The following is a 57,671-nucleotide window of genomic DNA, read 5'->3' on the forward strand; positions in this document are numbered from 1 at the left end:
TACTTCAAAGGATGATCGCGTCGCAGCCGCTATTGCTAGAGCAAAAGCCAAAAAAGCACAGCGCTTAGCGCCCAGTAATGATAATGCCTCAGATAATGCCTCGCTTGAACCCAGTGCCGCACTCGACACAGAAACCCACATTTCAAAAGCAATACCTCCCCAATCACAAACCAGTGACGCTGTCATTGCGGGCAAGTCAAAAGATGAGCGGGTCGCAGCAGCCATCGCAAAAGCGAAAGCTAAAAAAGCACAAAAATCTGCCGAGAGTTTATCTTCAGATACACCCAATGGGTCAGATGCCTCGCTTGATGCCCCCACTACTTCATCTGATAGCGCTTCTGGTAGTTCGTTGAATAAACCTAACGCACAAATACAGAGTAATGACTCTGATACGTCGAAAGACGATCGTGTTGCAGCCGCTATCGCCAAGGCTAAAGCCAAAAAAGCACTGAAGGAAACACAAAATGCATCTCCCAAGAGCGGCTTGGCATCCGAGTCCGTTTCTATCCCGCCACGTGAGTCTGCGCAACAGGCGGTAGACGAAGCACCTGAACAGCATGACGTTCAGGAGCTTGACCCAGCCGCACAGAAAAAGGCGCGAATTGCCGCTGCAGTAGCCAAAGCGAAAGCGAAAAAAATAGCCAAAGACCATCCAACTGGCGAAACGGCAAAACTGAGTGACAAGTTCGATACGCCTTCATCTAGGGCCCAAGATGCTCAACAGGGTCAAGAAACGCCGGGCACTGATGCAGAACAAGCATTAGACGAGAAGAAACGCCGCATCGCTGCCGCCGTGGCGAAAGCGAAAGCTAAAAAGGCGGCTCAAATGAAATCATCAGAAGAATAAAAGCACCAATGAATTATAAACTAGCCAGTTCACCTCACCAGCATGTTCGACGCAATACCGGACAGGTTATGCGCATGGTGATTTATGCATTGATACCAGGCATTTTACTGCAAACTTGGTTTTTCGGTTTCGGGGTGTTGGTGCAAATAGCACTAGCGGTAATAACGGCGGTTGTCACTGAAGCGACGATATTAGAAATGCGTAAGCGCAACTTCGAGCGTGCAATTAAAGATTACAGCGCGATATTAACCGCGATCCTGTTGGCGATCAGCATTCCACCTTTTGCTCCTTGGTGGGTGATTGTCATCGGCACGTTCTTCGCGATTGCCATGGTTAAGCAATTATACGGCGGCCTAGGTTTTAATGTCTTTAATCCGGCAATGGCGGCGTATGTCATGTTGTTGGTGTCATTTCCGGTACAAATGACCCAGTGGCTACCCGCGCAAAGTCTCACCACGCATCAACCCGGCCTTATCGACGCTATATATGCTGTCTTTACCGGCTTTAGTGCCGATGGTTTTAGCTTAGCTCAACTGCAAGGCGCTGCAGATGGTCACACCATGGCAACGCCTCTTGATGCGATTAAAACAGGACTTGCCCAAGGCCTAACCTATGAAGAAGGACTCCAATCAGCCATTTTTGATGGCAGTTTAGGCATAGGATGGTGGTGGGTTAGCGCTGGATACTTACTAGGTGGTTTATATCTGATACGCGCTAAGATAATCAATTGGCATATTCCAGGCGGCATGCTTGCAGGTACTGCTCTATGTGCCGGTGTAATGTTTCTAATCGATGCAGACCGATTTGCTTCTCCGTTATTCCATATTTTTAACGGTAGTTTGCTCCTCGGTGCATTTTTTATCGCGACAGATCCTGTATCCGCATCAACCACCAATAAAGGGCGTATTATTTTTGGCGCAGCCATTGGGTTTTGGGTGTATGTGATCCGCACATGGGGCGGTTATCCTGACGCAATTGCCTTTTCTGTTTTAATCATGAATATGGCAGTACCGCTCATTGATTATTACACCCGTCCTCGCACTTATGGCCACACAAAACGCACTAAGGGAGAGCCAAAATGAAGCAGGTTATTGCCAAAAATGGGCTGATCCTAAGTTTGTTTGCAATTATCACCAGTGGCTTGATTGCCCTCACGTATTTCGGAACACAAGAACAAATAGAACAGCAACGTCAACAAACGTTGTTGGCGATCTTAGATGAACTTGTTCCAAGGGATAGTTACGATAACCTGATGCAGCATGACTGTGTGCTAGTTACCTCACAGGCATACCTTGGCAGCAACAGCCCGCATCATATTTACCGAGCAACTAGAGCTGGCGAGCTAGTTGCAGCAGTCATTGAAGCTACGGCTCCTAATGGGTATAGCGGGCGAATTGAGCTCGTGGTGGGGTTGTCAGGGGATGCAACTGTATCTGGTGTAAGAGTGATAGACCACAAAGAGACACCAGGGCTAGGTGACAAGATTGACTTACGTATCAGTGATTGGGTTCTGGGCTTTAACAATCAGCAACTAACAGAAGACAATGCATCCAACTGGGCCGTAAAAAAAGACGGTGGTCAGTTTGATCAGTTCACCGGTGCAACCATTACCCCGCGGGCAGTGGTAAGTGCCGTCAAAAATACCGCGCTGTATTATCAAGCTAACAAAGAGGCGATTTTTTCTGCCAGCAACGAATGTCGCAGCCAACTAGCGTCACAAGGGTAAAATAGAATGAATGAATTCAAACAGTTAAGCTGGCAAGGCCTGTGGAAAAATAATCCAGCCCTAGTACAACTACTTGGCTTATGCCCGCTACTTGCCGTTACTGCGACCGTTACCAACGGTCTAGGCCTTGGCTTAGCCACTACTTTGGTCTTGATTGGCTCAAATGCGACCGTATCGATTATTCGTAACCTAGTACCAAATGAGATCCGAATTCCTATTTTCGTCATGATTATTGCCGCGTTTGTCACTGTCGTGCAGCTTTTGATGAACGCATACACGTACGAGTTATATCAAGCGCTTGGTATATTCATTCCTCTTATTGTGACCAACTGTGCAATTATCGGCCGAGCTGAAGCTTACGCCTCTAAAAACCCTATTGGCTATGCCGCATTCGACGGGTTGATGATGGGGCTAGGATTTACCGTGGTGCTTGTGCTTTTGGGGGCAATGCGTGAACTGCTGGGCTACGGTACTTTATTTGACGGAGCTAACCTGCTGTTAGGCGATTGGGCAAGCAGTTTAAAAGTGACGATTTTCACTACAGACTCCCCCTTCTTACTGGCCATTTTACCTCCTGGGGCATTCTTAGGTATGGGCTTGCTGATCGCCGCTAAGAACTTACTTGATAAGCGCTTTGAAAGTATGTTTGCAGCCAAACAAGAAGCCAAAGTCGTTCAGCGTGCTCGTGTCACTGCCGAAACCTAAGCAAGATTTGACTAATACAGGACATTACTCGTAGATGAACCAACAGAAACGTGTAGAGATGTTAACGAGGTGGCGTGATGCTAACCCGCACCCTACGACTGAATTAAATTTCACAAGCCCCTTCGAGCTGCTGATTGCCGTTTTACTCTCAGCTCAGGCGACCGATGTGAGCGTCAATAAAGCCATGGCCAGGATGTTCCCTGTAGCCAATACACCTGAAGCTGTTTACGCACTGGGCGTTGATGGCGTAAAAGAGTTCATTAAAACCATAGGGCTATTTAACACTAAAGCCGTTAATGTGATCAAAACCTGCAAGATGCTTATCGAGCAACATAACAGTGTGGTTCCAGAGGACCGCGCAGCCCTTGAGGCATTACCCGGGGTTGGTCGCAAAACAGCAAACGTGGTGCTTAATACAGCCTTTGGCTGGCCTACCATAGCAGTCGACACCCATATTGATCGCGTAAGCAACCGCACCAAATTTGCCATGGGCAAGAATGTTGATTTGGTTGAGAAGAAGCTGCTGAAAGTAGTACCCGCTGAATTTAAAGTCGATGTGCATCACTGGCTAATACTCCATGGCCGTTATACCTGTATAGCGAGAAAACCACGTTGCGGTAGCTGTATAGTGGAAGATTTATGCGAGTTTAAAGATAAAACTTCGGACGAATGATCTCCTTATTTTTAACGCAAGAAGGAACATACAATGGACGGCACTAAACGTGCGAACGTAAAAATAGGGGCTGAGGTCTCAGTTGTGCTAAAAGAGCATCAGCGCTCTGGTGAATTAACACAGGGGACCGTTGCAAGGCTTCTGACTAACTCCCCTAACCATCCCCACGGTATTAAAGTGAGGCTCGAAGACGGTCAAGTAGGCCGGGTTAAGGTTATTCACAATTAAAATATCATTGCAAAAAAGTACTTCCTTAAAGGGCCAGTTTTTTAGCTTACCTGAGGATGAATAACGACTGCTAATGTTTGATTTATTCTCGTATTCATTGACCTACTCCACCGCGGGCATGCTGCTGCTTACGGCTTTTCTAATAGGTATGTCAAAAACCGGTGTCGGTGGCGTCGCTTTATTTACCATTCCTATTATGGCTATCATTTTTGGCGGCAAAGACTCGTCAGGCTTGATGTTACCTTTGCTTGTCATGGCTGATTTATTTGCCGTTACCTACTACCGACGGCATGTAAATTGGTCTTATTTGATGAAGTTGTTTCCCTCAGCGGCCGTGGGGGTTGTTTTAGCCACTTTAATCGGCAGTTATATAGACGATCAGTTATTTCGCGTCGTGATGGGGGTTATTATTTTTGTCAGCCTAGCCATCATGTTGTGGATGGAAACCGCCAACAAAGAGACTATCCCTGATTACGTGTGGTTCGCTATATTGATGGGGTTGCTAGGTGGCTTTACCAGTATGATTGGTAATTTGGCGGCCGCCGTCATGGCGCTTTACTTACTCAGCATGCGCTTACCGAAAAACGAATACATTGGCACTGGAGCATGGTTCTTTCTTGCTGTAAATGTATTTAAGGTACCCTTCCATATTTTCAGCTGGCATACCATTTCTCTCAATTCATTTTCGTTAAACTTGGCTTTGCTGCCTTTTATTACGATTGGAGCGTTCGTTGGCATCAAGATAGTGAGATACATACCAGAGAAGCAGTATCGTTGGTTAATATTGGCCGCTACGGGTGTTGCAGCCGTTATGATGGTCGTATAGCTGGCGCTGTGACATCGCCATCAAACTTACGTTTTGAAAACCTGTTGCGGGGAAGAGCTCCCCCTCTGGTTTGCTTCAAAACTCCTTCAAGAGTGAATCGTTATAGTCTTCTACATGCAGAATGATTTTATATTGCGTCATTAGTGCGTCTAGCTTGGCTTGCTCAATCGTTAATTCTTCCATCACAATGGTATTGTCGTCTAATTCCCACAGTAAACGTGAGCCAGAGTAGCAATACTGAAGTGCAAGCATGGCATTAAGGTTACCGTTTGCAGCAGCAGCTTTAAGTTTAGGTAGCTTGCGATTAATTTTGTTGAGCGTTTTTTTCAGTTCCCAAACATAGGTTACTTCAGTCATAAAGTCGTGATGGCGATATTTGTTTAATAACCAACCAATGGTAACGCTAGATACGATGACACCGAGTAAATTCCAATGAAAGTGGCTGCCGCTTTGATCCGGAAATAGTGCAATCAATAGTTGCGAAATTCCCAAGCTGCCAGCAGCTAATCCAGAAATACAAATACCAATAACCCAATTCAAGTGGCGACGGTACCGCACTTTGTTAACGTTAATCAGTTGCATAAACGCTCTTTTTTGAAATCATTGGATACATCCAAGGGTAACGGTTTTGCTTAGTCTCTAACATGTTGTCAATTTGGCTGCTTGTATGGCTAACCCTTCGCACACTGAGTTAAACGCATCTCCCTGCATTAAAGGTAAATGCGGCAACATAACCTCTCCTAATTCTTTTCTTACAACGGGTGACAAACTCATACCACCTGTAATAAAGAGCATCTCTGGCTCTTGTGCACTATTTTGAAGGCACTCCTTGACCAATCCCTTTACACGAGATAACCAAGGCTGCATAGAGCTTTTTAGCGCCTCTATATCGATATTGACATCGTAGTCTTGCTCAACATAATGCAGGGGCAAAGTAATACTGTCTTTTGATGAAAGCATTTCTTTTGCCAAGCGAGATGAATTAACCAACCGCGCAGAAAGCTTATCTTCCTGCACGGTAAGTAATCGCGCTAGGAGCTTTGGCTCTTTCACATCGGATTTGGTTTGTGCGATATCTAACCAGTATTCTTCAGAAAAGAAATGATTTAACTTTGGAATATCATCTACTGCGCACATATCAGAATAATAGGTGGGCGGGACAGGTAAACCATTACGCATCAGTAAGCCACGCCCCATGGTTGGCGCAATACTCTTTATTATGAGGTTTTTATCACACTCCATTCCACCTAAGCGCGCCCCGGTCACTGATAATACGTCTTGCTGACGGTTAAGGTTTGACTGTTTATCAGGTGATAACGTAATACAGCAGATATCGGTGGTGCCTCCTCCGATGTCGGCCACCAACACATTGGTTTGTTTATCTAAGGTACGCTCGATTTGATAAGCAGCAGCAATAGGCTCTTCTAAAAACTCAACCTGTAAGAAGCCAGCTTGTTGAGCCGCCTGAGTCATAATCTCTATCGCTTGCTCATTTCCCTCTTGACCACGAGTACCATGAAACTTTACTGGGCGCCCTATTACAGCACTATCGACGGTCATGTTGAGCTGCTCTTGTGCGCTTAACCGAAAGAATTCTAGCTGCTTGGCAATAAGGCCAACAAAAGCGTGCTGCTGCCCTGCCACCAAATTTGCGCCTAAGAAGTTCTTAGGAGAGTATATCAAACGCCCTTTATCAGGTGTTTGCAGATAACGCCTGAACCCCTCTTCGCCAAAAGCGAATTTACCTGTCTCGACGAGCTGTTTTAGCGGCAGATCTTGTACCGTCATATCTTTAAGTAATATTTCTATGGCGCGACGTTGCAACTCAGGCAAGTTGTGAAATTCCACTCGAAGGGAATCAATTCGATCACTGTAACGCTGTTGTTCTCTTGGATCAGGGGCTTCGTAATAGCCGTCCTTCGCTTTGTCGATTTGATCACTAATAGCACGCTTTATTTGTGCTACTTTCGCTTCAATCATCGAGATAGGAGGAGTAGGTAATTCATTCTCGTAATAGATAAAAACAGACGAACGGATTTTATGCGCACCTTCCACATCCTCATCCAGTTTTATGAAGTGATGTTGTTTTCCGTCAAAATAAGAGACCTCTGAATTTGAGGTTCCATAATCAATACCTATCGCTGCCATATCCGCTGTACATTATCCACTGTTAGTTATTCGAAGACAAAGCGCAGGAGTGTAAAGTAAAAATATTATTTCTTCATTAAATGTTTTGATCAGTGCCACTGCAGTTATGATGAGTGGTCTTATAGAATCCACATAATTACCTAGTTATAAGCTATTGGAATGCTTGCGCTGTGTAGATTAAGGTTAGATCAGATGTCCCTGTAACAGAGCAGTTTAGTTGCTTAGTTGGCGCACACTAAACAGCAATAAACTGCCCTCAGGGATAACGTGCAGCTCTAATTAAATAAGCCTTTAAGCTTGTCTCCTGCTTTGTCTAGCAACTTCTCTTTTTGCTTTTCAAGTTCTTCATTTACTTTCTTTTTAGCTTCCTCTGCTAACCGTTTTTTTGCTTCAGACTTAGCGGCTGCCATGACATTATCAAGCATACTCTTTACAACAGCTGCACCGACTTGATCAGCAGGCATACCATTAGGTTTCCCAATAGGTCCAGCATTAAATGTCGGTAAAGTCACTTCGTAGGCTTTAGTTTTAAGCGCCAAATCCCCTGTAGAAAGTTGCTCAAAATTTAACTTCAGGCGTACATTACTCACAGTTACATTTTCAACAATGACCAACGGATTAGCCCCGCCGCTCGTTTCAGGCTCAGCCTTGCTTTCTGTTTTTGAAAGTTTGCTTTCCACGTTATTTTTCAGTACCAGCAGATTGCCCTTACCGCTTGCATCGACTTCATACAATACTTCTGGCGCATTCACATTAACAGTTTGTACCACGTATGGCTCGCTGAGTACCTCACCTATATCAAGGGTGATATCTCCTAGGCTAAACGCATTTTCACGACTAAAGCCCTGTGGGTTTTGTACGTTTAAACCCCCGATACTCATACGGCCATCTGTGAGCGCTAACTCAACTTTCGCAACGGAAACCTTAGTACCGAGGAAGTCACTCCCCTGTTCTTCTATTTGGGCGCGAATAAAATCCCCCGCACCACTGAGCAGATACCAGGCTATACCTGCGGCAAGCAATAACAATAAAACTAAAAATCCTAATCCTTTTTTCATAATGTCCTCTTTAAATTATTGACCTTCAATTCGTAGTCTATCAGAACTCCTAAACTATCAGGTATTCGCCTAATGTATAATCAGGTAACCGCTTCTAAAATTCCATTTTCGATGGGAAACAAAAAAAGGCTCCACAAGGGAGCCTTTTTAACGAACTACTATCTAATATGACTAAAGCGTAATGCCGCGATTCTTAGCTTTCTCTTTTATATAAGGCTCCCAACTTCTCGCACTACGTGAAGTTGATTTATCCTTTTTAGCTTCTAAGACGTGCTTGTAGGCACTTCTGTATTTGCCAGTATAAAAATTAGCTTCCATCATCGCCATATGGATTCGACCGCGGTCATCTGCGCCCTCATCCAATGCCTTTTGAAGGGCAGCAAGTGCATCACTGTACTTTTCAGCCGTTAGCAATAGCGTACCTTGTTTACGATAAAGGTCAGGGTCTGAATTCATCTTAGCAGCTTCGCCATAGTACTTGGCAGCTTTTAAGTGGTTTTTAGCCTGATGCCAAGAGTTTGCAAGGTTAGTCAGTGCTTTGTCATCACGTTTGATTAAACCACTTTCAACGTTCTTTTCGAATACCATTGCAGCTTTGTAAGGGATCTCATTCGTTGCGTACAACTGAGTCAATGCCTTAATTTCTGCTGCTTTCGTCAAGTAACCTTGATTGTACGCCATCTCAAATGTAGACAAACCTTTCTTATAGTCTTCTACTAGCATGTAGAAGAAACCAAGTTGCGTCCAATTCGCTTTGTTTTCAGGAAATATTTTTACTAATTCCTCAGCTACATCGACGGTTTCTTTATACATCTTACGACTGTAATAAGAGGTCAACTTCAATGCATAAGCATTTTTGTTAGGCTTGTCATCTAACTCGATTGACTTATTCAAAGGGGCGATCATATCAGCGTATTTTTGGGTTTCGTAAAGCGCTTGGCCCATACGAAGATACACATCTGCGTCTTCTTTACAGGTAAAGTCCATCCACTCTTGATAACGCTTAACAGCTTGTTCATAACGTTTTTCTTGCATATTCAAATCTGCAATTAAACGCAAGGTACCAGCTTGCTCAGTGTCATTAAGCGCTTTAGAGTTTACTGACTTCTCTAAATACTCTAAAGCCTTAGGCCCACTTTCTGACTTAGTGGCCAATAAGTTACCAATGAATCGGTCAGTGAAAGCCCGATCAAAAGTTTGCGAAGTATCGATTTCATACAAAATAGATAGGGCTTCGTCAACCAAATCTTCATTATATGCTTCGAATGCTTTCTGTACTTTCTTACCGGTTCTCTCACTAGGAATATTCGTTGGACCACGTTTGTAACCAGGACAAACGATCGCCGCGGACTGAGCACTAACGAAACTGGAACTTAATGTAGAAGCAGCAAACGTTGCGCCAACCAACAATGTTTTAAAATATTTATTCATTATGATTGATCCAACTTAAAGTCTAACTGAACTTTCATACCGAACTGCTTCATAGGCTTACCGTCTTCAACCTTAGGCTTATACTTCCACTTTCTCAGTGCACGTTTAGCTTCACGGTCAAATACACGCTTAGGATCAGCTTCGATAACGTCGACATCTTCAACACCACCCACCTCGTTGATGGTGAAAGACAGTTTAACCCACCCTTCTTTACCATCACGAGCAGCTTGTGCAGGGTATTTCGGTTCAATTCGAACGATAGGCGTAGCATCACCGTCTCGTTGCATTGCACCTACACCACCGATATCAACCGATGCTCCACCAATATCAACTGCTGGCATATTAAAACTCAAGCCATCAGTATTAGCATCTGCCGTATCTGGCTCAACTGGCTCCAATTTTGGAGGCTGTTGAGGCGGTGGCGGAGGCGGAGGCGGCACTCGAGTTCTAGTCTGAGTACTATCGTCTGGTGTCGACATAACTATATCAATAACAGGCGCAGGCGGTACTTTATCTGCTGGGCGTGACGAGTTAGCAATTAACTTAGCCATGACAACAAATAATACGAATGCGATTACCCCACCAAGGAGTACAGAAACAATTAAACGTCCCATATTAGCTCCCCTTAGCAGCAATAGAAATGCGATCTATACCTGCAGCTTTTATTTGATCCATTACTTCGATCACCACACCATGTTCTGCATTTTCGTCAGCTTGAACTATTACTACATCCGATGGCTGTTCAGCCATAAGACGCTCTAAGTTAGCACGAACGCTGTCCACATCGATTTCGCGTTTATCCATCCAGACGTTACCGTCTTCTGTGATCGCAATAAAGATGTTGGCATTCTTAGGCATAATAGCTTGCGTAGCACCAGGTTTGTTAACCTCAATGCCCGCTTCTTTAACGAAAACAGTCGTTACAATAAAGAAGATCAGCATGATAAACACGATGTCCAACATCGGCGTCATGTCTATCGCAGCATCTTCTTCTTCAACACGTACTTTGCGAGCCATAAATTCCTCTCTCTAATGATGGGGCAAACTGTCAACTAACTTTTCTTTCGCCATTTTTACTTTCGCCTCAAGACGAGAGCTAAAAAACACGCCAGATAAAGCAGCGACCATCCCAGCCATTGTTGGAATCGTAGCCATTGAAATACCAGCAGCCATAAGGCGCGGGTTACTTGTGCCTTGTGTTGCCATTGTTTCGAAAACGCCGATCATTCCAGTAACCGTCCCTAAAAGGCCGATTAACGGACACATTGCAACAAGAGTTTTAATCAATAACATTCTTGCACTAAGTCCATCGGATGCTTGCGAAATCCATGCGTCACGGATTCTATGCGCATACCAAGAGGTAGTATCTTCTCGAGCATCCCAATTAGAGACAATTTCTTTTCTCATTTTTGGGAATACGGAAGCTAAGTACCAATAACGCTCTATCATCAAAACCCACATTAAGAAGAGCGCTAAGGCGACAACGTATAAAACGTCACCGCCGGCAGCGATAAAGTCCCTGACAGACTCCCATAGTTCTATCAGGTATAACATCTTATGCTTTCTCCGACTCAGCGTGTGCCGCAATTATGCCAGCAGTCTGCTCATCTAGGATATGAACGATTGATTTGCTACGACCAGCAACAATGCTGTGCATAAGAATCAATGGTAATGCCGCAATAATACCTTGAGCTGTTGTTACCAACGCCATTGAGATACTACCAGCCATCAATCTTGGGTCGCCTGTACCAAACAAAGTGATTTGTTGGAACGTAGCAATCATACCCAATACCGTACCTAACAAACCAAGTAACGGAGCGATAGCTGCGAAAATCTTGATAATGTTAATACCGCTTTCAATTTTAGGAAGTTCCTTAAGAATCGCTTCATCAAGTTTAAGTTCAAGATTCTCAGCATCAGAAGCTTTGTTATCTTTGTAAACTTGTAGGATACGACCAAGTGGATTACCACTAGAAGGATTACCTGTATTATTCAACTGCGAACGCATCTTGCCGCTGATAATAGTCAACGTAACAATCTTATAAAGACCGATGAGTAGACCAAGAATCAACATTGCAGTAATCACGTAACCTACTACACCACCTGCGTGATAGCGCTCAGTCATAGTTGCTTTTTCTTTAAGCAAACCTAAGATACCACCACTTGAAGGGTCTGCGAAGAAAGGTACTAAGCCAGATTTAGCAGCCAATAACTCTTCTGCAGAATCAACTAAGTAACCGTCAGGTTGACGACCTAAAGGCTGAACAATTTCATTTTCATCGTCATAGACCAAGTAACCTTGATCACCTACCAAGTTAAAGGTACCCACGCGCACAACTTCTTGCGTTGTAGAACCACCATCCAAGCTAATTACTTCGGTTTGGAAACGTGATACTTGACCAGATTCAGTCATTTCAGTTTGCAATGCAAACCACAAATCTTCCAACTCTTGAATGTTAGGAAGGCCTTTCGACTCTTCTGACATACGCTTCAAAAATTCACCACGACCTGGGAACTCAGCACTTACGATAGACGTTGAAATCTGACCGAATGCTTCAGAAGATGCTTGACGTACTACACCAAACATTTCACCAAGTGTACCAGTCGCTTGATTAAGCTCTTGTTCTTTCTCTGCAAGCGCTACTTCGTTGTCTGAATATTTCTTGGCAAGGTTATCACCGCGAGTTTGTTCAGATTTCAATGAAGCCTGTGCTTTTCTAAGAAGAGCTTGTTTATCAGCGCGAGCTGATTGGAACTCTGCTTCACGTTCTTTATTGATACGAGCTTCAGAAACTCGGTTCTTCTTAACTTCTTGCAGTAAGTCTTCAAGAGACGTAGCCGCATGCACTGAAGATGCGAATAAAGCTACCGATGCCGCAGCTAATACTGATTTATAGATTGTTTTCATCGATATTACTCCGCAGCTTTAATGGGTAGTTTGATTAGGTCAGCTGGCACGAGTTTGTTGGCCATACGCACAGCCTTGATAACAGAACTTAGGTATTCGTCACCCAGTTTCTGCCATGCTCTTGCATCGTTATCCCACACCCAAGCGTTTTTCTGATCTAAAGAAAGCGCTGCTAAAGCAGTACGTCCTAAGTTGAAGAAATCAACTGTGATATCAGTTCCTTCGAAATCAAGTTTACCTTGATACGAACGAATCCCGCGACCGTATTCATTTTCAATTTGGTACGCTTCAATCACCTGGCGGAACTGCTCTGATGTTGTTACGTTTGAATTAGCCATAACGTCACGAAGGCGCTCAACACGAGCATGACGTTCTTCAAGGTTAATTGGAATATCGAGTTCAATGAACTGCTCTAAGCTATCGATCATTCTGAACATTAACGGAACAACACCGCGTTTAACACCTTCAATACCGTCAATCTGACGTTGAAGAGAATCGATACCGCGCTGCTGGTCTGCAACCAATGTTGCTAGATAGTCGTTATAAACTTTAAGGTTTTCTGTTTCATCAACTACTTGGCGATATTCAGAAAAGATGTCTAACGATTGCTCGTATAGTTTGTTAATTTTTTCTTGAGACTTCGCTGCATCCACGTGAATCTTAGACTCTTCTTTATGAAGGTCATTCAACGGGTCTGCAGAGACAACAGCACTACTACCGAGTGCTAGTGCACCGATAACGGTAGAAGCAATAAGGTTTCTCTTGCTCATTTTGGACATAATTCCCAACCAATTTTCTTGTTTTGGATCCTCGCCGACGGGTAAAAAAAGTCGCAAGGGGCTTCTAAGCTTTATAAGTTATAGGGGCTTAGCATTAATGGAATTTAACACTAAGACTTCAAGATATTCACATGGAACCCTGCGAATTGTCAAGGTGACACATGTATTAAGCACAACAAAATTGAGCGAAAAAAGAAAAGTAAAAAATCAGCTATTCAAGAGTTTGAACTATTTTTTGAACAAAATGGAGGTTGCACGCGCAAACATGGATATTTTTCGTACAAATTAAGTACCAATAGTTATAGATATTCAAAATAAATTCATATCAATTTATAGGTGAGTAAAATTCTTTTAGGAATTAACATTAATAAAATTGATCTCAATTTTACGTCCATCCGGTCAATCACCGCCTAATTTGGGTATAGGTCAACCTCTTCTGATAGTAAATATGATGTCAGTTTATCGTTACATGGCATAACCCTAAACAGCAGACGAAGGCAATTGTTTGAGTTTGTTATCTCAACCAAACTTCGATATTGTATATCTCAAAAAAACAATAACGTTTACATATAAGGGAATTACAAGATGAATAACACACTTCTAGCAGGACTAGTTTTAAGTACTTTGTCGTTAGCTGCATGTTCAAGCAATGAAGTTGCACAGAAAAAGTCAGCCTTTAGCCAATGCGTAAAAGAAAATAAAGGTGATGAGGAGCTATGCGCATCTAAAGAGTCCGTTGATCGAACAGGGTTGTTATGCAAAAACGTCACCGTAACTGGTTCAAGACTTCCTGAAAGAATCTGTACAACTAAAGCACAAAGGGAACAGCAATCTCGCGACTCTAAAATGATGGTTGAGGGAATGCAGCGTAGAGGTCAGGCATCTAGTCAGCAGTAATGAATGAAGTGGGAACTACTGTAAATGATACTGACGGCTCTAAATTAACGGCTTGGGATAGCCATTGGGGAAAAACAACCAATACCGCTGCGTTTGAAGAAAACACCCCCCTTCAAGATTACTTGCAAGCACATTGGTCTGACTTTTTAAGTCGGGCCATAACTCCTCATTGCACCACAAAATTAATCGACCTGGCTTGTGGAAAGGGAATTCTCAGTGAACTTGCCCTAACACAGGGCAAAGTTGCCAGTGCCCGCAGTTTTGATATTCATTGTGTTGATACGTCATTCAATGCTGTTAGAGATGTAGCAGAACGTTTAGGCATCACCACTGCGTTTCAAGCGGATTGCGCTAGTTTACCTTATCAGCCTAATAGCTTTGATATAGCTGTAAGCCAGTTCGGCATTGAATATGCGCCAATACATGCTGCTAAAGAATTTGCTAGAGTTTTAAAGTGTTCAGGGACGTTTGCCGCTGTTATCCACTATAAAAATGGTGCTATTTATGAAGATTGTTATGAAAAACAGCAACTATTTGAAAATGTCTTATCTCTTAATCTTTTTGAAAAAGCGCTAGACGCTTTTACTGCCGGTTATGCTGTAATCGACGGTAGGATTCCTATCGTAGCATTCCATAAAGCTGATGCCGACTTTGCCCCTGTTATTGAACAATACAAGCAATTAATCGTCTCAACGAATAGCCCCTCGAAGAGCTTACTCGTCCAGATATTAAATGACATGGGTTTCATGTATGAGAACATTGAATCTCATAGTGAAGATGAAGTTAAGGCTTGGCTTACTTCTACCGAACTAGAGTTTAATAACTTTAAAAATAGAATGTCCTCTATGGTGAATGCCGCGATGGATGAAGAGCAGGTAGGTCAACTACTGGCCCCCTTTCTAGCGAAAGGCTTTTCAAAGATCATATGCGAGCGACTATCAGTTAAAGATGACCCACCCTTTTCATGGTTTGTACAAATTTCTAACGTGGGCGCTTAATATCCCCGTTAATCATCTAAATCTTTTAGATACGGCTTGTAGTTCTGCCACCGCAAAATAGAGTTTGTATTCATTGGTTGTCTGACTTGCCAAATACTCGCGGTTTTGATTCGCTTCTTCTGTCCGTAAAACGTTAAACATGAATCACTCCATTGCAAACCTAAAAATTTTAATAATTTCATTAGCTCAGTATCAAAATTAGTCACAAGCGATTCATAGTTCAGTATCAAATAATCATCATTGCTCAAAACACTTTGCCAGTGATTCAACAACTTCATTTGCTCATCATAATAATGCTTAGTGTCGATTAAGCTTGAAGCATAGTTAAGTGTGTTATCTAGTTGTTGAAAATAAACAGACAAACAATTGTCTAGTCGCTCTCGCTGCGTAAATATAAATTTGGCTTGCGGAAACAAGCGCTTAATTAAAGCAACTAAAGTGAAATTAACTGGATTTTTATCTGTGAAAAACAGAGGGTTAGATAGATAGCTTTTCACATTTTTTTTATATTCTTGTGAAATGCTAATGAGGCTTTCCTCATTGAGGTTTATAGCCTCTTGAAAATTGGGGCAAAACTTTTCTACTGCCTTTTTAAGAAAGTCTATTTCACCTGCTGATTCAACCTTCGGATGCGCAGATAAAATTTGCTCTACGAGTGTCGAACCAGAACGGAACATGCCACAGATAAAAATGGGTGAAAACGCATCCTCAGAGTCCATATCTTTTGATCTAACTAACAGAGAATCGAAAGCGCTACAGATGTCTTGGGTCAATTTCTCCTGTTCCAATGGGTTATAGGGTAATGATTTTTCGATTTGTAACTCATTACCCAACACGTAATACTGCGCAGCTTGCTCATACCTTTTGCAGTCATCATTTAACTTGCCCAAAGCAAAATACAAAGACTCTAGTTCCTCTGGGGTGTACTCGTTTGCAGAAAGCGCTGATTTAATTTTCAAAATTAGCCTCTCACTTTCAATTGCATTGCCGCTCATAGTTGCTAACCGTGACATGGCCAAAGCGTGGTCAGGTTGAATAGCTAAGATCTTTTGGTACAGTTCATTTGCACGCTCCTTGTCCGCTGACTCATCATAAAGACTCGCTAAGTTGAATAATGCAGGCAAGTACGTTGGCTCTCGGTCCAATATCTCTGTCAATATAATGATGGCTTCACTTTCTCTATTAATCTGTTGTTGTATATCCGCCATATTGAGCTTGACGAGTGATGTATCAGAAAAACCGCATTCAATCGCCAGACTATAGTGTTGAAGCGCTTCATCGAAAAGCCGCTCGCGCCTGCAACCGTCCGCCAGGTTATATAACCCCTCGGGATCTGTTGGTTTATCGGATACATATCTACGCAAATAATTTATAGCTCGGGCGTTCTGACCATTTGAGTAACAAAGTGAATATAGATTTCTGATATATACAGTTGGTGAAGAGGCAATTAAAGCCAATTGCTCTAAGCCAGTAATCGCTGTCTCAATATTTTTGGACTCTATACATAGCTGGACTAGCGCTCTAAGCACAGGCTCCTTAATTGAGGTTGTCGCTAAGGTGTTATTCAATAAATCCAAAGCTTCAGCATGCCGTCCGAGCGCATGTAATTGGTATGCCTTATTAATTTTTTCGATTATAAAATCTGGAATACTCGCCATATCAGTTGAAACTTCCAAGAGGTGACTGAATTTACTCATAAAAAAAGGCACCTAGGTGCCTTTTTATACTACATCTATTTAGTCTCTAAAGCATTAGTAGCTAACTGAAACACCCATAAACACATAACGTCCTAAAACATCGTATGGCCCAGGGAATACGTTACCATTAGCAGATCCAGCTGGAGCATTACCGATGACCTGAGGTTCAACATCAAACAAGTTGTTTACACCTAAGCGGAATGACGCATTTTCGAATGCATTCCAGTTACCTGTAAGATCGAAGTAAGTCTTAGACTTCAATGAAACGGCATTATCGCCACCATTTAATTCATCAGTACCATCAACATAGCGCATAGTGCCGGTTACAGTAACATCCCAAGGAGAAATCCAAGTAGTACGTAAGTTATAGCGCATTTCAGGTGTAGGGCCTGCAGTGTCAACACCACAGATTGAACGATCCCACTTACCTAAACAATCTACAACATCTGAACTAGGTGTATTTTTCTGATCCCATTTCGTGAGGAAAGTACCTACTAGGTTTAACTTGATATCACCCATATCACCGATACCAAATTCATATGCGGCATCAAAATCAACACCTGCAGTGGCGAAGAAACCTAAGTTAATGTCTGTTGATGTAACGCTATCCTGGCCCAACCACAAGCTACCCGATCCACCACGATTGATTAAACTACAAAATTCTTCATTACCAGTCGTACCACATTCCCGAATGATAAATTCAGATGAAACACCACCAATTGCGCCCGTAACGTCAATATCGAAATAATCAAGAGCTAAACTAAATCCAGGCATGTCGCTCGGAGCGTAAACAATGCCGTAAGAAACAGTATCAGATTCTTCTGGCTCAAGATCTGGGTTACCACCTGTAATTTGGTTATATTGACCAGCAGGGTTACTTGGTGCACCACCAGCATCATATGCAGCGCCACTTAGGCCAGTATTAATACACTGCTCACGTGTGAACTCAATGTTTCCATCGTCATCTGCAGCACATGGGTCATTGTTCATATTGAACAAGCCTAAGCTTTGTGCTCTAAATAGTTCTCGAACGTTACCTGCTCTAACCGCTCGTTGGAAGCTAGCACGAACACGAACATCATCATTCACTTTCCAATCAGCAGCATACTTATACGTATTCGTTGATTTGTCAGTTGAGTAATCAGAGTAACGGTACGCTAGCTCTAAATTAAGCTCTTGCATAAAATCAACATCTTGAACTAACGGGATGCTTGCTTCTGCGAAAAGTTCTTCCACAGTGAAACCGCCACTGACGCCTAATGTTGGACCACCTTGCCCTGCACCATCGCCACTTTCAAAACCTTGATCCGGTTCGAAATCTAGCGTTTCTTCTCTTCGCTCAAAACCAACGACTACGTTAACGCCGGTCGATGTGCCAGGTACAACAAAGCCAAGGTCTGTTAAGTCACCTGCAACATAACCACTCACTTGAGTAGTTTCAACGTCACCGCGAGCAAATAAAGGTAGCGTTACGTAACCTAGTGCTTCTTGGGTTACTGAGTCACTTGAAAATACATTCCAAGGTACACAAGCTGAATCAACTACAACACCATTGGCGTCAGGAATAGCGGAGCGACAAACCGCCTCTCCACTATCAGGGTCTGTAACAGCGTCAAACGCCCTACCTATGCGAGTGATTGATAACTCGTTACGATAAGTTTGAATGAATGACGTAGTGCCATAATTAGCAAAAATGTCATATGACCAGTTGTCATTAATAAAGCCACGAGCACCAACTACGCCACGGAAAGAAGTATGACGGAGATCATCCTGTCTGGGGTTACCTTCAACATTTCGGCGGCCAATATAAGCGTTACCTAAAACGTCGTCAGTAGTTAATCCGTTTGCACCACAAGTCACATCAAATTGTTGTTGTGATAGTAATGGGTTTGCGCAATCTAAAGTGGTGGTTACAAAGAAAGCACCAGAAGGAGCGATCTGTGCCACACTGCGGTTATCCATGAAGTTAGCTTCAGCGTAAACTGTGTGATTATCATTGATATCATAGTGACCTAGAGCACCGAATGTTTTACGTACATCAGGACGTTGGAAATAGTTAAGCGGGCCATAGTTATAAGTCGTGCCATCACGAGGAACGAACTCGTCACCTTGAACTTTAAAATCGAATGACGTTGTATTACCTAGGTTTACAAGAGGATCAGCTACACCGTTCAATCCAAAATCGGTAATACGGCCTTCAGCAATTGTGCCTGAACCAACGCAACCAAGTGGAGAACCGGATACCGCACAGGCACTGTAATCACGGCTGCTCTGGCTTACGGCTTGAATATTACGATAGCTAGCATACATGGTAACGTTACCGCGGCCATCAGCTGTGTTCGCTCCTAATAGAACTGAGAAATCATTAGCGTGTCCGTCTTTCACACTACCGTTGGCAAAATCAAAACCTGAATCTGCTGCCAGACCTTGCATAAATGCGTTGTCATTATCATGCTGATAAAAGCTGTGCTGATAATCAAACTGAACACCTTCGAAGTCATCCTTCATGATGAAGTTAACAACCCCAGCTACAGCGTCAGAACCATACGTGGCAGATGCACCGCCCGTTAGCACTTCGATACGTTCGACCAACCCTGCAGGGATCTGGTTAACATCTCCACCTATACCACCAGCAACTGGTGAACCTGCGGGCATACGACGCCCATTAACGAGTGTCAAAGTTCTATTTGAACCCAAATTGCGTAAGTCAACTGTCGCGGTGCCGGTTGCGCCATTGGCAGTACCAGAGTTTTGACCACCGAAAATCTGCGGCATGTCATTTAGTAAATCTTCAATTCGAGTTACACCACTTACCGCGATATCCTCAGCACTGATTTCAACAACAGGGCTTGCGCTAACAAGATTGGCTTTTTGAATACGAGAACCAGTAACTGATATTTTTTCTACCGATTCGACAGAGGCTTCTGTCTCTTGGGCGTAGACGTTGCTAGATGAAATAGCTGCAACTGTACCAACAGCCATAGCTAAACGAATCGACTTCGTCAACTTTGAGTTTGTAAACATGTATGTCTCCCTGGACCACTATTATGTGTTTAGTGTTTATTCGTTAATACGATTTTTATTAAGTAAAGGTAGTGAACCTCATTTGAATAGTATCCAAACAAACTTGCTTAGGTCAATGCTTTAGAACATCTAATAATTAAAAGTTATTAGTGAAATGCTAATATAGGGCTTAAAAAGTAAATTAATATTTACAATTTCAACAATTAAAGTTGCGAATTCGACTCGCAAGCGCACCACTTGCTGATTATTGTTCTTCTTGAAAATAGAACGTATACGACTGAAACAAACTCTTTCATAAATATTAACTTGGCTTATGCTGATGACATTAAAAAGATGCAGTGCAAATTACCCCCCTCGCACGAGGTTCACGTAAAACAGATAAGGTTAAACCAATGAAACTTGATGATGATATACATAACTATTATGAACACTTGGTACTTGCGCATATTGCTGAGCTGAAGCTGCCACTTGCAAATGACGAAGATTACATTGCCGACCTATGCTGTTTAGCATTGAACCAGCTGCCACCTAGGTATATACGTTACGAAGTAGACATGTCTTTTTATTTGGCGCAGAGCGAGCGTCAGCAAATGGAGATGAATACACAGGACGCAGTGAATAAAGCCATTCAATTTTTAGCTAAAAAAGATAATAAATAAGCTGGTACGGGGAATTGGGTGGCGGTTCTCCAGCCACATTCCGGCACATGAGTCGTCTGCTGCGGCTGCTCCCTTCCAGGCCTGACCGAGTTCACAGAGTATCATTGCGGAGGGACCAAAGAACCACCATAGAAACTTGCCTAAATGATATAAAGTTGCTCTACATCAGTTAGGCGGCGCATTATGACAAAACTAAATTTAGATGCAAGCCACATCCTTAATATAAGGACTTTTTTGCCACTATTTTTTGAATTTTTCTTCAGCAATAGTGTTAGCGACCCTATTAGTGGCTAAGTTTTGTTCATCGGCACGTGTATATACTTCCATTAGTGTTGCGCCAATTTTCTCCAAGTGCGTTTTTAATGCTTCGTTAGAACTCAACATCTTTTGATGGTAAATATCGATAATCCCTCCAGCATTAATAACGTAGTCAGGGGCATACAAGATCCCTTTATCTTTAAGCAATTCACCTAAATCTTCCGACGCCAATTGATTATTTGCCGCTCCTGCAATGACCTTTGCTTTTAGCGTACTTATCGACTGACGATTAACAGTAGCGCCCATTGCACAAGGGGCGATCACATCCACGTCTAACGTAAGAATTTCATCGGGTGATACGATCGTTGCATTTAGTTTTTCTTTCGCTCGATTTACCCCTTCAGGGTATATATCAGCAACAAATAGCTCAGCCCCTTCACGATGCAAGTGCTCAGCGAGCCTGTAACCAACATGACCTAGTCCTTGAATAGCGACTTTCTTACCCTGTAAATCAGAGCCAAAGTGATATTTGACAGACGCTTTAACGCCTGTAAATACGCCATAAGCTGTTGAGGGTGCGGGGTTTCCATCTGCTTCCTCTCCTGCAAAATGGTAGGATGCTCTGGTTCCTGAAATATGTGTCGTTTCCTCAGCCATGATTTGTAGATCAGCTACTGACATGCCCGAATCTTCTGCACTGATGTATTGACCACTTAGACTTTCCACAAAGCGGCCCATTGCACGCATCATATCAGCAGTTTTATGCACGCGAGGGTCCCCAAGGATAACGGCTTTACCGCCCCCCTGATTTAGATTCGCCATTGCCGCTTTATAGGTCATGCCTTTTGACAATCTAAGCACGTCGTTCAGAGCCTCATCCGAATTAGCATATGGCCACATCCTACAGCCACCAAGAGCGGGACCTAGATAGCTATTGTGCACAGCAATAATGGCTTTTAATCCGGTCTTTTTATCGTGGCAAAAAGCGACGTGTTCATGTTCATCAAATTCGATATGGTCAAAAACAGACATTCTAGTAGTACTCTGAGTAAGGTTAGCGAAACTTGTCGCTATACTAGCGCAGATCAAAGAGGACATGCCTTGCGATGTTAATGTGACAGAATTACTACCTTGCAACAGTGGTCATTATCCAATACTTAATATAGGATATATATCCTAATATTTGTGCTTGAAAATGATAGAAATATTCAGCATGCTAGCCGCGAATTTTACTTCGCTAAAAATTGAAAATTAATGATGAAATTGGACAAGTTCGACCGCGAAATTTTAAGAGTGATGCAAAAAGATGCCACCGTGTCGATGGCTGAGTTAAGTCAAAAAGTTGGGCTATCTCATACTCCATGTTGGCGCCGAGTTAAAAGAATGGAAGCTGACGGCATTATTTTGCAAAAAGTGACCCTTCTTAACAGTAAAAAGCTTAACTTGGGTGTATCAGTATTTATATACGTGACGCTGAAAAATCACGACGGGGAATCATTGAATGATTTCGAAAAAGCGGTGCAAAATATAGATGAAATAGTTGAGTGTCACACCACCAGTGGTGACAAAGATTATTTGTTAAAAGTCATTGTCGAGAGCATCGAAGAATACGAACATTTACTCAAGTCTAAATTGACTCATCTACCTTTAGTGGATCACCTCAGTTCAACCTTTGCTTTAAAACAAGTGAAGAACACCACAGAGTTACCTATCAAACAGCAGTAATATGCTATATAATGAAGCAGGTTAAGTCTGCTTCATTATTAGTTTAAACATTAGCTAGCGCAGCCATATCAACTTAAAATTAAACCGAAACCTTGCGCACTGCGACGCCAATTACTATTAGCTTCATTAGGTTAACTTTCTTGATCAATAACACCGCGACGTATCTGATCTTGCTCAATCGATTCAAACAGCGCTTTGAAGTTTCCTTCCCCGAACCCCTCATTCCCTTTCCTCTGGATTATCTCGAAAAACACAGGTCCGATAACCGTATCAGTGAAAATCTGCAGCAAAATTCCGTCTTTCATTGGCGCACCATCAATTAAGATTTTTAAGCTTTGTAAGTCAGCCAAATTTTCACCGTGTCCAGCAACGCGAGTGTCAACACCTTCATAATAGGTGTCAGGGGTATCCATGAAGTTAACTCCTACATTGCGTAAGGTTTTAACAGTCTGATAAATATCATCAGTAGAGAGCGCGATATGCTGAATACCCTCTCCATTATATTCACGAATAAACTCTTCAATTTGGGATTTATCGTCAGAAGATTCATTGATTGGAATACGAATTTTTCCGCATGGTGATGTCATAGCCTTGCTCACCAGACCCGTTAATTTCCCTTCGATATCAAAATAGCGAATTTCTCTAAAATTACCCAATCGCTCATAGAAGTTTGCCCACACTGCCATGTTGCCGCGCTTCACATTGTGCGTTAGGTGATCCAGAGTCAAGAGACCAGCGTCGCACACTTTCATTTTCTCACGCCAGTCAGGGTAAAAGCGAAAATCCACCTCATAAATAGAATCATCACCATAGCGATCGACAAAGTAAAGTGTGCTCTCCCCTATCCCATATACCGCAGGAATATTCAGCTCCATAGCCCCTAAGTTCCCTACAAATGCTTTTGCGCCATTCTCAAGTGCGTGATCGAACGCAATCTTAGCGTCTTTTACTCTAAACGCCATGCCGCAAACACTAGGGCCGCGCAGCCTAGCGAACTCCTCTGCTTGCGAAGCAGGTTCAGCATTTATTATGAAGTTAATGTCGCCCTGCTTGTACAACCAAACACGCTTTGATCTGTGTTTTGCTACCTCAGCAAATCCTAAAGAGGTAAACAAATCAGCTAAATCCTTAATTCCTTTTTCATCGGCTGCGGTATATTCGACGAATTCGAAACCGTCGGTATTTAATGGATTGTAGTGCGTATCTGAACACATAATATTCTCGTTATTGTTTTTAGGTAGGGCACTAATAGAGCGTAAAAACGATGTGGTGAATAGAGGGTAAAGATGATTCGTTAAAACAAACGAAGTGAACAAAAAGTAACATAAACTTTACATTACATTTTTGCTCGTTTTAAGCGGCCAGAATAGCCAACATTGAGTGTCAGGTTGTCAGCTTTACGCTACAAAGCTGTAGCTATATCTTTACGGACTTTTTATTGATGCCATAATCACGAAGCTTGTTCGCGATAGCGGTATGACTAAGCCCCAGTTTTTTTGCTAAAAGCCTGGAGCTGGGGTAACTCGGGTAAAGCCGCTGCAAAATACTTTTTTCAAAGCGTTTTACTTCTTCGTCTAAACTACCATCGAAGTCTTCGGTCACAAAACTCATGGCATTGGCACTTGAAGGGATTTGAATATGCTCTTTTCCCAGATCATTGCCTTCCAGCAAAGAGACCGCCCGATAAAGCACATTCTCTAACTGACGCACATTGCCAAACCAAGGGTAAGCTTGAATATAATCGACACAGGATTTGGTCAACTTAGGGACTTTACGACCCAGCGTCAGGCTATGCTGCTTCAAAAAGGTCTCCGCTAAAGGAATGATGTCCATTTTTCGCTCACGCAATGGCGGAATTCCCAAACTAAGTACATTTAAGCGGTAATACAGGTCTTCCCGGAAACGTCCCTCCTGGACCAACTGAGCAAGATCTTTTTGCGTTGTGCAAATAAACCTGACATCCACTTTCACTTCTTTAGTATCACCAACGCGTCTAAACTTTCCATCTTGAAGCACACGTAGTAATTTCGCTTGAAGTTGAGGCGACATATCCCCGACTTCATCAAGGAATAAACTTCCGCCCTGTGCAAGTTCAAGTAATCCCTCCTTACCTGTACTTTGCCCAAATGCGCCAGCGGCATACCCAAACAGCTCAGTTTCCGCCACGTTATCAGGCAGTGAAGCACAATTTAGCACTAAGAAACTGGCATCTTTTCTTCGACTTGCTTCGTGACAGGCTTGGGCGATTAACTCTTTGCCTGTGCCTGTTTCACCGTACAATATAATTGGGCCGTCAAGCTCAGCCATCCGCTTAGCCTCACGAACCACTTTTTTCATCACCTTGCTCGACGCTTGAATAGACATAAAACTGTCAAGTGATGCCTCGTGAAATACGGTTAATTGCTGCCCAAGGCGCTGTTCTGACTTCAGTATAAATACTGCACCAGCTAAAATAGGGTCGCCTCCAGAATCAGGTACCATGACGGGTAAGATATCGGCTAAGTAATTTTGCTCAATGAAACGTACTTTCTGCGTAAGGCTGGTAATTTTCTTACTTTCTAACCAGCGCAGTGTATTAAACCCTTTCACTAACTCATCGATGTCAACACCGATCAATGCTTCACGCTCGGTTTCTAAACTAGCTGTAACCGCATCATTAATAAGCAAAATCCGCCCTTTAGTATCAACAGAAAACACAGGGTCTGGTAAGGTTTGTAGAAGTGCGCGCAACTGATTTTGCTCCCGTTCAAGGGGCATAAAAGGAATAGTTTTCACATCATCGATACCAGCTATTTTTCTAATTTTTGGCATCAGATGTTGAAAATGCTCGAAATCCATATTCGGGAAGCTTAGGTAAATCTTGCCCATTTCATTGATTTCAATACCGCGTAAGTCGACCTCGTGACTGACCAAAATATCTAGGACATCTTGCGTGATCCCCAAACGGTCCTGACAGCTTATTTCCAGACGCATAGCAATTCTTAATTCTAATTGATGTAAAGATATTATTACACAAAGTTACACGGCAGCACACCTCATAAAACTATTCAGATGTGCCTTTAGGTGGTTAGATTCTCTGCAGTTTGTTACGAAATGTAAGTGCTGCTAGCTAGCTACGCTGTTCTTTTGCTCAAACATAGCCGGATATAGACCTAATTCCCGTCCCTGCTCCACTAACGCCATAATATCTGAGTTAGCTAAGTCAAACAGCGACGAAAGCGAGTCAATGACAAAATAAATAGGTTGAATAATATCGATTCGATAAGGCGTACGCATCATCACGAGTGGGTTCATTGCTCGACGGTCAGCGCTGGCATTTTCCAGCGCGAAGCGAGTCTCTTTAGGAGAGGATAAAATCCCACCACCATAGATACGCAATCCTTTATCAGTATTCACTAACCCAAATTCAACGGTAAACCAATAAAGGCGCGCTAAATACTGACGTTCTTTTGGCGAGGCGGCATATCCGAGTTTGCCATAGGTATGGGTAAAATGAGCAAAATCAGGGTTGGTAAGTAATGGACAGTGGCCAAATATTTCATGGAATACATCTGGCTCTTGTAAGTAATCAAACTCCTCTTCATTGCGAATAAATGTCGCGACGGGGAACTGCTTGTTAGCCAGTAATTTGAAAAACGAATCGAAGTTAATTAAGGCGGAAACTTGAACGACCTGCCACCCCGTAGTCTCTGCCAGTACGGCATTAACCTCTGCCAGTTGCGGCACACGATCCTCTGGTAAATTAAGTAACGCTAAACCTTGCAAGTATTCGTCACACGCACGTCCATTTAATAGACCTTTTTGCTGATGAAACAGGCGCTGCCACCTTTTATTTTCAGAGTCACTCCAATGAACAACACCATTTGCATCAGGATCATGAGAGATATATTGAGATTGCTTAGTCATAATAACAAAACTGCCATATTTGAGTCATTCTTCGCACGAAGTCTACCCAAAACTGGCTAAATCAGAAGACACAAGACAGCAACAATAAAATTACAAAACGTAAACATTAAACTACGGGACAGTATTCACCGTGATTTAAAAAACATAGGGACTGTTTAACTTCTCTCGACGAATTTCGGCTTGTTTGGAGGCTAGGTTAATCAAAAGATAAACCTGCAAATCTTGTGGTTGAGTTAGGGGTATAACAATGAGTAAAGCGCACCAATATCCCTCCCCATATAACACCTATGCGCAACTCATACTGCGCTAGATGCTTTTAATGCAAAGCCACTAACTCTGTACAGATTCACGTCCCGTAAATGGCTTACGGGCTGCAGAAGTGCATCACTATAAAGGTCCACAAGCCCTAGATAAAAGCGATTATTTCAACTGGTTATGCAAATCTGTCAATATTTTCTTACTTAATTGATTTAAACCGGGTCGTTTCACTGACAGCCAAGGTAAGGGCCTACAACTATGGATCGCGTTTAAACCAATTCTAGCAGTAAGTACCCCCGCCCCCATTCCTTGAGCGATACGAGTGGACAGCTTGCCAGTAATACTTGCCCCAAGGGCATAATTGCCTGCGTCAGAGATTATTTCAGCAGCACCTGCATAAAGCATATTCTTAAACACTTGCCGTATTAAAGCTATGCGCCCCCAATACCCTAAGTGTACACCGTACACTTCACTCACCTGTTGCATCATGCGAATATTTCGCCACAGCACAATTGCCATATCCACCAACGCAAACGGACTCACTGCGATCATCACGCTTGACGCACCTGCATTGCGCATCACCTTAGCCAGTGCAGCTTGATCCACCTTGGTGATGACTTGTTGTTCGAACAAACTCAATACTTCAGTGTCGGTATGGTGCTCATCAATACTTTTTTGCCACAACGCTACCTCGTTTTCGTAGCCTACTGGCAGCGTATTAGCAATGTCTAAACAATGTTGTTTAGCCAGCCCTATTGCCGGTGTCGCGTAAAGCTCCAAAGAGGTTTGGCGGGAAGCGCTTTGTCTTTTAAGGCGCTTTAATCCGCGCCACTCACTGTACAAAGCACCAAATACTAACACTAATATGGACACACCAACGGCCAACCAAATACCACTAAGCCAATCTTCGCTTAGATACATATCACGTATAAAAAGGCCTATCTCTATAAAGCTTGCAAGCAGCACAACAACGCTCAGCATAGTGAAAAACTTTACCAACCATCGTTTACGTTTGGGAATATTTTTATCAACATCGTTCTCATGCGTATTTTCAAATTCATACTCATCTTGTGCCAACGCCTGCCAATTTGCAGCAGGATCGATAGTGGCGGCGCGTCGAATAGGTTCAAGTGGAACATCTTCAGATTGGGAGGGTAAAAGTACCTTGGACTTGATATTCGCTGGGCCTTCCTTACCTTCAACCTCTGGTATGTCAATATTGTTGTCAAGCGTACTCATCGTATTTTATCTCCAAGAATAAACTCTAAGACTCTGTCCATTCTGATATGCGGCAATGCATGACTCTCCTCTCTGACTGGCGGTGCGAAACGTGGAAAATCAAAACCCTGCTGACGCCAAAATTGACTGTCCGGGCATTTCGCTGGTACATCACCTGGAAATAAACGAATGGGTTTTCCGTCAGCATCTGTGCCTTGCAAAATCTGCATATCTTGCCCCGCATGTTCAGCTCTACCAGCACGAGACGCCCGAATGGCAGCTATTGCTGTAGATTCTGTGGATACTCCTTCAAATTGCATTTGTTTTCTTGCATTGTGTAGCATGGAGTCCAACAACTTCACTAAGTTGCTTTGCTGATCAGGAGTGACATGATCGGCTTTGCTTGCAGCAAAAATGAGTTTATCAATTTTAGGCGTGAACAAACGTGATAATAAATTCGACTTTCCGTAGGCGAAACTGGTTAGCAGCCAATTCAATGCGCGCTGCAAATCGTCAAAATGGGCTTTGCCATAATTTAACGCAGATAAACAATCCACCAATACAACCTGGCGATCAAAACGTTTAAAATGCTCCACATAAAACGGTTTAACGACTTGTTCTTGATAGTGTTCATAGCGTCTGAAAAGCAAATCTTGATTGCTGCCCTTTCGCTTGCGATTTTGTGCTAGTCCTTCAATCTGTGGTGCTGATAATGGGAAAAAGTCCAACACCGGCGCACCGGCCAACTCACCTGGCAAAATAAAGCGCCCAGGTTGCAGCAGTTGAAACCCAGCACCGCGACACTTATGCAGATAATCAGTATACAGTTTGGCAACGTGTTTTAGGCCGAGTTCATCTCCCTCCGCGTCTAAATCTAGCGCATCTCTGGCTATCAGAAAATCGCTGGCAAGTTCATGACGCTCCGGTGACTGCAGCTCGGATTCACAATGTTCTGACCAAGCTAAAAAATCCATTTCCAATAACGGTAAGTCGAGCAACCATTCGCCCGGATAATCAGTAATATCAAGTGTGAGCTTGGTATCCTCACTTATATAGCGGGATAAACCGGAGTTTTTGCGATAACGAATATGCAGCCTGACTTGACTGATGCCAGTCGTTGACTCAGGCCAAGTCGGCGGTGAAGCATTCAGCGCTTGCATCGCTTGCTCATAGGCAAATCGTCTTAAACTGAGATTGGGTTGTGCTTCACGCTTTACCCCAATCAAACGCTCTTCTCGCACCACTGAGAAAAAGGGTAATTCAGCCGTTTCATTTGCTTCTAATAGCTGATTAACAATCGAGGTAATGAAAGCTGTTTTGCCACTACCACTCAAACCGGTCACTGCAAGATTAAGATGCCTATCGGCGATACGTGCCCCAGTCACTTTGACGTTATGCTTCACTTTTTCGATTATGTGGCTGGTATTTAACAGTTTTTTCATTGCGACATCCTATTAAGCTAATGAACGGTCTCGAGCATAGAGCAATCACACAGGGTAAGTAATTCGATATGGAGGCAAGAGGTTAAATTGAAAGGGTATCGGCCTGCTCATGTTTACTAAGCGTAACCATGGCACAGGCCTAAAAATCAGGTACAGCAAGGTTTATAAATTATTAATTTCGCGATTTAATTGATATTGAGCAGACGTCACATACGTTTCAATCTGTCTTAGTCTCACTTCGTTTTTCTCAAATCGCTGCTTTATATCCGCGAAGGCTTGCTTAGGGGGCTCGCCAGATTGCCACACCTTAGATTTTACCTTTACCTTCTCTTCTTCATCGTCATTGGCGTTTTGCCACCCTTTACCACTTGAGGTCGATTGCCCTCCTTGATGACGGGCATTTTTAGCACTAGAAGCACCGTGTCGCGTTGATTTTTTTTCTAAAATAAACCAAGCTGCCACATAACTTACCACCACAAACGTGCCCGCTGTTAAGAAGAAAGCAGATACCACTAATATACGAACTAGCCATAACTCGATGCCAAAGTACTCTGCTACTCCAGCACACACCCCGGCAATTTTACCTTTGTCAGGGTCACGTGTTAACTCGCCTCTGGTATTCATACCTTGTTTCTCCACTGCGGTGCCTCAGCGTCAAGAATTGATTCTAACGTGTGGATCCTATCTGCCATTTTCTCTGCTCGGTCAGCCAGCCCTTGAAGGGTAGCGTATTCTTCATCAGACAATCCTTGGCTAATTTGTTTCTTACTGCGGTAATGCAAAATTAACCAAATCGGGGCGACAATCACCATAAATATGATGATTGGCGCAATAATTATCCCAATGATATCTTCCACAACCTTTCTCCTTTAATCGATATTAGTCTTGGTTTTTCGAGTCAGCTGATTGCTTCTTCACTTTCTTCTTCAATGCCGCTAACGCATCATCTATGTCATCATCGGCGGCTAAATCAGCAAACTCGTCTGCTAAGGTTTTTTTACCAAGATCATATGCATCCACTTGAGACTCCAAATCATCTATTTTACGCTCATATTGCTCAAAGCGTCCCATAGCAGCATCGACTTTGCCATCGTTCAAGGTACGCTTAATATCCAACCGAGAACTTACCGTTTTTTGGCGCATGATGATCGTTTTCTGACGTGCTTTAGCATCTGCCAGTTTATCTTGTAATTGTGTCACTTCACTTTGCAATTTACTAATTTGCTCATCTACCGCTGATAGCTCAGCGTCAAGCGTTACCGCATATTCATCACACTTTTTCTTTTCTTGCAGAGCAGCACGAGCAAGATCTTCTCGATCTTTATTGATCGCTAATTCAGCTTTGCTCTGCCAGTCACGCCCCTCGTTTTGCAATTTGCTAATTTGCGCTGTAATTTCCTTTTTATTAGCGATTGTTTTCGCCGAGGCTGAACGTACTTCAACCAATGTGTCTTCCATTTCTTGAATAATTAAGCGCACCATTTTTTCAGGATCTTCCGCCTTATCTAAAATGGCGTTGATATTTGAGTTCACTATGTCTGTGAAACGCGAGAATATACCCATAGTCTTTACCTCTATATAATGTCAGCTAATGGTGAACAACTAGCATATGCTGGAAGCTCGTCTTGGTTATTACTATTCAATTAGCAGGCCAACTTAGTGTAATGACTAAATATCTGATTTTAAACAAATATTAATTTACTCTCAGTTGACTGAGATCTACAATTATAATTACATACACCACAAGTTAGTCGATTAGACCACTTTTTGAGGATATTGATGAACCGCTTTCGCCAACAAGATAATTTGTTAGGACAATCCAATAGTTTCCTCGAAGTGTTAGAACAAATATCGCAAATTGCGCCGCTAAATAAACCTGTATTGATTATTGGCGAGCGAGGCACAGGTAAAGAAGGTGTAGCCGCCCGATTGCACTTTTTGTCTAAACGCTGGGACCAAACCTATTCCAAGCTCAACTGCGCTGCGCTGAGTGAAAGTTTGCTTGAGAGCGAACTCTTCGGCTACGAAGCGGGTGCATTTACCGGCGCAGCTAAAAGAAGAGAGGGTCGATTTGAGGCGGCAGATAACGGTACCCTTTTTTTAGACGAGCTGGCGAACACATCAGGGTTGATTCAAGAGAAATTATTACGGGTTATCGAATACGGTGAATTTGAACGAGTGGGTGGTTCAAAGAGTGTAAAAGTAGATATTCGCTTGATCGCAGCCACCAATGAGGACTTACCAGGGCTCGCCCAAACAGGGGAGTTCAGAGCTGACCTTCTCGACAGACTAGCGTTTGATGTTATTACCCTGCCCCCACTTCGTGAACGCAAAGATGACATCATGATGCTAGCTGAACATTTTGCGATCAATATGGCGCGAGAACTCGAAATGGAAGTATTTAGTGGTTTTACTGAAAAAGCTAAACGCACCTTGCTTGAATATCAATGGCCAGGCAACATTCGAGAACTTAAAAACGTTGTCGAGCGCGCAGTGTATCGTGCTAATAACCCTGATATTCCAGTGCATAATATTATACTCGACCCATTTGAGTCCATATATCGCCCTGCCACAAGAATGCGTACTGCCGATAGAATAAAAATCCCAGATGCATCAGTAGTAGATATTGCACCTACAACAACGGCCCCCCAAGCGAATTCAATTGATACCGAACTCAACTCTACTGGCTTGAACTCAAATAGCTTTCATTTTCCAGTTGATTTGAAAGAGCTTTCACAAGACTTTGAAATTGATTTAATCAAGCAGGCCCTTGCTGATAGCCAATACAATCAAAAGAAAACCGCGGAACGATTGTCTCTAACGTACCATCAATTACGCGGCTATCTAAAGAAATACAATTTGCTTGATACCCCACCAGAAGACAGAGAATAACGGTCATGAATTACGCTTGGCTGGCCTCTTCCTCCGTTATGTTTTTCAGCATGTTAGTAACCATATCATTGACGTTAATTGGCTGTAGTCCTGAGACCAGCGAGTACCAGCAACCCAATGGCATTATTTATTGCTCAGAGGGCAATCCAGCCAGTTTCAACCCTCAACTTGATACGTCGGGCACCACAGTTGACGTATCATCTCATCAAATTTATGACCGTCTGCTTGATTTCGACCTGGTCACCGGGGAAATCATTTCTGGCCTTGCCAGCAGCTGGATAACCAGCGTTGATGGCTTGACCTATACTTTTCAACTGCGAAAAGATATTGCTTTCCACAGTACCGGTTATTTTACCCCAACCCGTTCATTTGATGCTGATGATGTGGTGTTTAGTTTTAATCGCTGGCGCGACAAGAACCACCCTTACCATGATGTATCAGGTGGGCGTTATCCTTATATTAATAGCGTTGGCTTGGGCGACCTTATCAGCGATATTAAACGCATAAACAGGTACCGAGTCGAAATCACACTAGTACGCCCTGAAAGCTCTTTTTTAGCCAATTTGGCCACCGATTTCTCGATTATATTATCCGCTGAATATGCTGAAAAGCTTGCGGCTGCTGGCACACCCGATCTAATAGATACGCATCCTGTGGGCACGGGGCCATTCAAATTTAATAGCTTTAGACAAGACAGATATGTACGTTTTGATGCTCACCCTGAATATTGGCGCGAGCGCAGCACAACGCAACAACTTATTTTCGACATTACTCCTTCAAGCTCATTACGCTTGGCAAAGCTCATGACTGGCGAATGCGACTCAATGGCTTTTCCAACACACAGTCAACTAGATATCATCCGTAAGCGAAAGGAATTAACGCTCGATGAAAAACCTGGGTTAAATATAGGTTTTTGGGCATTTAACACCACTAAGCCACCATTTGATAAACCAGAGGTACGCCGTGCACTGGCCATGGCCATTGATAAAAACGCGCTTATGGAAGCGATTTATTTTGGGAGTGCGATCCCTGCAACATCCATTATTCCTCCTTCATCGTGGGCCTTTCAACCAGATACCAGATCATCCACTTTTAATCCTTTAGCTGCAGCTAAATTATTGCGTGAAAATGGTGTTGAGGAAGGGTTTAGTATGACTATTTGGGCAATGCCCGTTGAGCGAGCTTACAATCCTAACGCCATGAAAATGGCCGAATTAATGCAGCGCTATCTGCGAAATGTTGGTATTGATGCCAATATTGTCAGCTACGAATGGTCAACCTTTCGAGCCAGGCTAAATCAAGGATTGCATGATTCCGTGTTAATTGGCTGGTCTGCTGATAACGGCGATCCCGATAATTTTTTCAGGCCGCTACTCACATGCTCAGCTATAGCCTCAGGCACAAACCGCGCTCGTTGGTGCTCCAAGGAATACGACAAGTTAATTGACCAAGCGCTCAATTACACTGCACAGGAAGACCGAGCGTATTTTTATAGTAAAGCAATTGAACTGATTAATGAGCAAATGCCACTCATGCCTATTGCTCACGCATTTCGCTATCAAGCGTATCGGGACAATGTAACTGGCATTGAAATAAACCCATATGGCGGCATTCAGTTTAGAAACGTGGGTAAGCAATAATGCTGAAGATTATACTGCGTCACGTTAGCTTACTGATATTGACCTTATTTATTTTGAGTTTTTTCTCATTCTCTTTGGCGTATTTATTTCCAGGCGATCCCTTGGTGAATTTAACCGGTATACGCGATAGCTCTGAGCAAGGGTATGCTATTTTGGCTAAGCAATACGCTATGCAAGGCTCCTTCTTGAGCCAATATTGGGAGTACGTTAACCATCTATTTTCTGGAAACTGGGGGCTGAGTTTTAGCTCTGGCTTGCCGTTAGCAGAAGAAATCAGCCGCTCACTGGCAGCCAGCGTTGAGCTTAGCGCATATGCATTGATTGTTTCTTTTGTTGTTGGTTTACCCTTGGGCTTTCTCGCGGGCTTACGGCACCATAAATTGACCGACTTTGCTCTATTGACCACCAGCGTAATTGGATACTCTATTCCCGTATTTTGGGCAGCCTTAATCGCTATTTTAATATTCTCGATTCAACTGGGCTGGTTTCCGCTTTCAGGCAGAATTAGTTTGCTTTACGATGTCCCCTACCAAACGGGATTCATTCTGATTGATATACTGTTAAGCGACTTACCCGACAAAGAATTTGCCTTTAAAGATGCGCTTCGTCATTTAGTCTTACCAAGTGTTTCGATCGCCATTGTAACCTGTACAATCGTTATGCGTATTACACGGCGCTCAGTGGTTGAGGTGATGAGCAGTGAATACATACAAGCGGCTTATGCTCGTGGCTTGAGCCCGAGACAAGTATTTTTGCGCCACGGAGTGAAAAATGCACTTATTCCAATTTTACCCTTATTGGTTATGCAATTTACCACCTTGCTCACCAACGCTATGATTGTAGAAACCATATTCTCTTGGCCAGGCATTGGCAACGGACTCATTCAAGCTATTTACCAACGAGACTTTCCCGCTATTCGCGCTGGTATGTTAGCCGTATCTGCTTTGGTACTCACTTTTACCATTACGATAGATATGGTTATTCAAATATTTGACCCTGCGGGCAGAAGGCCAGAAAATGCCACGTCTTAATTTATATCAAGAAGAGTATTATCCTTCCCCCATACAAAATACGTGGAAAGAATTTAAAGAGAATCATGCAGCCGTATTGAGCCTGTATTGCGTTATTTTCTTTATTTTTATTATGATTTTTGGCCCGTTCTTGGCGCCGTACGATCCATTGCAACAAAATATTGATTTACTCTTAGTGCCCCCCGCTTGGGATAACAACGGTGATATCAGTTACTTATTTGGTACCGATGGTTTGGGCCGAGATATGCTATCGCGTATCATTTATGGCTGCAGAATGACATTTGGTATTAGCTTAGTGTTGGTCATCATCTCAATGCTGATAGGCGTCGCATTAGGCGCTATGGCCGGTATGAGTAAAGGGTTGCGCTCCAGCGTAGTAAACCACTTACTTGATTCGATCATGGCTATCCCTACTTTGCTTATTGCCATTATCATTATTGCCATTGTCGGTACGGGTCTTGTGAATAGCATGTGGGCTATTTCACTCGCGCTTATTCCGCAGTTTATTCATCAAACCCGAGACATAGTGCGCCAAAAAATGAAGAAAGAATATGTCCTGGCCGCTCAGCTAGATGGCGCGGGTAAAGTACATATATTTTTCAATTCGATTTTACCCAATATGGCTGAAATGTTAGTAGTGCAAGTGACCCTTTCGCTGTCAGTTGCCATATTGGATATCAGCGCATTAGGCTTTTTAAATTTAGGAGCGCAGGCCCCTTCACCCGAGCTTGGCGCGTTATTATCTGAAGGTTTAACGACAGCCTACGTTGCCCCATGGAACATCGCGATTCCAGGAGGAGCAATATTCTTCATGATGATGTCCATTAACTTAGTCGGTGACGGATTACGCTCTGCCTTACGCTATAGGTTGTTACGCTAATGAGCCTACTGGATATTAAGAATCTCACACTGGAAATTGACTCTCAAAGCGGCTGGATCAAAGCTCTCGACAAAATTAACCTTGTCATTAACGAAGGGCAGATCCACGCTTTAGTAGGTGAATCAGGGTCGGGGAAAAGTATCATTGTCAAAGCGATTGTTGGCGCCATTTCGGATCGTTGGCGTATCACTGCCGATAGGATGACGTGGCGTGGCCAAGACTTACTAAAAATGTCAGTGCGAGAGCGGCGTAAAATTATCCGCTCGGATATTTCGGTTATTTTCCAGAATCCGAAGAGCTCGCTTGATCCCATAGTGACCTTAGGGGATCAATTAAAAGAAGTCATATTAGCCACCCGTTTAGAAAAAGGCATGTTTTGGAATCGCGCAAAAGCCCGTAAGAAATATGCCTCTGAGCTACTCCACCGCGTAGGGATTAAAGATCATGAGGTATATATGCGCAGCTTACCTCACCAAATCCCTAATGACGTTTGTCAGAAATTTATGATTGCTATGGCACTTGCTTCACAACCTAAATTGGTGATTGCAGATGATCCTACCCGTGGCATGGAAATAACTGACAAAAGCCAGATTTTGAAGCTGCTCAGTCGGGTTAATAAGGTACGTAAACTAAGCATTCTTTTTGTGAGCCACGACTTACTAGCAATCTCCAGTATGGCTGACCATATGACGGTACTTTATTGTGGCCAGACGGTGGAAAGCGGACGCATGTCGCAATTACGTAAGCGTGCTTTGCATCCTTACACTAAAGCACTGTTAGAAAGCGCCCCTAGTTTTCGCACGGACTTAGCACCTAAGTCGCCGCTGAGCTCATTAGGAGGAACGATTCCCTCATTTCAACATTTACCTATTGGCTGTCGCTTAGGGCCACGCTGCCCGAGGGCTCGCAGAGAATGCGTGAAAGTGCCTGAAGTGAGGCGCATTCACGAACATACTTACAGCTGCCATTTTCCTTTGCATCGAGACCAGAAGTGAACAACTTACTTTCAGTTGAAAATCTAACCTTTGAGAATTGTCACGGCAAACGATGGCAGAAAAAGGGAACTAAGTTTACGCTAGGCCCGGTTAATTTTAGCATTCAAGCAGGAGAGACCTTGGCTATTGTGGGGGCTAATGGCTCAGGCAAGTCCCTGCTTGCTAAGTTACTAGTAGGCCTCGAGCAACCTGATAGCGGCTCAATTTATCTGAATGAGAAAAAATTAGAGCAATATGACAACAAGCATCGTGTACTGAATATTCGCATGGTGTTTCAAAACAGCAATGAATCACTTAACCCAGGTATTACCTTAGGCTCCATCTTAGAAGAGCCTTTAAAGCTAAACACTAATCTAGGTGCGCAAGCGCGAGTCGCTAAAGTCGAACAAACGTTAAGACAAGTAGGATTGCTGTCTGAACATCGTTTTTTTTACCGCCATATGCTCTCTGATGGGCAGCGCCAGCGTGTTGCGTTAGCAAGAGCGATTATTCTCAACCCTCAAGTGATAGTGGCCGACGAGCCGTTTGCGGCACTTGATCCCTCTGTGCGCTCTCAAACCGTCAATCTGTTACTGGAGCTACAACGAGAGCTTGGCCTTGGCTTTATTTTTATCTCTCATAATTTAGGAATAGTGCGTCACATAAGTGACAAAATGCTAGTGATGAAACAAGGTAAGGTCGTTGAGTCGGGTAAAACGGAAGTCATTTTCCATTGGCCGAAAGACGACTACACCAAAAAATTGGTTCACGCCCATCAGGCCTTAATTGACGGCCAAGGCTAATACCCAAACCAATAATACCAACCCGCATTAATAAGTGCGCTCTCGGAATTCGTCAACCGGATTTTGAACAAGGTGTCGATGTGTAGTAATGGTTGTTCCCTTTAAAATAGTCAGACCACAGAGCAAAAGCCGCTGGGGCATTCCCATCTGGGATGAAAAACAATACCCAATAAAAAAGGGCTTAGCAGCGTATGTTGCTAAGCCCTTCCTAGTGGTGTACACAATTTTGTAGCGGGCTTACCCCACCAGTGCCAATAAGATACCCGCAGCCACTGCCGAGCCAAGTACGCCAGCCACGTTCGGGCCCATAGCATGCATCAGCAAGAAATTATGCGGATTAGTTTCAAGGCCTACTTTGTTAACGACTCGCGCGGCCATGGGCACAGCAGATACGCCAGCTGCGCCAATCAATGGATTAATTTTCTCGCTGGAAAGTTTACCCAAAGCTTTAGCCATCAAAATACCTGCCGCAGTACCAATTGAAAATGCAATTGCCCCTAAGCCCAAAATACCTAAGGTTTCGATGGTCAAAAACTTATCTGCTGATAATTTGGAGCCAACCGCTAAACCAAGAAATATCGTGACGATATTAATCAATTCGTTCTGGGCAGTATTGCTTAAACGGTCAACCACTCCCGACTCTTTCATCAAATTACCTAAGCAGAACATCCCAACTAATGGGGTTGCCGAAGGTAAGAATAAAATTGTCGCCAGTAAAACCGCTAACGGGAAGATGATTTTCTCACGTTTAGAGACCACTCTCAGTTGCGCCATCTTGATGTTACGTTCATCTTCAGTGGTCAATAAGCGCATTATTGGTGGCTGAATAATAGGCACCAACGCCATGTATGAATAAGCTGCAACGGCAATAGCACCTAATAATTCCGGCGCTAGTTTCGAGGCTAAAAATATTGCTGTTGGTCCATCAGCTCCGCCGATAATGGCAATTGCCGAAGCATCTTTTAACGTAAATTCAAACCCCGGGACCAGATTCAATGCAATCGCGCCAAACAAAGTACCGAAAATACCAAACTGTGCGGCAGCGCCCAGCAGCAGCATTCGGGGGTTAGCGATTAAGGCGCTAAAATCGGTCATAGCCCCCACCCCCATAAATATGAGTAGCGGGAACACCCCAGTTTCGATCCCTACATAATATATGTAGTAAAGCAGGCCGCCCGGATCGCTAAACCCTGCCAATGGAATATTGGTTAAAATCGCACCAAACCCAATCGGTACGAGTAGTAAGGGCTCGAACTTCTTTACGATCGCCAAAAATAGCAACAAGCACCCAACGGCCATCATTACAATCTGACCAATTTCGAAATGGGCTAACGACGTGCTTTGCCAAAGTAAGGTTAATTTATCCATAAATAATCCCTACGCTAACGTCAGCATGGTTTGGCCTGACTGCACTGCATCACCTTCTTTAACCAATATATCTTGGATGGTACCTGAAGCGGTGGAGCGAATTTCGGTTTCCATTTTCATCGCTTCCATAATGACAATCACATCGCCTTCACTGATTGAATCTCCTGGGCGCACGAGCAACTTGAAAACATTACCAGCTAGTGGTGCCACAACATCTTCACTTGCAGCGGATACCGGCGCAGGTGTAGCAGGTGCATTATTTTGAGACGCTTTGTCTGCTACCTGAATATCTGTCAGCTCTCCACCTTGAGCCACTTCAACAGCGTAGACTTTGCCATCAACTCTTACAGAGTAGGATTCTGTGGCTTTACTTGGTGTTACACTCACCGCTGCGCTAGGGTTAATATCGTCAGCAGAGGGTACGGGCTCAAATGCATCGGGGTTATGGCGATTCTTCAAGAATTTTAAGCCAATCTGAGGGAATAGCGCATAAGTTAGTACATCGTCTATCGCATTCTCAGCGAGCGTAATCCCTTGCTCTTTAGCTTGATTTAGTAAATCTTGCTCTAAGGAGTCTAATTCATCATCCAATAAATCAGCTGGTCGGCAAGTTATTGCTTCTTTACCATCCAACACACGTGCTTGTAGCTCAGCATTCACTGGCGCAGCGGTGGCGCCATACTCACCTTTTAATACACCAGCCGTTTCTTTGGTAATGCTTTTATAGCGCTCGCCGGTTAGCACGTTAAGTACCGACTGTGTACCGACGATTTGAGAAGTAGGAGTAACAAGCGGAATAAAACCGAGGTCTTCGCGCACCCGAGGAATTTCCTTTAGGACTTCATCTAATTTGTCCTGAGCGCCTTGCTCAACTAACTGCGATTCCATGTTAGTCAACATACCGCCAGGCACCTGAGCTAATAAAATACGTGCATCCACCCCTTTTAAACTGCCTTCGAACTTAGCGTACTTTTTACGAACGTCTCGAAAGTAAGCTGCTATTTCTGCTAGTAAGGGTAAATCAAGGCCTGTGTCTCTTGGTGTATCTTCAACAATCGCCACCATGGTTTCTGTTGCACTATGGCCATACGTCATACTCATGGACGAGATGGACGTATCCAACATGTCGATCCCTGCGTCAATCGCCTTCTGATAGGTTGCTGTACTCAAACCGGTAGTAGCATGACACTGCATGGCGATAGGCACGTTCACGGTCTCTTTGAGGCGCGTAATAAGCTCTTCACATACATACGGCTTAAGCAAACCGGCCATATCTTTTATGCAGATAGAATGTACACCCAAATCCTCTAACTGCTTTGCCATATCAAGCCACAGTGGCAACGAGTGCACGGGGCTTACGGTATATGAAATAGTGCCTTGGGCATGTGCGCCCACTTTGATTGCCGCACCTAGGGCGGTTTTGAGATTCCGAATGTCATTCATTGCGTCAAAAATACGAAAAACATCTACACCACTGGTGTGGGCACGCTCAACAAACTTTTCGACCACGTCGTCAGCATAATGTCGATAACCCAACAGGTTTTGCCCGCGTAAAAGCATTTGCTGCTTAGTATTCGGCATAGCCTTTTTGAGCAAACGAATACGCTCCCAAGGATCCTCGCCTAAGTAGCGAATGCAGGAATCAAATGTTGCGCCGCCCCATGTTTCTAAAGACCAGTATCCGACCTGATCAAGCTTTGCCGCAATGGGCAGCATATCTTCAATACGCATACGCGTAGCAAGTAATGATTGGTGTGCGTCACGCAGCACTACATCCGTGATGGCTAGAGGTTTTGACATCTTGGGTTCCTATTAAACAATAAGTAAAAATTAACGTTGGCGACGGTACTGATCAACAGCGGCAGTGATGGCCGCAACCACAGGCGCGGAAACGCCTGACTGATTAGCTGCGGGAGTCGCGCGGTTACGAGGCTGGTTGAGTACGGACAATTCTTCTTCGGGAAATTTAGCACACGCCCATGCAATCAAGTTTACAGCGCCAATCAATAAGGTCAGAAATAGAAAAACCACTGACATCCCCACTAAAAGGAGCATCCCAGCTTCAAGTAATAACGACATTACATCAGGTTGCATAGTTAGTATTTCTCCGGTAACTGACAAAACGACCCGATAAGTACCATGTGCACTGAAATAACACAACTTTTAAGGCGGTTTAAAAAGGAATAAAAAATAAGGAATAATTCACTTTTCTTGCATGAATACCCAAAAAATAGCTATTACACCTGCTTAACCCAAATATTGTAGGGAAAAATCAGGTTAACATTGTTTAATGTTAGATGATTAGCAGCGCGTCAGAATCGTGAGGAAGCACCACAACGCCCGTGATGTATGGAAAAGCGAAATGTTGAGCAAAAAAAACCCACTGAGATCAGTGGGTTTTTGATGTGGTGCGCATGGAAGGATTCGAACCTCCGACCACCTGGTTCGTAGCCAGGTACTCTATCCAGCTGAGCTACATGCGCAAAAACGGGATAAATTTAATATTAGACTATTTATATTAAACTTAATAATGGTGCGCATGGAAGGATTCGAACCTCCGACCGCCTGGTTCGTAGCCAGGTACTCTATCCAGCTGAGCTACATGCGCAAAATCGTTATTGAATAAAACATATTAGGCACTCTACCTTGTTTTACTCAAGCTTATTTCCTTTAGTCTAAGCTTCTTAGCAATCTAATGATTACCGTTTAAGTTATGGCGGAGAGGGAGGGATTCGAACCCTCGATACGAGTAATACGTATGGTTCCTTAGCAGGGAACTGGTTTCAGCCACTCACCCACCTCTCCGGAAAACCGCTAAATTGTTGCTACTGATTTAGTCTTAGTTTGAGTATTATGCCAAAGCATAAACCATCTTACAAAGGCCTTATTTACTTAACTTCCGTAGCGTTGGAAGCGCCTTTCACCGTTTGGTGTCTCTCCTAAATCTGGAGCCGAAGTTTACCGACACACAGAAGTAAGTCAAACACTTTTTATAAAGATCTTTACTGCTTGCTGCTATTTTGAGCTGTTCGTACAAAAAGCGTCTTAAACGTATGATAATTCATCGCTAAAATGCGTATATCTTAAAATTAGCCACAGTTTTTTCGCATAAAAAAAGCTGGATAAACCAGCTTTTTTTATCGGAAAAAATAAAATTAATTATCTTCATCCGATGATGATGAGTCATGTCCTGCAAGCTGACCGTTTTTTTCAGCTTGAATTCGCATGTAAATCTCTTCTCTGTGCACAGATACTTCTTTAGGCGCGTTAACACCAATTCTTACCTGATTACCTTTTACCCCTAATACCGTTACAGTGACTTCGTCACCGACCATTAAGGTTTCACCAACACGACGGGTCAAAATTAGCATTCTCTAGCTCCTTATCCGTTTACAAAAAATAATCCCTAATTAAAACTAGCGTATCCCTTTGAAATAACCAAAGAATTACACACTCGACGCTTCCTTATTTTTGTTGTCACGGCAAAAATTCGTCGGTTTTACGTTTATAGCCTTTCTTGCAACCACTCTTTAACAGAAGCAATTGCAGTGTCTAAGTTCTCAGGTTGAGAGCCACCAGCTTGCGCCATATCAGGACGTCCGCCGCCTTTCCCACCTACTTGCTGAGCCACAAAATTGACTAACTCACCAGCTTTCACCTTTTGGGTTAAGTCTTTAGTAACGCCAGCAATTAAACTAACCTTATCGCCAGTTGCTACCCCTAAAAGGATAACGCCACTGCCAATTTGATTCTTTAGATCATCTATCATGGTGCGTAATGCCCCACTTTCAATGCCTTGTACATGATAAGACAATACTTTTACCCCATTTATTTCATTTATCTGGGATAAAAGATCACTTCCTGCACTATTTGCTATTTCCTGCTTGAGTTTAGCAACTTCTTTTTCGAGCGTTTTGGTCTGCTCAATAAGTTGAACAACGCGCTCACCCGCAGTACTCACATCTGTTTTTAAGACTGCGCTAATAGAACTTAGTTCGAATGTTTGTTGCTGTACATAGTGTAGTGCAGTCAAACCTGTTACCGCTTCTATTCGTCGCACGCCTGACGCGATACCGCTCTCTGAGATGATTTTGAATAATCCAATGTCCCCTGTACGTTCAACGTGAGTACCGCCGCACAGTTCCATCGAGAAGCTCCCCATAGACACTACACGCACCTCATCATCGTACTTCTCACCAAACAAGGCCATTGCGCCAGCCTCTTTCGCTTGCTCTAAGCCCATTAATTTAGTCTGTAGCGGATGATTGGCGAGGATCTGCTCATTCACCATAGTTTCCACAGCCAGCACTTGTTCTTTACTCATGGCTTCAAAATGCGAGAAGTCAAAGCGCAAGCGATCCGCCTGTACTAAAGAGCCTTTCTGGTTTACATGCTCACCTAGAATTGATTTCAGTGCAGCGTGCATTAAATGCGTTGCACTGTGATTTAGCTTAATTGCATGGCGACGAACACCATCAACTTTTGCTAGTACGCTATCTCCCACACTTAGCTTGCTAAGCGCAGCACCCTTGTGGGCTATAGCCTTTCCTAACTTGACTGTATCTTTTACGCTGAAACCACCCTCGTCGGTGACTAAAGTACCAGTATCACCAGCTTGACCACCCGCTTCGGCATAAAAAGGGCTTTCATCCAAAATAACCGTACCCTCAGCACCTGCTGCTAACTCACTTACCGATTGCCCTTGGAAAAACAGCTCTGTGACTGTTGCGGTGTTATCTTCATGTTCATATCCCACAAAGATTGACTCTAAATCGCTGCGAAGTTGTTCGTTGTAGTCCACGTCAAAGTTACTGGCTTTTTGGGCTCGTTTTCGCTGCTCAGCCATCGCCTGCTCGAACCCTTGCTCATCAATGCTCAAGCCTTTTTCTCGGGCTACATCATTGGTCAAATCTGCAGGGAAGCCGTAAGTGTCATAGAGTTTAAAGACCACATCACCCGGTACCACTTTGCCTTCAAGCTCGTTCAAAGCATCGTTTAGAATCAGCATTCCGCGCTCAAGCGTGCGGGAAAACTGCTCCTCTTCCACTCGAAGCACTTTTTCAATCACTGCTCGTTGTTCGTTTAGCTCTGGATAAGCCTCGCCCATCTCTGTGGCCAATGCTGCTACTAATTTATAAAAGAACACGCCGGTTGCACCAAGCTTATTACCGTGACGCACAGCGCGGCGGATAATACGACGCAGTACATATCCTCGCCCCTCATTCGATGGCATGACCCCGTCTGAAATAAGAAAACTACAGGAGCGAATGTGATCGGCCACCACACGCAACGATTTGTCCTCAAGACTTGTCACCCCCACAATCTTTGCAGTGGCTTTGATCAAGTTTTGGAAAATATCAATTTCATAGTTGCTGTGCACATTTTGTATAATAGCCGAAATACGTTCTAGCCCCATCCCGGTATCGATCGACGGTTTAGGCAATGGCAACATATCGCCATTGGCTTGACGATTGAACTGCATGAAAACCAAGTTCCATATTTCGATAAAACGATCGCCGTCTTCCTCAGGTGAGCCAGGAGGGCCGCCCCAAATGTGTTCACCGTGATCATAGAATATTTCAGAACAAGGTCCACAAGGACCGGTGTCACCCATTGACCAGAAATTATCTGAGGTGGCAATCCGAATAATTTTTTCTTTAGGAATGCCAATGTCATTGTGCCAAATGTCAAATGCCTCGTCGTCCTCTGAATAAACAGTGACTAACAACTTTTCTTTCGGCAGTTTCAATTCTTCGGTTAAAAAAGACCATGCATAACCAATGGCTTGGTGCTTGAAATAATCACCAAAGCTGAAGTTACCTAGCATTTCAAAAAAGGTGTGATGACGCGCCGTGTAGCCTACATTTTCTAAATCGTTATGTTTTCCGCCCGCTCTAACACACCGCTGAGAAGAGGTCGCACGGGTGTACTTGCGCTGTTCAGTGCCTAAAAACACATCTTTGAATTGGTTCATGCCCGCATTGGTAAATAACAACGTGGGATCGTCGCTCGGAACCAGAGACGAACTAGAAACTTTTTGATGCCCTTTGTCTGCAAAAAAGTTTAAAAAGGCTTGCCGAATTTGCGCTGTGCTCTTACTCATGGATGATCCTGAAACAACATTTATTGATTTGAGGGTAAAAATGGCCTCAAACGGCCATTTTTAACTATTTATTAGTCGGCAAAGATAGCATGTTTTTTGCTAACTTGTTAAGGACTTCAAGGCACTTAGCGCATGCTTTTCATTGCGCGAATTTGCTCATGGCTAAAGCCTCTGTATTGCATAAAACGATTTCGTTTTTGTTGCTCCTGCCAATCCTTCGCGGGCTTTCGACCAAACTTTTTTTCAGCCACTTGAATGGCGAGCGCATCCCAATCTATCCCTTGCTCGGTAATAGCTATGTCTATGAGCTCAGGTGCAATTGCGTGCTGACTTAGCTCACTACGTATGATTTTTTCACCTTTGCCCTTTGCTACTCGACTGCGTACAATCATCTCGGCATAACGCAGCTCGCTCTGAATGTCTGCTTCACTAAATTGAGCAATACGCTCTTCGCATAACACCTTGTTATACCCCTTAGCGGTCAATTTCTGTAACAATTCGTGACAACTATGCTCGCGCATCGATAAATATTTGGTAATACTATATTTAATGTTCTTACTGTCGTTATCTGTCATATCAGGTAATATATTCACCCATCAAAGGGATCCTGTAGAGTGTTATGCGCCAAATATTTGATTTTAAATTTCTAAGCGGCATAGAGCAAATAGACAGTGAGTGTTGGAACGCGATTGCTGAGCAAAGTGACCCGTTTCATCAATATGCTTTTATTGAAGCTCTGGAGCTTTCAAAATCTGTGGAAGCCAAAACAGGCTGGCACCCGCAACACCTCACAATTTATAATAATGACACTTTGGTAGGCATTCTACCTTTGTACACAAAAAATCATAGCTACGGGGAGTACGTGTTTGATTTCGCTTGGGCTAATACCTATCGCGAATACGGTCTAAATTACTATCCCAAATTGATCAGTGCCATCCCCTTTACTCCAGTGCCAGGTTCGAGATTGATGTTAAAAACCGGTACAGATAAATCACAATTGCTACCACAGCTTTGTAAAGCCATTCAAACTTACGTTTCGCAAAATAGACTTTCATCTATGCATTGGTTGTTTGTACCCGAGGATTTAAGCGCAGCATTAAATGTACATCAGCACATGATGCGCAGGGCAGTTCAATTTCAATGGTTTAATCGGGACTACCAACATTATGATGAATTTTGCACGGCGCTTACCTCTAGGCGACGAAAGTCGATTAAAAACGAAAGAAGAAAAGTACGGGATCAAGGGGTAAAACTCGAAAGAGTCTTTGCTAACAACCTGACTCCTGAACATATCGACTTTTTCTATCAGTGTTATCAGCAAACCTACTTAAAACGCAGTGGTCATCAGGGTTACCTTAATCGAGATTTTTTCACCCGATTATACCACTCGATGCGTGACAACATTATGCTGGTGCTAGCCACCCGGGACGATCAACTTATTGCCAGTGCCCTTTACTTGTATGACGATAAGCAGCTCTATGGCCGGTATTGGGGAGCGATGGAAGATATCAACAACCTGCATTATGAATGTTGTTACTATCAAGGCATCGAATTTTGCATTGAGCAAAATATCGCTACATTTAATCCTGGCACGCAAGGTGAACATAAGATTTTACGCGGCTTTGAACCGATTTTTTGCTACTCAAATCATTGGTTAGCTGAGCCAGCATTTCATGACGGTGTAAGACGCTTTCTTAAGCAGGAAGACGCGGGGATCCAATCATATAAACAAAACGCCGCAGAACTATTGCCTTTCAAAGCAACTGAAGAGTAGATCACAAAATATCACGCTCAATCGCCGAGCGTGATAGATTTCATTTCTCTATTTAGGTTTATGTCAAACACTAAGGTTTACGCCAAATGAGCATGAAATTATTAGCAGGCATAGGCTGTTGTTCTACGAGCTTTAGCTCCCCTGCCCACTGCGTTAACTCTGCTATATCCCGTATGCCACCACAGCCCTCATTCAACAAGTGTTGGTTGAAATCATGATTACTTTGGCTGGTGAACTCCCCGTTTATCGTAAACGGCCCGTACTGACAAAACACACCACCTGAGGGTAACTCTTTAGCTACTGTCTGCATCATGATCTCAGCTTCATGAGGTTGCATGATGTGAGTGGTGTTCGCGGTATATACGCAATCAACCTGACTGACAGGCCAATCATCGGCCCCGACTTGAAACACTACAGGTTGATATAGATTAGGTGCAGGCAAGTCACCGAGCCAGGCTTGAATACTAGGGTGGTTACAGGCTAAATCACTGGTTTGCCAGTTTAAATGGGGTAACGCTGGAGCAAAATACACGGCATGCTGGCCAGTGCCAGAACCAATTTCGAGTAAATGCCGACTATCTTTCAATGCGCTTTTTAACACCGCTAGGATCGGTAGGCGGTTATTTTCGCATGAGGGACTATAACGTTTTTCAGTCATCGTACTTTGAATATCCTTGTGCAGGTTGTATTGCAACAGGAGCAGCTAATGGCTAAAAGCACATCGAATACAGTACTAAGCATGTAGATTCGGGCCTAGCCATTTCTCTGCTTCTAGTTCAGTCCAACTTTTACGCGTCGCGTAATCTAGCAACTGATCTTTTTGGATCTGTGCAACAGCGAAGTAACGCGCATCAGGATGAGAGAAGTACCATCCCGAAACGGCAGCCCCTGGCCACATAGCGTAACTTTCGGTCAATTTCATACCTGTGTTCTTTTCGGCATCAAGTAAGTCCCAAATGGCTTGTTTTTCAGTATGCTCAGGACACGCCGCATAACCTGGTGCAGGGCGAATACCTTGGTATTTTTCACGAATGAGCTCTTCATTACTAAGAGACTCATCGGGTGCAAAACCCCAGATTTCTTTGCGCACTTTCTCATGTAAATACTCGGCAAAGCCCTCTGCAAGACGATCTGCAAGGGCTTTAACCATGATCCCGTTGTAGTCATCACCGTCGGCGATATAGGCCCCAGCGAGTTCGTCCTCGCCTATACCTGCGGTCACTGCAAACGCACCAATGAAATCCGCTTTTTGCGACGACTTAGGTGCAATAAAGTCACTTAAACAATTATTAAAGCCTTTGGCTTTTTCTGTTTGCTGACGAAGGTGATGACAGACTTCTTGAACATGAGTGCGCGTTTCGTCTGTATAAACTTCTATATCATCTTCGACTCTGTTTGCAGGAAAAATCCCCATGACACCTTTGGCTCGCAGCTTTTTATTTGCGCACAAGTCATCGAGCATAGAGTTGGCGTCATCGAATAACGATTGTGCCTCTTTGCCGACCACTTCATCTTGTAAAATTCGGGGGTACTTGCCAGCCAGCGACCATGTTAGGAAAAATGGGGTCCAGTCTATATAAGCACGCAGCTCTGCCAGCTCTACTGACACGGTTTGAACACCTAGTTGTTTAGGTACTGGCGGTGTGTACTGGCTCCAGTCGAAGTCAAAGGCGTTAGCCCGTGCTTGCTCTAATGTTACTGGGCGACTACGAGGCTTCTTACGTGCATGTTGCTCTCGAACCACGTCATATTCTTTGGAAATTTGCTCTGCGTAAGCAGGCCGATGTTCTTTCGATATTAGCTTCTGACAGACACCCACCGCACGACTGGCGTTGGGTACGTAAACCACTGGTTGATCGTAATTCTGTTCAATTTTAACTGCGGTATGCGCTTTTGATGTTGTTGCACCGCCGATAAGCAAAGGTAAATCCAGACCGAGGCGCTGCATTTCTTTTGCCACGTATACCATCTCATCGAGGGATGGAGTGATAAGCCCTGACAAACCAATCATGTCGACGTTTTCGTCTTTCGCTACTTGCAAGATTTTAGCGCAAGGCACCATTACGCCTAAGTCGATAATGTCGAAGTTATTACACTGCAAAACCACCCCAACAATATTCTTACCAATATCGTGAACGTCACCTTTTACCGTCGCCAGCAAAATCTTACCGTTCGAGCTGCCTACTTCTTTGGTGGCTTCGATGTAAGGATTTAAATAAGCCACTGCTTTTTTCATGACTCGTGCAGATTTAACCACTTGGGGCAGGAACATTTTGCCCTCGCCAAATAAATCCCCTACTACATTCATGCCATCCATTAATGGCCCTTCAATTACATGTAGTGGTTTTTCTGCTTGCTGGCGCGCAAGCTCAGTATCTTCATCAATGTAATCGGTGATACCGCGCACAAGTGCATGCTCTAGGCGCTTATTTACTGGCAGGTCGCGCCACTCGAGGTTCTCTTTTACTTGCGCTTTCCCATCGCCTTGATATTTGGGTGCGAGTTCTAAAAGTCGGTCAGTGGCATCGGGATGACGGTTGAGAATAACGTCTTCAACCGCTACTTTTAGCTCGCTTGGGATTTGATCATACACTTCAAGCTGGCCAGCGTTCACTATACCCATATCCATTCCCGCTTTTATGGCATGGAATAGAAACACTGAGTGCATAGCTTCACGTACTGGATTATTGCCGCGAAATGAAAACGACACATTTGATAACCCACCAGATATGTGGGCATGGGGTAAACCTTGCCTGATTCTGCGCGTGGCATTAATAAAGTCCACGGCATAATTGTTGTGCTCTTCAATCCCCGTGGCCACCGCAAAAATATTTGGGTCGAAGATGATATCTTCAGGCGGAAAGCCTATTTTTTCAGTTAATAACTGATAACTACGCTGACAAATTTCAAATTTTCTATCTTCGGTATCCGCTTGCCCTACTTCGTCGAACGCCATGACAACGGTGGCCGCACCATAACGTTTCAGTAATTTGGCTTGATGTAAGAAGATTTCCTCGCCTTCTTTTAAGCTAATGGAGTTAACAATGGCCTTACCTTGAACACACTTTAAACCTGCTTCGATTACTGACCATTTTGATGAATCAATCATAATCGGCACGCGAGAGATGTCTGGCTCTGAGGCAATCAAATTCAAGAAGCGAGTCATTGCCGCCTCTGAGTCCAACATGGCTTCGTCCATATTGATATCGATGATTTGCGCGCCGTTCTCCACTTGTTGACGAGCAACATCTAGCGCTTTCTCAAAGTCACCTTCTAGAATAAGGCGTTTGAACATGGCTGATCCGGTGACGTTAGTACGTTCGCCAACATTGATAAAAGATGCACTTGCTTGGGTCATAGGTTACTCAATTTACTTAATTTTATTCACTTGCCATTTCACTAAGTCAAAACTCGTCATGGCTCAATACCACTACTTCAATCCGAATTTAGTGTACAAAGGGCTCAAGCCCAGAAAGACGTAGTTTTATTTCATGTTTTGGGATAACCCGCGGGGCAACGTCTTTAACCACGTTAGCAATAGCGGCGATATGCTCTGGTGTTGAACCGCAACATCCTCCCACAATATTGACGAGGCCTGATTGCGCCCACTCGCGAATATGCTCAGCCATTTCATCGCTTTCAAGATCATACTCGCCAAATTCATTAGGTAAACCGGCATTGGGGTGAGCGGATACCAAACATTCGGCCACAGCAGATACTTCATCAACATACTGGCGCAACAAATCTGGCCCCAAAGCACAGTTAAGACCGAACGAGAATGGATTTGTATGGCGCATTGAATAATAGAAAGCTTCTGCGGTTTGCCCAGATAACGTTCGACCTGAGGCGTCAGTGATCGTGCCTGAAATCATTATTGGTAACGTTTTGCCTAATGATTCAAAAACGGTATCTACGGCAAATAAAGCGGCTTTTGCATTTAACGTATCAAAGATAGTTTCCACCATAATTAAATCGGCGCCCCCCTCTATTAAGCCATGCGTCGCTTCTACATACGCTTCAACGAGCTCGTCAAACGTCACATTTCGCTCACCCGGGTCGTTCACATTAGGTGATATTGATGCCGTGCGACTCGTCGGGCCTAAGACTCCGGCCACAAAACGCGGTTTTTCAGGTGTCAGCGCTGTAAATTTATCAGCTGCTTTGCGGGCTAACTTTGCCGATTCTATGTTTATCTCTTTGGCCAATGACTGCATGTTGTAATCTGCCATGGATATGGTGGTGGCGTTAAAGGTGTTGGTCTCGATGATATCCGCACCTGCGGTTAGGTACGCACAATGAATATCAAAAATAGCGTCAGGCTGGGTAAGCGTTAATAAGTCATTATTGCCTTTTACATCACTATGCCAATCAGCGAATCGTTCACCACGATAGTCATCTTCTTGAAAGTCATGCGCTTGGATCATAGTGCCCATTGCGCCATCTAAAACGAGGATTCGCGATCGTGCGGCGTCTAGTAGTGCTTGTTCTGAGGTTACCATTGACACATTTTTTCCTTTAAAACTGATAATAAATAGGTCTAATCTTTTTTCGACAATGATGCCAAATCATAAGGCGTATTCTGATACACGTAATAGTTTAACCAATTGGTAAACAGCAAACTACCGTGAGCGCGCCAAGTGACTAAAGGCGCTTGTGTTGGGTCATCATCAGGATAGTAATTTTCTGGCATGTTGGGGGTTAATCCCGCTTTTACGTCACGCTTATATTCTTGATCCAAAGAATCAGGATCATATTCAGGGTGTCCCGTAACGAAGACCAATCGTTTGTCGTCTGAGGCTACTATATAAGCCCCCGTCTTTTCTGAACTAGCTAACACACTAAGCCCTTCAACCGACTCGTAGTCTGCTACGCTTATTTCACCATAACGCGAATGAGGGGCGTGAAATACGGGGTCAAAGCCGCGCATTAGTTCGTTGTGTTCATCCTTAACTTGATGAGCAAATATGCCACTGAGCTTTTCATCACGCAATCTGCGGTTTTTACCGTGAAAGTGATACAAGGCTGCATGTGCAGCCCAGCATGAAAATAATGTGGATTGCACATGACGCTGAGCCCATTCCAGCACCACTTTCATTTTTTGCCAATATTTTACGTCGTCATAATCCAACAATGCCAAAGGCGCGCCAGTCACAATCAATCCGTCGTATTGCTTATCCGCCACATCGTCAAAGTTTTGGTAGAACGCTTTCATATGAGATTCAGGGGTGTTCTTTGGCGCTTGATTGTCGATGCGTATCAAGTCCACATTGATTTGTAGCGGCGTATTCGATAAAAGGCGCAAGAACTGCACTTCTGTTTCCATCTTGTTAGGCATTAAATTCAAGATACCGACTTCCAACGGACGAATGTCCTGCATGGCAGCACGATCGGTATCCATCACAAAAATATTCTCACTATTTAGAATGCTTTGTGCAGGCAATTCAGTAGGAATTCGAATAGGCATAGTGGCTCCAAGATGTGTTTAGATAGGTTAAATCTGGAGCAAAACACCGTAAATGTCAACATCTTTACGTCTAGACGTCTAAACGTAAAAACTGCTTAAGCTCGAAAGTGCATCACTAGTTGCTCTTGTGTTCATCATTACAAGATTTAATGGTACAGGCATGCTGGGTAGCGAAATAATTAAATCGTTGGATTAAGCGGCTTAGAAGAGAATAAAGGTAGAAAAAAGCAAGTTAACGCTAGGCAAAAACCGAACGCTTTAACTTAGGAGTTATCAGCTATGAGCACCTGCAGGGTAACTTGCTCAACTGAATTTTAGCGTTTGTGTAGATTGTAGATTAGTTCAGCTTCGGCTTTTGGCATATCACATTCGTGCATCAAATCTTCAACTGAGTAACCACTGGCTACCAATTTAGCCGCTTGTTGGTACAAGCGACTTTGGGGATCCTGACTGGCGAGTTGCTCTTGTTGGCTAGCGGTTTGTCTTACCGTAGCGACGAGTGCTTTTATCTTGTCCCCCATGCCAATGCTGCCCACACGCACTTCTTGCAACTCTTGTTGGTTAGCAAGCAAATGCTCTTGTAACTCGCTCAACGATTCTTGTTGCCGATCATTCTGACGCTGCAATAAGGCAATACGTTTCGCCAAAACGGCGAAAGCGCCAATAAATAATAAAATGGCGAGCACGATAACCACGTAAATCAGATGGCTTATTTCCACAATTGCGTCCAGATCAGTTAATAACGAAACAGAGCATTAAATATTAGTTAACTCTTCCCACTCTTCATCACTTAAGAGTTTATTCAGATCGACTAAAATAAGTAACTCACCTTCTCGATTGCTCACACCTTGAATGAATTTGGCACTTTCTTCCGTACCTACATTAGGTGCGCTATCTATTTCTGATGAACGCAAATAAACGACTTCTGCAACGCTGTCTACCAAAATGCCGACTACTTGCTCGTCAGACTCAATAATGACGATACGTGTATTGTCTGTTAAATCTGTTGGGGCCAAGCCAAAGCGAGCACGAGTATCAATAACCGTTACAACATTACCTCGTAAGTTGATGATACCCAATACGTAATCGGGAGCACCAGGTACAGGGGCAATCTCGGTGTGACGTAATACTTCTTGAACCTGCATAACATTGATGCCATAGGTTTCTTCCCCTAGCTTATATGTTACCCACTGCAAGACTTCATCGTTTCGATCAGATGGTACGTTATTTGATGTTCTTTCATCATTCATTTTTAATACTCCAGCAGCAATTGCTAGTTGTCTTTACTATTCATACCTTGCTGCAAAAGTGAAATTAACTGCTTCACGTTTACCAAGGCACACATCTTTTTCTTTACCATACCGCTAAGCCAGATACGCTTTCCGTCAAACTTGCGCCATTTGACATCTTCAGGTTGTAAGGTGATCGTGTCAATAATACGCTCACACGCCAACCCCCAACCACTGCTATCTAGCATGATAAGATATTGATTTTTAGCTGAATCCGCCAGCTTTTCATTACATTTGTCCGGCATAACCCACATTGCAGTGTCGACGACTTTCATTTTTTCATCACGATGAAGCATCACGCCTTTAAACCAGTTCGGTTTGCCAAAAATAGGCGTAACATCAGTTAACTGGTGGATCCCGCCAAGCTCGGTGAGTGGCAGTGCGAGAGACAACCCGGCCACCTCGAATATAAGTGCCTGAAATGCTTCATGATAAATACCTGTATCTTCAGCTTCAGGGGGAGTCGCGTCTTGACTTTGCTTACTAACGGCATCCTCATTATCAATCGTGCTTACCGGCACGCTCTCGTGTTGCTCATAGCTGTGAAGTTTGGCGTCCTTGAGACTATGTTCAAATGCTTTATCCCTTGCAGGTTGCTCGTCAATACGTTTAGCAAGCACGTTATCGCTGTCAATTTTTGCAGGCTCAAGCACAACCTCACTGGAGACTGAGTTAGTAAGTTCTGTATGCAACACTGAGGCGGAGTCGAGTAACTTACTGACATGCTGTAGCGACGCATCTTGCTCAATCTCTTCGGTGAGTGGCGCATCCTGCTCGATATCTTCGGTAAGTAAGGATGACAGATACTCTTCCATTACGCTTTTTTTGCCTGGCGTTTTAGCACTCATTTCGCAGCCTCTAACAAACGTAAATGACGCAACAAACTTGTGTACGCTACCACGCCTCGTGCTTTAGGCGCATGGATTGATGGCAAGGCGTGGTTTGAACTGGCATCTCTAAACTTAGTATCGATAGGAATTAAGCCCTGCCAAACGGTATCACCATGGGTTTCCCGCAATGTGTGATAGGCGCCTATTGCCGCTTTCACGCGTTTATCAAACATGGTCGGCACTATGGTATAGCGAAACTCTTTACGTAATGACTGCTGCATAATGTTCAACGAGCCAAGCATGCGTTCTAACCCTTTAAGCGCTAGAAATTCGGTTTGAACAGGAATAATCACTCTGGTAGATGCAGCCAACGCATTGACCATCAGTACACCTAACACAGGCGGGCAATCAATTAACGCGTACTCAAACTCATCTTCGATCAACCCTAGCGCTTTTTTAAGGGTTAATCCCATACCACTTTGATTACCTAGCTTGCGATCCAATGTGGCTAGCGCCATGCTTGCAGGCAAGATGAACAGCGAGTCAAGTTTAGTCGGGCATAAGCAATCTAAAACAGCGTCTTTGTCTAAAGGCCCTTCGTGAATAAATATATCGTATAAACTGCGTGATAACTCGTCAGAGTCAATACCAAAATAGTAACTTAAGGACGCATGGGGATCGGTATCGATCAGGACTACCTTCGCTCCACGCTGCGCGAGCAAACCACCTAGGGTGACTGTTGTCGTAGTTTTACCGACGCCCCCTTTTTGGTTTGCTACTGTCCATACTTTCACGATAAATACCTTCAGTCGTCTGCTGTTTTTTTAACTCTCTCTCAAAAGTGTCAAAATACGTCAGTTTTTACGCCATCTCTTTTAAAATATGGCTTTCAAACGCATCTATAGAAAACTCTTTTTCAGCGAGACCTGCATTCATTACAGCTTGTGGCATGCCGTATACTACTGAGCTTAGCTCATCCTGCACCCAAATTTTTGCACCTTTACTTTTTAGCTTGCCGGCGCCGAGTTTTCCGTCAGAGCCCATCCCTGTGAGTATGACCCCTAAGACATCGCCGTGATAAACATGCGCAATTGACGAAAACGTAATATCGACGCAGGGCTTATACAATATATCGGCACTGTCTGGTGCATCATAAATTCGAAAAGAAACACGTTGACTGTCGCCCTGAACGGTCATTTGACGGCCGCCAGGCGCTAAATACGCTACGCCTGCTTTGACTTCTTCACCGTTTATCGCTTCTTTTACCGTCAATTGCGACAACTGATTCAACCGCTCTGCAAATGCCTTGGTAAAGGAGCCCGGCATGTGTTGCACAATAAATATGGGATAAGGAAAATCCCTTGGGATCGCAGTCAGTACTTTTTGCAAGGCAACCGGCCCACCTGTGGACGTCCCAATCGCTAAGCAGCGATACTTTTTACCCGATGGAATACCACTTGATGAAGAATGATAAAGAGGTGTTCCAAACGGAACACTACTGGTCTTTTGCACTGAGTGTTTAGCAGGATTTCGACTAACCGGCTTATTAAACAAAATCGCTTTAGGGGGGGCCACACGCGTAGAAGCGGGTCGCAGTCCGTGTTCTTTTCTGCACAAGCTTTTGACGCGAGATTGTAAAAGCGCAACTGCATCTTGACGATTTGCTGCGATGTCTTCAAACTTCTTGGGTAAAAAGTCCATTGCTCCTGCGTCCAGTGCATCCAAGGTGGCTTTAGCACCTTGAAGTGTCAAAGAAGAAAACATAATGATGGGGACGGGTTTACGAGCCATTATTTTTTTGACGGCCGTGATCCCGTCCATGATAGGCATTTCCACGTCCATGGTGACTACATCAGGATTAAGCGTAGCGACCATTTCAATTGCTTCTTGGCCATTTTTGGCCTCACCTATGACTTGCAAACTAGGGTCTTGCTCTAGAATTTCTTTAACACGGCGCCTAAAAAAAATCGAATCATCAACAACTAATATCTTGTATGCCATGTGTATTTTGTGAAAACCTCGTGTTTAACGCGCTTGTCGAATGGCATCGGCTTTTTTCTTAGCATAATGCTTTAGTAGGCCTGGTACATCTAGGATCAACGCAATCCCACCATCGCTGGTAATCGTTGCGCCAGCCATACCTGGGGTGCCTTGTAACAATTCATCTAATGGCTTAATCACCACTTCTTCTTGACCGATGAGCGCATCAACAACAAAACCGAGTTGCTGGGTACCAATTTGCACGACAACAACATGTCCCTTGGAGCGATCTAGCGGGATTGGCTTAGCATTTTTGCGTACTAACCACTCGCGTAAATAGAATAATGGGATCGCTTTGGAACGAACGATTTTTGTTAATTGGCCATCAACTGTATTGGTTTTACTCATATCCATGTTGATAATTTCGTTTACCGAGCCTAATGGCAATGCGAAGGTTTGATCGCCAACTACTATCATTAGAGTCGGTAATATAGCCAAAGTCAGTGGCACTTTAATTTCTAGCGTGGTGCCTTTGCCCAGCACAGAATCAATCTTGACCGTACCATTTAGCTGGTTGATTTTGGTTTTCACCACGTCCATGCCAACGCCACGGCCTGACACTTCAGATATTTCAGTTTTCGTAGAGAAGCCTGGAGCGAAAATTAAATTAAATGCTTCTTCATCTGTCATTCTAGCCGCGGCATCAGCATCTAATACGCCTCGAGAAATCGCTATTTCTTTAAGCTTATCAGGATCCATACCTTTACCGTCATCGACTATGCTCAGCAAGATATGATCACCTTCTTGAGATGCTGATAGCTTTACCGTCCCCAAAGATGGCTTACCCGCAGCAATACGATCCGCTGGCATTTCTATGCCATGATCCACTGAGTTTCTCACTAAATGCACCAAAGGATCGGCAAGGGCTTCTACTAAGTTTTTATCTAAATCTGTTTCTTCGCCTTCAAGCTCAAGGGTAATTTCTTTTTTCAAGGTGCGCGCTAAGTCACGTACTACTCGAGGAAAACGCCCAAACACTTTTTTGATAGGCTGCATCCGCGTTTTCATCACGGCGCCTTGCAAGTCGCCGGTGACCACATCTAAATTCGCAATTGCTTTGGACATGCTTTCGTCGTTGACGGTTAAGCCTAGGCTAAGCAACCTGTTACGTACTAACACCAACTCACCTACCATATTCATGATTTGGTCTAAGCGCTTGGTATCCACTCTAA

General features: G+C 43.7%; 54 protein-coding genes, 3 tRNA genes and 1 other RNA gene (2 of these 58 cut by a window edge). 18 read left to right on the forward strand and 40 right to left on the reverse strand.

All coding sequences use genetic code 11. The features are described 5' to 3' along the window. From rsxC to GMES_RS15355, 7 genes are all read left to right on the forward strand, one after another. Nucleotides 1-847, forward strand: partial view of an electron transport complex subunit RsxC gene (gene rsxC, locus GMES_RS15325; protein WP_006993648.1) — the final stretch only. 2,018 nt of this gene lie to the left of the window's left edge; only the last 847 of its 2,865 coding nucleotides appear in the window; its start codon lies beyond the left edge, outside the window; it ends in the stop codon at nt 845-847. An 8-nt stretch (nt 848-855) separates the two neighbouring features. After that, entirely contained in the window at nt 856-1,929 is a 1,074-nt protein-coding gene (gene rsxD, locus GMES_RS15330) for an electron transport complex subunit RsxD (protein WP_033186059.1), read from the forward strand. Beyond that, nucleotides 1,926-2,573: an electron transport complex subunit RsxG gene (rsxG, locus tag GMES_RS15335; protein ID WP_006993650.1), complete on the forward strand. Its 648-nt coding sequence runs from the start codon at nt 1,926-1,928 to the stop codon at nt 2,571-2,573. The genes rsxD and rsxG overlap by 4 nt, the downstream gene beginning before the upstream one ends. A 6-nt stretch (nt 2,574-2,579) precedes the next feature. Next, the gene (locus tag GMES_RS15340; protein WP_006993651.1) at nt 2,580-3,278 is read left to right on the forward strand and encodes an electron transport complex subunit E; all 699 of its coding nucleotides are present in this window, start codon (nt 2,580-2,582) and stop codon (nt 3,276-3,278) included. 34 nt (nt 3,279-3,312) lie between these two features. After that, on the forward strand, nt 3,313-3,951 hold the full coding sequence (gene nth / locus GMES_RS15345; RefSeq protein WP_006993652.1) for an endonuclease III: 639 nt from the start codon (nt 3,313-3,315) through the stop codon (nt 3,949-3,951). A gap of 33 nt (nt 3,952-3,984) precedes the next feature. Continuing rightward, nucleotides 3,985-4,179: a YwbE family protein gene (locus GMES_RS15350; protein WP_006993653.1), complete on the forward strand. Its 195-nt coding sequence runs from the start codon at nt 3,985-3,987 to the stop codon at nt 4,177-4,179. Nucleotides 4,180-4,252: 73 nt separating this feature from the next. Further along, nucleotides 4,253-5,005 (forward strand): sulfite exporter TauE/SafE family protein, encoded by a 753-nt coding sequence (locus GMES_RS15355; protein WP_006993654.1) that lies wholly within the window; start codon nt 4,253-4,255, stop codon nt 5,003-5,005. 75 nt (nt 5,006-5,080) lie between these two features. Here GMES_RS15355 and GMES_RS15360 read toward each other — a convergent pair whose 3' ends face one another. From GMES_RS15360 to GMES_RS15400, 9 genes are all read right to left on the reverse strand, one after another. Continuing rightward, nucleotides 5,081-5,587: a DUF3087 domain-containing protein gene (locus GMES_RS15360; RefSeq protein WP_006993655.1), complete on the reverse strand. Its 507-nt coding sequence runs from the start codon at nt 5,585-5,587 to the stop codon at nt 5,081-5,083. A gap of 57 nt (nt 5,588-5,644) precedes the next feature. Next, complete coding sequence (locus GMES_RS15365; RefSeq protein ID WP_006993656.1) at nt 5,645-7,153, reverse strand: Hsp70 family protein; 1,509 nt, start codon at nt 7,151-7,153, stop codon at nt 5,645-5,647. A 275-nt stretch (nt 7,154-7,428) separates the two neighbouring features. Then, a complete protein-coding gene (locus GMES_RS15370; RefSeq protein WP_006993657.1) occupies nt 7,429-8,211 on the reverse strand; it encodes an AsmA family protein in 783 nt (260 codons plus the stop codon). Between the two features lie 171 nt (nt 8,212-8,382). Then, nucleotides 8,383-9,642: a tetratricopeptide repeat protein gene (locus GMES_RS15375; RefSeq protein ID WP_006993658.1), complete on the reverse strand. Its 1,260-nt coding sequence runs from the start codon at nt 9,640-9,642 to the stop codon at nt 8,383-8,385. Further along, nucleotides 9,642-10,256, reverse strand: coding sequence for an energy transducer TonB (locus tag GMES_RS15380; protein WP_006993659.1), 615 nt, complete (start codon nt 10,254-10,256; stop codon nt 9,642-9,644). Before GMES_RS15380 ends, GMES_RS15375 begins: the two co-directional genes overlap by 1 nt. Nucleotide 10,257: 1 nt before the next feature. Continuing rightward, nucleotides 10,258-10,659 carry an ExbD/TolR family protein gene (locus GMES_RS15385; protein ID WP_006993660.1) on the reverse strand — a complete coding sequence of 134 codons (402 nt, stop codon included), beginning with the start codon at nt 10,657-10,659 and terminating at the stop codon, nt 10,258-10,260. Between the two features lie 12 nt (nt 10,660-10,671). Further along, nucleotides 10,672-11,196, reverse strand: coding sequence for a MotA/TolQ/ExbB proton channel family protein (locus GMES_RS15390; RefSeq protein WP_006993661.1), 525 nt, complete (start codon nt 11,194-11,196; stop codon nt 10,672-10,674). Nucleotide 11,197: 1 nt separating this feature from the next. Beyond that, on the reverse strand, nt 11,198-12,550 hold the full coding sequence (locus tag GMES_RS15395; protein WP_006993662.1) for a MotA/TolQ/ExbB proton channel family protein: 1,353 nt from the start codon (nt 12,548-12,550) through the stop codon (nt 11,198-11,200). 5 nt (nt 12,551-12,555) lie between these two features. Next, on the reverse strand, nt 12,556-13,320 hold the full coding sequence (locus tag GMES_RS15400) for a DUF3450 domain-containing protein (RefSeq protein WP_006993663.1): 765 nt from the start codon (nt 13,318-13,320) through the stop codon (nt 12,556-12,558). A gap of 594 nt (nt 13,321-13,914) precedes the next feature. On the opposite strand from GMES_RS15400, the gene GMES_RS15405 reads away from it, so the two are divergent. Together GMES_RS15405 and GMES_RS15410 are read left to right on the forward strand one after the other, a co-directional pair. Next, nucleotides 13,915-14,226: a hypothetical protein gene (locus GMES_RS15405; RefSeq protein WP_006993664.1), complete on the forward strand. Its 312-nt coding sequence runs from the start codon at nt 13,915-13,917 to the stop codon at nt 14,224-14,226. Further along, the gene (locus GMES_RS15410; protein WP_006993665.1) at nt 14,226-15,224 is read left to right on the forward strand and encodes a class I SAM-dependent methyltransferase; all 999 of its coding nucleotides are present in this window, start codon (nt 14,226-14,228) and stop codon (nt 15,222-15,224) included. Before GMES_RS15405 ends, GMES_RS15410 begins: the two co-directional genes overlap by 1 nt. Before the next feature lie 8 nt (nt 15,225-15,232). On the opposite strand, the gene GMES_RS15415 is transcribed toward GMES_RS15410, so the two are convergent. Both GMES_RS15415 and GMES_RS15420 read right to left on the reverse strand, forming a co-directional pair. Then, entirely contained in the window at nt 15,233-16,921 is a 1,689-nt protein-coding gene (locus tag GMES_RS15415; RefSeq protein ID WP_006993666.1) for a tetratricopeptide repeat-containing sulfotransferase family protein, read from the reverse strand. 54 nt (nt 16,922-16,975) lie between these two features. Continuing rightward, nucleotides 16,976-19,945: a TonB-dependent receptor domain-containing protein gene (locus GMES_RS15420; protein ID WP_006993667.1), complete on the reverse strand. Its 2,970-nt coding sequence runs from the start codon at nt 19,943-19,945 to the stop codon at nt 16,976-16,978. Between the two features lie 392 nt (nt 19,946-20,337). On the opposite strand from GMES_RS15420, the gene GMES_RS15425 reads away from it, so the two are divergent. Next, the gene (locus GMES_RS15425) at nt 20,338-20,604 is read left to right on the forward strand and encodes a late competence development ComFB family protein (RefSeq protein ID WP_006993668.1); all 267 of its coding nucleotides are present in this window, start codon (nt 20,338-20,340) and stop codon (nt 20,602-20,604) included. 24 nt (nt 20,605-20,628) lie between these two features. On the opposite strand, the gene ffs is transcribed toward GMES_RS15425, so the two are convergent. Beyond that, nucleotides 20,629-20,725, reverse strand: an RNA gene (gene ffs / locus GMES_RS22300) — signal recognition particle sRNA small type. A 119-nt stretch (nt 20,726-20,844) separates the two neighbouring features. Next, nucleotides 20,845-21,894, reverse strand: coding sequence for a Glu/Leu/Phe/Val dehydrogenase dimerization domain-containing protein (locus GMES_RS15430; RefSeq protein ID WP_006993669.1), 1,050 nt, complete (start codon nt 21,892-21,894; stop codon nt 20,845-20,847). Nucleotides 21,895-22,119: 225 nt separating this feature from the next. On the opposite strand from GMES_RS15430, the gene GMES_RS15435 reads away from it, so the two are divergent. Next, nucleotides 22,120-22,587 (forward strand): Lrp/AsnC family transcriptional regulator, encoded by a 468-nt coding sequence (locus tag GMES_RS15435; protein ID WP_033186191.1) that lies wholly within the window; start codon nt 22,120-22,122, stop codon nt 22,585-22,587. 131 nt (nt 22,588-22,718) lie between these two features. Here the strand turns inward: GMES_RS15435 and hppD are convergent, their stop codons facing one another. From hppD to pspA, 8 genes are all read right to left on the reverse strand, one after another. Then, nucleotides 22,719-23,801, reverse strand: a complete 1,083-nt coding sequence (gene hppD, locus GMES_RS15440) for a 4-hydroxyphenylpyruvate dioxygenase (RefSeq protein ID WP_006993671.1) — start codon at nt 23,799-23,801, stop codon at nt 22,719-22,721. Between the two features lie 202 nt (nt 23,802-24,003). Continuing rightward, nucleotides 24,004-25,560: a transcriptional regulator TyrR gene (tyrR, locus tag GMES_RS15445; RefSeq protein ID WP_006993672.1), complete on the reverse strand. Its 1,557-nt coding sequence runs from the start codon at nt 25,558-25,560 to the stop codon at nt 24,004-24,006. Between the two features lie 132 nt (nt 25,561-25,692). Then, nucleotides 25,693-26,493 carry a phenylalanine 4-monooxygenase gene (gene phhA, locus GMES_RS15450; protein WP_006993673.1) on the reverse strand — a complete coding sequence of 267 codons (801 nt, stop codon included), beginning with the start codon at nt 26,491-26,493 and terminating at the stop codon, nt 25,693-25,695. Between the two features lie 420 nt (nt 26,494-26,913). Next, a complete protein-coding gene (locus GMES_RS15455; protein ID WP_006993674.1) occupies nt 26,914-27,990 on the reverse strand; it encodes a YcjF family protein in 1,077 nt (358 codons plus the stop codon). Beyond that, nucleotides 27,987-29,411, reverse strand: coding sequence for a YcjX family GTP-binding protein (locus GMES_RS15460; RefSeq protein ID WP_006993675.1), 1,425 nt, complete (start codon nt 29,409-29,411; stop codon nt 27,987-27,989). The genes GMES_RS15455 and GMES_RS15460 overlap by 4 nt, the downstream gene beginning before the upstream one ends. A gap of 162 nt (nt 29,412-29,573) precedes the next feature. Continuing rightward, a complete protein-coding gene (gene pspC / locus GMES_RS15465; RefSeq protein WP_006993676.1) occupies nt 29,574-30,035 on the reverse strand; it encodes an envelope stress response membrane protein PspC in 462 nt (153 codons plus the stop codon). Further along, nucleotides 30,032-30,268, reverse strand: coding sequence for an envelope stress response membrane protein PspB (gene pspB, locus GMES_RS15470; RefSeq protein WP_006993677.1), 237 nt, complete (start codon nt 30,266-30,268; stop codon nt 30,032-30,034). The genes pspC and pspB overlap by 4 nt, the downstream gene beginning before the upstream one ends. Before the next feature lie 22 nt (nt 30,269-30,290). Next, nucleotides 30,291-30,974 (reverse strand): phage shock protein PspA, encoded by a 684-nt coding sequence (gene pspA / locus GMES_RS15475; protein ID WP_006993678.1) that lies wholly within the window; start codon nt 30,972-30,974, stop codon nt 30,291-30,293. Nucleotides 30,975-31,190: 216 nt separating this feature from the next. On the opposite strand from pspA, the gene pspF reads away from it, so the two are divergent. From pspF to GMES_RS15505, 6 genes are read left to right on the forward strand one after another with little or no spacing between them, the layout of a single operon-like run. Further along, nucleotides 31,191-32,303, forward strand: a complete 1,113-nt coding sequence (gene pspF, locus GMES_RS15480) for a phage shock protein operon transcriptional activator (RefSeq protein ID WP_006993679.1) — start codon at nt 31,191-31,193, stop codon at nt 32,301-32,303. 5 nt (nt 32,304-32,308) lie between these two features. Further along, the gene (locus GMES_RS15485) at nt 32,309-33,943 is read left to right on the forward strand and encodes an ABC transporter substrate-binding protein (RefSeq protein ID WP_006993680.1); all 1,635 of its coding nucleotides are present in this window, start codon (nt 32,309-32,311) and stop codon (nt 33,941-33,943) included. Then, complete coding sequence (locus GMES_RS15490; protein ID WP_006993681.1) at nt 33,943-34,974, forward strand: ABC transporter permease; 1,032 nt, start codon at nt 33,943-33,945, stop codon at nt 34,972-34,974. Before GMES_RS15485 ends, GMES_RS15490 begins: the two co-directional genes overlap by 1 nt. Next, nucleotides 34,961-35,854, forward strand: a complete 894-nt coding sequence (locus tag GMES_RS15495; RefSeq protein ID WP_006993682.1) for an ABC transporter permease subunit — start codon at nt 34,961-34,963, stop codon at nt 35,852-35,854. Before GMES_RS15490 ends, GMES_RS15495 begins: the two co-directional genes overlap by 14 nt. Then, on the forward strand, nt 35,854-36,849 hold the full coding sequence (locus GMES_RS15500; protein WP_006993683.1) for a peptide ABC transporter ATP-binding protein: 996 nt from the start codon (nt 35,854-35,856) through the stop codon (nt 36,847-36,849). The genes GMES_RS15495 and GMES_RS15500 overlap by 1 nt, the downstream gene beginning before the upstream one ends. Further along, the gene (locus GMES_RS15505) at nt 36,846-37,631 is read left to right on the forward strand and encodes a peptide ABC transporter ATP-binding protein (RefSeq protein WP_006993684.1); all 786 of its coding nucleotides are present in this window, start codon (nt 36,846-36,848) and stop codon (nt 37,629-37,631) included. The genes GMES_RS15500 and GMES_RS15505 overlap by 4 nt, the downstream gene beginning before the upstream one ends. 237 nt (nt 37,632-37,868) lie before the next feature. Here the strand turns inward: GMES_RS15505 and GMES_RS15510 are convergent, their stop codons facing one another. The 9 genes from GMES_RS15510 to GMES_RS15550 all read right to left on the reverse strand — a co-directional run bounded on the left by GMES_RS15510 (nt 37,869) and on the right by GMES_RS15550 (nt 45,695). Next, entirely contained in the window at nt 37,869-38,999 is a 1,131-nt protein-coding gene (locus tag GMES_RS15510) for a sodium ion-translocating decarboxylase subunit beta (protein WP_006993686.1), read from the reverse strand. Nucleotides 39,000-39,008: 9 nt separating this feature from the next. After that, nucleotides 39,009-40,799, reverse strand: coding sequence for a sodium-extruding oxaloacetate decarboxylase subunit alpha (oadA, locus tag GMES_RS15515; protein ID WP_006993687.1), 1,791 nt, complete (start codon nt 40,797-40,799; stop codon nt 39,009-39,011). Nucleotides 40,800-40,829: 30 nt separating this feature from the next. Continuing rightward, entirely contained in the window at nt 40,830-41,093 is a 264-nt protein-coding gene (locus GMES_RS15520) for an OadG family protein (RefSeq protein WP_006993688.1), read from the reverse strand. A gap of 312 nt (nt 41,094-41,405) precedes the next feature. After that, nucleotides 41,406-41,482: transfer RNA gene (locus GMES_RS15525), tRNA-Arg, on the reverse strand. 48 nt (nt 41,483-41,530) lie between these two features. After that, nucleotides 41,531-41,607, reverse strand: a tRNA-Arg gene (locus GMES_RS15530). Between the two features lie 106 nt (nt 41,608-41,713). Then, nucleotides 41,714-41,804, reverse strand: a tRNA-Ser gene (locus GMES_RS15535). 350 nt (nt 41,805-42,154) lie between these two features. Continuing rightward, the gene (gene csrA / locus GMES_RS15540; protein WP_006993689.1) at nt 42,155-42,370 is read right to left on the reverse strand and encodes a carbon storage regulator CsrA; all 216 of its coding nucleotides are present in this window, start codon (nt 42,368-42,370) and stop codon (nt 42,155-42,157) included. A gap of 134 nt (nt 42,371-42,504) precedes the next feature. Further along, nucleotides 42,505-45,102, reverse strand: a complete 2,598-nt coding sequence (gene alaS, locus GMES_RS15545) for an alanine--tRNA ligase (protein ID WP_006993690.1) — start codon at nt 45,100-45,102, stop codon at nt 42,505-42,507. 125 nt (nt 45,103-45,227) lie between these two features. Then, a complete protein-coding gene (locus tag GMES_RS15550; RefSeq protein WP_006993691.1) occupies nt 45,228-45,695 on the reverse strand; it encodes a regulatory protein RecX in 468 nt (155 codons plus the stop codon). 26 nt (nt 45,696-45,721) lie between these two features. Between GMES_RS15550 and GMES_RS15555 the strand changes: the two genes are divergently transcribed. Next, nucleotides 45,722-46,876, forward strand: coding sequence for a GNAT family N-acetyltransferase (locus GMES_RS15555; protein ID WP_006993692.1), 1,155 nt, complete (start codon nt 45,722-45,724; stop codon nt 46,874-46,876). A gap of 70 nt (nt 46,877-46,946) precedes the next feature. Here the strand turns inward: GMES_RS15555 and GMES_RS15560 are convergent, their stop codons facing one another. The 10 genes from GMES_RS15560 to GMES_RS15605 all read right to left on the reverse strand — a co-directional run. Next, nucleotides 46,947-47,534, reverse strand: a complete 588-nt coding sequence (locus GMES_RS15560) for a DUF938 domain-containing protein (protein WP_006993693.1) — start codon at nt 47,532-47,534, stop codon at nt 46,947-46,949. A 75-nt stretch (nt 47,535-47,609) separates the two neighbouring features. Next, nucleotides 47,610-50,234 (reverse strand): methionine synthase, encoded by a 2,625-nt coding sequence (metH, locus tag GMES_RS15565; protein WP_006993694.1) that lies wholly within the window; start codon nt 50,232-50,234, stop codon nt 47,610-47,612. Between the two features lie 88 nt (nt 50,235-50,322). Next, nucleotides 50,323-51,375, reverse strand: coding sequence for a homocysteine S-methyltransferase family protein (locus GMES_RS15570; protein ID WP_006993695.1), 1,053 nt, complete (start codon nt 51,373-51,375; stop codon nt 50,323-50,325). A gap of 38 nt (nt 51,376-51,413) precedes the next feature. Then, entirely contained in the window at nt 51,414-52,340 is a 927-nt protein-coding gene (metA, locus tag GMES_RS15575) for a homoserine O-acetyltransferase MetA (protein WP_006993696.1), read from the reverse strand. A 314-nt stretch (nt 52,341-52,654) separates the two neighbouring features. Then, entirely contained in the window at nt 52,655-53,059 is a 405-nt protein-coding gene (locus GMES_RS15580; protein ID WP_006993697.1) for a DUF2802 domain-containing protein, read from the reverse strand. Between the two features lie 36 nt (nt 53,060-53,095). Then, entirely contained in the window at nt 53,096-53,590 is a 495-nt protein-coding gene (locus GMES_RS15585; protein WP_006993698.1) for a chemotaxis protein CheW, read from the reverse strand. Between the two features lie 23 nt (nt 53,591-53,613). Further along, nucleotides 53,614-54,477: a chemotaxis protein CheW gene (locus GMES_RS15590; RefSeq protein ID WP_006993699.1), complete on the reverse strand. Its 864-nt coding sequence runs from the start codon at nt 54,475-54,477 to the stop codon at nt 53,614-53,616. Next, complete coding sequence (locus GMES_RS15595) at nt 54,474-55,253, reverse strand: ParA family protein (protein ID WP_006993700.1); 780 nt, start codon at nt 55,251-55,253, stop codon at nt 54,474-54,476. The genes GMES_RS15590 and GMES_RS15595 overlap by 4 nt, the downstream gene beginning before the upstream one ends. 67 nt (nt 55,254-55,320) lie before the next feature. Then, the gene (locus GMES_RS15600) at nt 55,321-56,460 is read right to left on the reverse strand and encodes a protein-glutamate methylesterase/protein-glutamine glutaminase (protein ID WP_006993701.1); all 1,140 of its coding nucleotides are present in this window, start codon (nt 56,458-56,460) and stop codon (nt 55,321-55,323) included. Nucleotides 56,461-56,484: 24 nt separating this feature from the next. Continuing rightward, nucleotides 56,485-57,671, reverse strand: the 3' portion of a protein-coding gene (locus GMES_RS15605) for a chemotaxis protein CheA (protein ID WP_006993702.1). Its footprint extends 1,078 nt past the window's final position; the window shows 1,187 of its 2,265 coding nt (coding positions 1,079-2,265); the start codon falls outside the window, past its right edge; it ends in the stop codon at nt 56,485-56,487.

This window comes from Paraglaciecola mesophila KMM 241, assembly GCF_000315015.1.
GTDB classification, from domain to species: Bacteria; Pseudomonadota; Gammaproteobacteria; order Enterobacterales; family Alteromonadaceae; genus Paraglaciecola; species Paraglaciecola mesophila.

Excerpts from the sequence above, each read along its gene's own strand:
- tyrR (WP_006993672.1), bottom strand. The coding sequence starts at position 25,560 with ATGCGTCTGGAAATAAGCTGTCAGGACCGTTTGGGGATCACGCAAGAT.
- GMES_RS15555 (WP_006993692.1), top strand. The coding sequence starts at position 45,722 with ATGCGCCAAATATTTGATTTTAAATTTCTAAGCGGCATAGAGCAAATA.
- pspC (WP_006993676.1), bottom strand. The coding sequence starts at position 30,035 with ATGAATACCAGAGGCGAGTTAACACGTGACCCTGACAAAGGTAAAATT.
- GMES_RS15520 (WP_006993688.1), bottom strand. The coding sequence starts at position 41,093 with ATGCAACCTGATGTAATGTCGTTATTACTTGAAGCTGGGATGCTCCTT.
- GMES_RS15385 (WP_006993660.1), bottom strand. The coding sequence starts at position 10,659 with ATGGCTCGCAAAGTACGTGTTGAAGAAGAAGATGCTGCGATAGACATG.
- GMES_RS15485 (WP_006993680.1), top strand. The coding sequence starts at position 32,309 with ATGAATTACGCTTGGCTGGCCTCTTCCTCCGTTATGTTTTTCAGCATG.
- GMES_RS15570 (WP_006993695.1), bottom strand. The coding sequence starts at position 51,375 with ATGGTAACCTCAGAACAAGCACTACTAGACGCCGCACGATCGCGAATC.
- GMES_RS15560 (WP_006993693.1), bottom strand. The coding sequence starts at position 47,534 with ATGACTGAAAAACGTTATAGTCCCTCATGCGAAAATAACCGCCTACCG.
- rsxD (WP_033186059.1), top strand. The coding sequence starts at position 856 with ATGAATTATAAACTAGCCAGTTCACCTCACCAGCATGTTCGACGCAAT.
- GMES_RS15435 (WP_033186191.1), top strand. The coding sequence starts at position 22,120 with ATGAAATTGGACAAGTTCGACCGCGAAATTTTAAGAGTGATGCAAAAA.
- GMES_RS15410 (WP_006993665.1), top strand. The coding sequence starts at position 14,226 with ATGAATGAAGTGGGAACTACTGTAAATGATACTGACGGCTCTAAATTA.
- GMES_RS15425 (WP_006993668.1), top strand. The coding sequence starts at position 20,338 with ATGAAACTTGATGATGATATACATAACTATTATGAACACTTGGTACTT.
- GMES_RS15375 (WP_006993658.1), bottom strand. The coding sequence starts at position 9,642 with ATGAATAAATATTTTAAAACATTGTTGGTTGGCGCAACGTTTGCTGCT.
- GMES_RS15390 (WP_006993661.1), bottom strand. The coding sequence starts at position 11,196 with ATGTTATACCTGATAGAACTATGGGAGTCTGTCAGGGACTTTATCGCT.
- metH (WP_006993694.1), bottom strand. The coding sequence starts at position 50,234 with ATGACCCAAGCAAGTGCATCTTTTATCAATGTTGGCGAACGTACTAAC.
- GMES_RS15370 (WP_006993657.1), bottom strand. The coding sequence starts at position 8,211 with ATGAAAAAAGGATTAGGATTTTTAGTTTTATTGTTATTGCTTGCCGCA.
- metA (WP_006993696.1), bottom strand. The coding sequence starts at position 52,340 with ATGCCTATTCGAATTCCTACTGAATTGCCTGCACAAAGCATTCTAAAT.
- GMES_RS15455 (WP_006993674.1), bottom strand. The coding sequence starts at position 27,990 with ATGAGTACGCTTGACAACAATATTGACATACCAGAGGTTGAAGGTAAG.
- pspF (WP_006993679.1), top strand. The coding sequence starts at position 31,191 with ATGAACCGCTTTCGCCAACAAGATAATTTGTTAGGACAATCCAATAGT.
- GMES_RS15420 (WP_006993667.1), bottom strand. The coding sequence starts at position 19,945 with ATGTTTACAAACTCAAAGTTGACGAAGTCGATTCGTTTAGCTATGGCT.
- nth (WP_006993652.1), top strand. The coding sequence starts at position 3,313 with ATGAACCAACAGAAACGTGTAGAGATGTTAACGAGGTGGCGTGATGCT.
- alaS (WP_006993690.1), bottom strand. The coding sequence starts at position 45,102 with ATGAGTAAGAGCACAGCGCAAATTCGGCAAGCCTTTTTAAACTTTTTT.
- GMES_RS15495 (WP_006993682.1), top strand. The coding sequence starts at position 34,961 with ATGCCACGTCTTAATTTATATCAAGAAGAGTATTATCCTTCCCCCATA.
- GMES_RS15590 (WP_006993699.1), bottom strand. The coding sequence starts at position 54,477 with ATGAGTGCTAAAACGCCAGGCAAAAAAAGCGTAATGGAAGAGTATCTG.
- GMES_RS15585 (WP_006993698.1), bottom strand. The coding sequence starts at position 53,590 with ATGAATGATGAAAGAACATCAAATAACGTACCATCTGATCGAAACGAT.
- hppD (WP_006993671.1), bottom strand. The coding sequence starts at position 23,801 with ATGTGTTCAGATACGCACTACAATCCATTAAATACCGACGGTTTCGAA.
- GMES_RS15365 (WP_006993656.1), bottom strand. The coding sequence starts at position 7,153 with ATGGCAGCGATAGGTATTGATTATGGAACCTCAAATTCAGAGGTCTCT.
- GMES_RS15405 (WP_006993664.1), top strand. The coding sequence starts at position 13,915 with ATGAATAACACACTTCTAGCAGGACTAGTTTTAAGTACTTTGTCGTTA.
- GMES_RS15490 (WP_006993681.1), top strand. The coding sequence starts at position 33,943 with ATGCTGAAGATTATACTGCGTCACGTTAGCTTACTGATATTGACCTTA.
- GMES_RS15400 (WP_006993663.1), bottom strand. The coding sequence starts at position 13,320 with ATGAGCAAGAGAAACCTTATTGCTTCTACCGTTATCGGTGCACTAGCA.
- GMES_RS15340 (WP_006993651.1), top strand. The coding sequence starts at position 2,580 with ATGAATGAATTCAAACAGTTAAGCTGGCAAGGCCTGTGGAAAAATAAT.
- GMES_RS15500 (WP_006993683.1), top strand. The coding sequence starts at position 35,854 with ATGAGCCTACTGGATATTAAGAATCTCACACTGGAAATTGACTCTCAA.
- GMES_RS15460 (WP_006993675.1), bottom strand. The coding sequence starts at position 29,411 with ATGAAAAAACTGTTAAATACCAGCCACATAATCGAAAAAGTGAAGCAT.
- GMES_RS15360 (WP_006993655.1), bottom strand. The coding sequence starts at position 5,587 with ATGCAACTGATTAACGTTAACAAAGTGCGGTACCGTCGCCACTTGAAT.
- pspA (WP_006993678.1), bottom strand. The coding sequence starts at position 30,974 with ATGGGTATATTCTCGCGTTTCACAGACATAGTGAACTCAAATATCAAC.
- csrA (WP_006993689.1), bottom strand. The coding sequence starts at position 42,370 with ATGCTAATTTTGACCCGTCGTGTTGGTGAAACCTTAATGGTCGGTGAC.
- GMES_RS15600 (WP_006993701.1), bottom strand. The coding sequence starts at position 56,460 with ATGGCATACAAGATATTAGTTGTTGATGATTCGATTTTTTTTAGGCGC.
- GMES_RS15395 (WP_006993662.1), bottom strand. The coding sequence starts at position 12,550 with ATGAAAACAATCTATAAATCAGTATTAGCTGCGGCATCGGTAGCTTTA.
- GMES_RS15355 (WP_006993654.1), top strand. The coding sequence starts at position 4,253 with ATGTTTGATTTATTCTCGTATTCATTGACCTACTCCACCGCGGGCATG.
- GMES_RS15380 (WP_006993659.1), bottom strand. The coding sequence starts at position 10,256 with ATGGGACGTTTAATTGTTTCTGTACTCCTTGGTGGGGTAATCGCATTC.
- oadA (WP_006993687.1), bottom strand. The coding sequence starts at position 40,799 with ATGTCAAAACCTCTAGCCATCACGGATGTAGTGCTGCGTGACGCACAC.
- GMES_RS15415 (WP_006993666.1), bottom strand. The coding sequence starts at position 16,921 with ATGAGTAAATTCAGTCACCTCTTGGAAGTTTCAACTGATATGGCGAGT.
- GMES_RS15510 (WP_006993686.1), bottom strand. The coding sequence starts at position 38,999 with ATGGATAAATTAACCTTACTTTGGCAAAGCACGTCGTTAGCCCATTTC.
- rsxG (WP_006993650.1), top strand. The coding sequence starts at position 1,926 with ATGAAGCAGGTTATTGCCAAAAATGGGCTGATCCTAAGTTTGTTTGCA.
- GMES_RS15350 (WP_006993653.1), top strand. The coding sequence starts at position 3,985 with ATGGACGGCACTAAACGTGCGAACGTAAAAATAGGGGCTGAGGTCTCA.
- GMES_RS15430 (WP_006993669.1), bottom strand. The coding sequence starts at position 21,894 with ATGTCTGTTTTTGACCATATCGAATTTGATGAACATGAACACGTCGCT.
- phhA (WP_006993673.1), bottom strand. The coding sequence starts at position 26,493 with ATGACTAAGCAATCTCAATATATCTCTCATGATCCTGATGCAAATGGT.